We start from the raw sequence: 57,671 nt of genomic DNA on the forward strand, positions 1-57,671 counted from the left end.
CCCGCACCGCCAGAGGGGAAATCAGCGCACAGATTGGCAGCGATGACCGCAAACAAATTGCGGCAGATGTCTCAGGACCGGCAGACAGCGAAGGGAAATGGCTCTACCGCCTGACGGCCTTGCAAAGAGATGCCGAGCTATCCGTCGGGGACGGCCTGCCCAACGACCGTACCTATATTGCCCCTGCACTGACCTGGCGCCCATCCAACGACACACAGCTGACCCTGTTGGCTGAATATCTGGATATGAAGGTTGCCTCGAACTGGAGCAACTTCCCGGTACAGGGCACCTTGCTACCCAACCCAAATGGCGAGATTTCCGCTTCAACGTTCTGGGGTGAGCCCGACTTCAGTCGATACAACCAGGAACAATGGATGGTCGGATACCTGTTTGAGCACCACATCAACGACACGTGGACCGTTCGCCAGAACGCCCGCTACGGTGAATTCGATACCCGATATCGTTCCTTCTACAGCCCGCGATTCGTCACCGTCAACGCGGGCAACCCCAGTGCAGCGGAGAATTTCCGGCTGGTGGCGCGCACCCCCTTCGGCAGCAACGAATCCGCCGAGCAGCTAACGCTGGACAACCAGCTAGAAGCTAACTGGCTTACCGGACGCTGGAAGCATACCTTGCTAGTTGGCCTTGATTATCAGCGTTCCGATTTTGACACCGTCGCGTATTGGGGCGGAACCGTGGCACCGATCGACGTATACGACCCGGTCTATGGGGCCGACGTGACACTGACACCAGCACCTTTCATCGATGCAAACACCGTGCTCAAGCAAACCGGTGTGTATCTGCAAGACCAAATCAAGTTCGATGACCGCTGGGTGATCGCACTGGGCGGGCGGTTCGATCATGCCGTCATTGAGAACGATGACCGACTCGCCAGCGCAAGCGAAAAACAATCAGACGATCATTTCAGTGGACGAGCAGGACTGGTCTACCTGGCAGACAACGGCCTGGCGCCCTACCTCAGTTACTCCGAATCCTTTTCTCCGACCGCCACCCTGGACCCGGCCACCGGCAACCCCTTCGACCCGGAAACAGGGCGACAGTACGAAGTCGGCATGCGCTACCAGCCGCCAGGCACCCGGAACACTTACAGCATCGCGGCTTTCGATCTCGCGCGGCAGAACTATGTGACTTACGACACCAGCTTTGCCCCCCGCAATACCGGCGAGGTCACTGTCCGGGGTATCGAACTGGAAGCCACCCTGGAAATCCTTACCCGAATGGATCTCAAAGCCGCTTACAGCTGGACACCGGAAGCCGATGTCACCGATAGCGCCAACCCGGCAGAGATTGGCAAGCGATCGTTCAACTACGCGGAGCATCAATTTTCACTGTGGACTGACTACACCTTCCGATTTGGCATGAAACTGGGAGCGGGAGCGCGTTATACCGGCTCGACCCTTGGCGCCAATGAAGAATCACCCGCCAAAATACCCGACTACACCTTGTTTGATGCACTGATCGGCTATGAGGTTGGACAGTGGGAATTTGCCGTTAATGCACGCAACCTGACCGACAAGGAATACGTGTCTAACTGCAACGACAGTGAGTGCTATTACGGGGAAACCCGAAGTGTGCTCGGTACCGTCAATTATCGCTGGTAATCCACTGCCGCCTGCCGGGCTCCCTCAGCGAGCCTGGCAGGCAAGCGGCAACACGCCGCTCAAACAGTGCCATCATGGCCTCCCGATTGACCATTGTAATGATACCCATTCCCATTTAGACTGCCCGTTCATTATTTGGTCACAGACTCTGGGGGCGTGATCATGTCCGGGGCGATACAGGACTCCCTGTCCGTAGAAACGTTATACAGCGAATACCACGGCTGGCTGCACCAGGTGTTGCGGCGCCGGCTGGGCAATACCGATGATGCCGCCGACCTCGCGCACGACGCCTTTATTCGTCTACTCACCAAACCCCGGTACCTGAATCAGTACACCGCCCGCGCCTACTTGAGCCGGATGGCACGGGGACTGTGTGTGGACTTGTGGCGACGCCGCGAAATCGAGCAGGCCTGGCTGGATACGCTGGCCAGCCATCCCGAGCAGGAAGCCCCCTCCGCCGAGCAACAGACCGCCGCCATGGAAGCCCTGATCGAAGTGGATGCCATGCTGCGACGCCTGCCCGAGCCCGTGGCCGACGCCTTCCTTCAATCCATGGTGCATGGCCTTACCGGCCGTGAAATCGCCCAACGGCTGAATGTTTCAGAACGCACCGTGCGCAACTATCTTTCCAAAGCCATGCTTGCCTGCCTGCGCCTGCAGGCGCGACTGGAAGGACACATCCTTGGCGACTCTCCCGCAGAAACGATTGGCAATGCTGAGAAACGTATCTCGTGATGACAGACCACGCCCACATTGACCATCAGGTACTCAGCGATGCCGCCGACTGGTTCGCCCTGCTGCGTTCCGGCGATGCCAGCCCCAAGGATAACCAGCGCTGGCTGACCTGGCTGAAACAACACCCGGACCACGTTTTGGGCTGGCAGCTGGTAGAGCGGATCGAACAGCAATTCAGTGCCGCCACCGGCAACCACCCCGATCACACCGAAGCCACCCTGCAACAGGCCAGAACCAACCGGCTGCAACGGCGCACCATGATCAAGGGCATGGGCGCAGCACTCGGCACGCTGGGGCTGGGCTGGTTCGGCTGGCAACAGACATCGCTGCCACAAATCGCCGCAGCCTGGCAGGCGCAGTACCGCACCGGTACGGGCGACATTCAGCAGTGGACGCTGGCTGACGGCACTCAGCTTTGGCTCAACACCGACTCCGCCGTGGACACTTTCATGGAAGGCCCGCTGCGTCAGATCCAGTTGATTCGGGGTGAGATACTGATCCAGACAGGAGCAGACACCCGCCCGCTGGTGGTCTACACCCCGCAGGGGGAACTGCGCCCGCTGGGTACCCGTTTTTCTGTTCGCCGGGGCGACCATGAAACCTTCCTGTCGGTGTACGAAGGCGCCGTGGAAATCACCACCCGGCACCAGCAGCGCACTGTCGTGAAGCGGTTTGAACAGACCCGCTTCCGCCAGGGCCACATCGCCCCACCGGAACCTGCACGCCTGAGCCAGCAAGCCTGGCACAAGAAAAGGATCATCGCCGAAGACATCCGTCTGGCAGACCTGATTGATACATTGGGGCGTTACCAACACGGCCATATCCAGCTGTCACCCCGGGTGGCCGATCTGCGTGTGTTTGGCGGCTTCCCGCTGGACAATCCGGAGCAGGCACTGGGCATGCTGGAGAAGGCACTACCGATCCGCATCGACCAGCCCCTGCCGTGGTGGACCCGCATCGAACCCGCACCCGCAACACCCTAGGGCGGATATGGGCGCGAGCCCACCTCTGCCAGCGTGGTCAGGATGACGGATAGGATCGGCATTCGCCGATTGCCACCCTGCCGCAACCATCGGCCACTCGCTCAACGGCACAAAAAACCTGAAAAAAATTTTCCGCTTTCAGCCGCCTTGTTCGATATGTCAGTTAAACCCCGTCACAAGGATGCGCCGGGGACATCCCATACTGACAAGAGGAGATACCGTGAAACGCTTTCAACATACCCCTGCCGCCATGCGCGCCCTGACATTGAGCCTGGCCATGGGCCTGAGTGTGCCGCTGGCTTTGCCGCTGGCCGCCCATGCCGAAGAATTTGCCGGCGCGCAGCAATACAATATTCCGGCCGGTCCGCTGAACACCGTCCTCACCCAGTTCTCCAGCGCCTCCGGCGTACTGATCGCTGGCGACATGCAACTCGCCGCGGGCAAACAAAGCCCCGGCTTGCAAGGCAGCTATACGCCAGAAGAAGCCCTTACCCGTCTGCTCTCCGGCACCGGTATGACCGCCAGCCGCCAGAGCGATGGTTCCTTTGCCCTGCGTGGTGCAGACGACAACGCCGCCAATGTCCTGGACCCGGTTAATGTGACCGTGACCCAGCAAAGCCCGCAAGACATCGTCGATTACGATTATGCCGACATCACCCGGCTGCAGCCCCAGGACACCAAGGACCTGTTCCGTAACGAAGCGTCTGTATCTGTGGGTGGCTCCATCCCCATTAACGAAAAAGTCTACGTACGTGGCGTGGAAGAAACCGCCCTGCTGGTGACCGTGGATGGCGCACGCCAGAACAACAAAATCTTTCACCACAACGCCACCACCTTGATTGATCCGTCGCTACTGAAATCTGTCAGCGCCTCTGCCGGTGTCGCCGCTGCCGACGATGGTCCCGGCGCACTGGGCGGCGCGCTGAAGTATGAAACCGTCGACGTCGCTGACATGCTTGCTCCCGGCGATAATCTGGGAGGATTTCTGCATGGTCGCTACGCCTCTAACGGCGATGCAGTAACCACTGCCGGCTCCCTGTTCGGCCGCAGCAATGGCTTTGAAGCGCTCGGCTATGTGAAGCAGGTAGAAGGCAACCACTACGAAGATGCCAACGGCGACAACGTCCCCTACACCGAGCCCGGCTTGCTCAGCGGCCTGGCCAAATTGGCCTACGAAAACGAAGACATGGGCCGCATCGAATTGAGCCACGAGCAGGTCAATGACGATTCCGAACGCCCCTATCGCGCCAACTTTTCCGGTCTCACCGCAGGGCGTCCCGTGCCGGATTCGCGCAACTATGACCTGACCCGCCAGAACACCGTGCTGGGATACAGCCGTCTCACCGGCAGTGGTTTATGGAATCCGGAAATCACCGTTGCCAACAATGAAACCGAGCTGAAAACCAGCGAGAACCCATTGGCCGCACCCAGCACCACCGTGGTCTATACCGGCATTACCGAAAGCACCTCGGCTACGGCCAAGAACACCTTCCACACCGGTTTCGTGGATATCACCGCCGGCCTGGATTACTACGATGACAGCGCGGTGTTCCAGTTTGACGGCGCCCCGGATCTGGAAGAAAGCGCTGAAAACACCGGTGCCTTTGTGCAGTTCCGTCAGAACCTGTTCCAGCGCCTGGACCTCTCTTACGGCCTGCGCTATGACCAGCAAGACTTCACCGGCACCGACGACTCCAAACACGACGACGAAGGTACCAGCTCCAATGTGTTCGCCGAATTCCACTTCAACGAGCACTTTGCTATCAATGCTGGCTATGCCGATGTCTGGGGCGGTACCGCTCTTGCCGAAAACTTTATCCTCAACGGCGCCTGGGTTTATGGCGATATGATGCCGGTGAAGGCCCACAACCACACCGTCGGCTTCAAGGCCAACTGGAACGGCTTCTTTGTCTCGGCCAACCAGTTCGAAACCGGCATTCGTGATGCCCGGGTACCCACCTGGGGTGGCGGCCCGGATCTGTACTCCGATTTCGACATCGACGGCTTTGATGCCACTCTCGGCTACAACGCGCCGCGCGGACGCCTGGCAATCACCTATGCCGACATCGATTCGAAAATGGACGATGAGTATGCCACCTCCTATGACGGCAACTACTTCACCGTCCCCTTGGGTGAACAGATTGCCATCAGCGGTGAGCTGAACTGGCCCAACACCCAATGGGCACTGGGACTGACTACAGAAATTGCTCTGGAAAACGACGACCTCGAATCCCGCGGTCTGGGTGAAAAGCAGGATAGCTACACGGTCGTAGATGTGTACGTGAACTACACACCGATTGATGCCCTGTCACTTCGCCTGTCTGTAGACAACCTGAATAACGAGGAATACACCGAACGCGCCAGCTACGGCCAGGAATTCCCTACTGTGGAAACCCTGCTGGAACCTGGTCGCTCTATCAACATGGACGTACGCTACAACTTCTGATGCAAGGTTAATCCGTTGTCGAAACGAAGGCAGCCTCCGGGCTGCCTTCTGCGTTGTGTGCCGCTCACAAAGTCCAGTGTTATGCCGCTTGTACCGGCAACCGCTGGGAAGCACAATCTTGACTACGGCTTGGCGCATTCATGGATGACACCTCCCTTCGCCATCAGCGTTGTCTGGATCTTGACGAAATCGTCACTCCATCGGGCTCACTTCAGGAAATCGCCAATGACACCACGCAGGTTAACCGCAAACCTGCGCCAACACGGTCGTCGCTGTCCAACACATTTGCCGGGCGCAGCCCTAACTGATGCCACCAGAGGAATCGCACCGTATGAGCAAAACTCGTATTGAAAAAGACAGCATGGGAGAACTTCACGTCCCGGCAGACGCGCTGTACGCCGCCCAAACGCAACGAGCCGTGAACAACTTCCCGGTCAGTGGCCAACCTCTGCCCGCGCCTTTCATTCGGGCCCTTCTACTGGCCAAGCGTGCCGCCGCCACTGCCAACGGTGCACTGGAACAAATCCCATCAGACATGGCCGATGCCATCCGCAAAGCAGTAGACGACCTGATAGACAGTGATTTCATGCAACACTTCCCGGTTGACGTGTACCAAACCGGATCAGGCACCAGCTCCAACATGAACGCCAACGAGGTACTCGCCACCCTGGCAACCCGCATTTACGGCAACCATGTAGGCGCCAACGACCACATTAACGCTGGCCAAAGCAGCAACGACATCATCCCCTCGACCATCCATATCAGCGCCGCCATCGAGCTGGAACAGCAGCTACTCCCCGCCCTGACCCACCTGATGGAGACCACCCGCAAGAAAGCAGAGCAGGTGGACCAATATGTGAAAACCGGCCGCACCCATTTGATGGACGCCATGCCCGTACGCATGAGCCAGAGCCTCAATGCCTGGGCTGATCAAATCGAACACAACATCACGCATCTGAAACAACTGCAGCCGAGCATCCAGAGCCTGGCCCTGGGCGGCACTGCCGTAGGCACAGGCATCAATGCCCACCCGGACTTTGCAGCCGTTTTTGCCCAATGCCTCAGCGAACACATCGGGATCACCTTTACCCCCGCCAGGAACTTCTTTACCCACATCGGCTCCCAGGACATCGCCGTGGCCGTATCCGGTCAGCTCAAAACCACCGCCGTCTCCATCATGAAGATCGCCAACGATCTCCGCTGGATGAACTCCGGCCCACTGGCTGGCCTGGGCGAAATTGAACTACAGGCGCTGCAGCCTGGCTCCTCCATCATGCCAGGCAAGGTCAACCCGGTAATTCCAGAAGCCGCTACCATGGTGGCAGCCCAGGTAATCGGCAACGACAGCACCATCACCGTCGCAGGCCAATCCGGCAACTTCGAATTGAATGTCATGCTGCCGCTGGTGGCGAAAAACCTGCTGGAAAGTATCGCGCTGCTGACCAACATCAGCCACCTTCTGGCCGACAAGGCCATCGCCACCTTCACCGTGCGAGAGGACAAGCTCAACGAAGCCCTGTCCCGCAACCCGATTCTGGTCACTGCGCTCAACCCCCTCATTGGCTATTTAAAAGCCGCTGAGATCGCCAAGCAGGCCTACAAGGAAGGACGCCCCATCGTCGAAGTGGCAGCAGAAAACACCGACCTGAGTCATGAGGAACTGGAGCGCCTGCTTGACCCGGCCAAGCTCACCAAAGGCGGCCTGTAAAACAACGGGATGACGTTAAGGAACAGGGTTAGCAGCCCTTCAGCTCCCACGCCAACCCTGCGACATCCTCTGTATAAACGGCCTGTTGATCTGCGAGGGAGCTGACCATTCTCTCCTGCTAGCAGTTTTCGATGGAAGCTTGCACACAGCCAATCCAGCGACAGAGAGCCGCTGGATTCAACATCCATTGTCCACAAAACATGCCATTGCAAACGGCATTGACGGCAACCATCCAAAAACCACAAAAAAAATCAGGATTGTCTTCACCTTTTTCTCTTCTCATTCGTCTATGAGATACGAGGGCAAGAAAAAAACAGCCTCAAACCTGATATGCCCTCGGGCAAGCTCCTTTGACAAGCAACGCCCCGGCCAGCCGGTCGGGGCGGTTTTTTATCAGCAATTCAATAATACGAGGTCATCCCGCGGGGTATGAAAGAAGGTTTCCGACAAAGCATGGCCTGGCTGCACACCTGGACCGGACTGGTGGTGGGCTGGGTGCTGTTTTTCATGTTTGTGACCGGCACCGCCGGGTATTTCCACTACGAAATCACCCGCTGGATGGAACCGGAACGACCGTTGGTAGAGGCCCTGCCAACCAGCGGCCGTGACGCCATGATATCGCTGGCGCTGGACCAGCTGGAACAACGAGCCCCCCACGCCGCGCACTGGCAAATCACCCTGCCACATTACTCTCCGGTCAACCGAGGCTGGCAGAATTTTGAAATTCGCTGGGAAGATCTGCCCGAACCCGGCCATGACCATGGTGCCCGTGGCAACGCCACCCTCAATCCACTCACCGGTGAACATCAGGAAAGCCCCCCGGTACGAGCCACCGGGGGCGGCGAGCTGCTCTATGAAATGCACTATCGCCTGCACTACATGGACTTGCTGCTGGCTTATTATCTGGTGGGCATCTGCACCCTGCTGATGTTCATGGCCATCATCACCGGGGTCATTACCCACAAGAAGATCTTCAAGGATTTCTTCACCTTCCGCCCGGGCAAGGGACAGAGAAGCTGGCTGGATGCCCACAATGTGATCAGCGTAATGGCCCTGCCGTTCTTCATCATGATCACCTACAGCGGCCTGGTGTTCTTCGACACCACCTACATGCCTGCCGGTATGGCCGCCCTGTATGGACCGGACCGCGAAAGCCGCGACCGTTACTTCGACGACCTCTACGCAGAGAACCATGATCACCAGGCTGCCACACGGCCACAGGCTACCCTTGCCCCAATGCTGGCCAAGGCTGATCAAGCCTGGGGAGAACAACAAATCCAGTCCGTCTTTATCCAGCATGATACCGGCGAGAGTCCACGGGTGGAGATCCAGCGCATCCATATTGATCGGCTACGTTGGTACGACGGCGAAAAACTGGCCTTTAACGCCACCACCGGTGAGGCCTTGCCTACGGGCCCCTACGGCACAACCACCTCCCGCACCCGGCAAATCATCACCGCCCTGCACGAAGGCCGCTTTGCTGGCCCATGGCTGCGCTGGCTGTATTTTGCTGCGGGACTGCTGGGCTGTGCCATGATCGCCACCGGTCTGGTGTTATGGACCGTGAAACGTCGACGACACCAGCCCCTTCCAGGGCACGACAGCATCAACATGCAGCTGATAGAAGCCCTCAACGTGGCCACTATCGCCGGCTTGCCACTGGGGGTTGCTGGCTACTTCTGGGCCAACCGCCTGCTGCCGGTGGATCTCGCCGAGCGCGCCAATTGGGAAGCCAATGTGCTGTTTTTATTATGGGGCGAAGCCTTCCTCTACGCCTGCTTCCGGGATATCCGCAAGGCCTGGGTGGAAATTCTCTGGCTGGCCGCAGCCGCCTTTTCGCTGATCCCGCTGCTGAACCTGCTCACCACCGACAAGCACCTGGGCATGACGCTCACCGCCGGCGAGTGGGTACTGGCCGGCTTTGATCTGACCATGCTGGGCCTCGGAGCCGCCTTTGCCTGGATGGCCATCAAGGTGCGACGACGCTGGCTCTCCGACATTAGTCAGGGGACATCAGTATGAGCGCCCTGTGTAACCGTATGTTCAGTGATAGCGCCCGCTACCGATGGGCCGTTTTCTCTCGGGTTGTGGCCGCCTTTGTCGGTGGCTATGTGCTTTCATCGATGGTGCTGTTGTTGCTGTCGCTGATCTTGCCCCTGCCACAGGCCGAAGCCATCGCTACCAGCACCATGCTCGGTTTTATCTTGTATGCGCTAATCATCATCTGGGCCTTCAGCAGCAAACGGCTACGCACCGTGTGGCTGGGCTTATTGATCGGCAGTCTGGCGTGTGCACCGTTGATCCTGTGGCTGATGCCAGAAGGTGGCGCATGACCCTGTTAAATTTGACGCTACTTCTGATCACCTTTGCCGGTTTTACCTGCCTGGCACTGGCCATGCCCCGGCACAGCAAACATCTGTTGCAACGCTCTCTTTCAGCGCAGGCCTCCCGTCTTGCCAAAATAACAGGCTGGGCCTTGCTTGGTACCGCCCTGATCCTTGCCACGGTGCAGTGGCGTTTCAGCATTGGCTCTGTCACCTGGTTCGGCTGGCTGTCCCTGGCCGGTGTCGCTCTGGTCTTTGCCCTGCCCCGCTGGCCCTGGCAACCGGTCAAACCCCAGCGCCCGGCGCGAAAAAACGCCGCAGGTAAAACGCGCATTCCCGTGGCCCCCGACCCGGTCCCGGCCGGCCCGGCAAAAATCGCCGTGGCCCTGACCGTCATTGCCCTGCCGCTCACCGTATTCGCCTGGCAACTGGCCGGCTCCGGCCAGAAGCCGCTGCTGCGAGACGATGCCTTAAGCGGCGAGATCGGCCCCTGGACCTTCGTGATCGCAGAAAAAGAGCAGGCAGCACCGGACATTCTTGCCCTGGACGTGCCCCTGAAACAGTTCGTGATCCGCTTCTGCGAGCGCTGCGAAGGCGAGATTCGCCAGGCCTTTCTCAAGGTACGCGAGCCACGCAGCACTACCGCCGCTGGCAATGCCTTCTTTGGTCGCGGCGAAGAAAAGACCGTACAGATCCCCATCCCTGTGGCTGCCACCCTGGCCGATGACCTGTGGCTAACGGTGGAAGGCAACGACGGCACTTTTCACCATCAGCCACTCGCCATCGAACGTCTGTCGCCGAGCCTGGCCACCTTTATCAAGGAGCGACCATGAAATTCGTCCCGCGGTTTTCCGCCCTGATTGTCACCTTGCTGCTGTGCGGTCCGGCGATCGCCCACACCCCGGTATGCCGCTGTGAACTCACCGGCACAGACATTACCTGCACCGGCCAATTCCATGACGGCAGCGCCGCCAATGGCATCGCCATGACAGTGCTGGACTACGACAACACCATCCTGGTGAACGACAAACTGGACAAGCAATCGCGCCTGCAATTCCCCCTGCCGAAGCAGCCCTTCTACATCATCATGGATGCCGGCCCGGGTGAAATGTTCGAAGTGGACTGGAAAGACGTCAAAGGCCTGGCGCCTTCGACCTATCCGTAACCCATAGTTTCAGAACACGCCTAAGCCGGGGTCCAGCACAGAGCGAAAATTTTCCTTGAAACCGTTATCGGGTTGCGCGACCATCAATCGACAATGATTATCAACAATAACAACATCTCCGGTTATTGCCGGTGTCGACCCTCAGGAGAGCCACATGGAAAAGTGGAAGTTTGATACCCAGGCAGGCAACGCGGCCTTTGGCCAGGGCCACTACGACACCGCAGAGCGCCATTACCTGAGCGCCTGCGAACGGGCCAACACCCTGCTCCAGCACTGGCTGGACCCGGAAGAAATCGTTGCCGCCCTGGTTGTCGGCTACCAGAACCTGGCAGATCTGTACCGCCTGCAAGGCCATCACCATGGCGCCCTGGCCGCGCTACAAAAAGCTCACTCCAGCCTCACCCATGCCTTGGCGCAACCCAATCTAAGCCAGGAACGGCAGCAGGCCCTGACGCGGGGCAAAGGCCAGACCCGGCTGGAAATCATGCATACGCTGCACCGGTTAGGCCTGAGCACCCGGCATGTCAGCCAGGCACTCACGAACCAGCAAGAGCATTCCCCAACGCTGCAATAGCAGGCCGGACTGGCAATCGTTGCCATTCACGGCATAGCAATGCCCCTTGGCCAATGCCTGCTATTGCTGGAGGTACTGCTGACAATCATCACACCGCTATCGCACACGCCAAGGCTCGAGGTTGCTGCCGTATTTTCGTTTCAAAGAAAAGCCTGACATCAGGCCTGACCATGGCCAACGCGCGGTTCGCTGGCAGCACCACGCTTGGTATGATCGTGTGCTCAGACTGTAGTGGGCACCGGGCAGCCAAGGCGTATTTACAACGCAAACAGTGATTGGCTCACAGCGAGCTGCCTGCCCGAATCTACCCTCAATGCCGTACCAACCACTGGCCACATAAAACGATAAGCCCACCGTTTTCCCGGAAGCACGGAAAGATTCGCGAGCGTGTTTGGTGCTATTCTGGCGCTCCACAAGAACGAGAAATGATTGAGTGAGCATGCAACTACTCACTGGCTTCAGTCTGGGCTGCCTTGCGGTTGTGTTTCTGGTAGTCCTGCGCGACTTCAGACACCTGCTGGTCGGCAAGGTCTTTCTTTGGGTGCTGATCGCCGCCGCCGCCTTCCTGCTGAGCCGTGTTGCAGAACCCGAATTCCAGTGGCTGCTGGGCGACGTGATGACAACCTTGCCTGCCGCATTCTGGTTGTTGTGCTTGCTTGCCTTTTCCCCCAAGCCTGAAGCAAAAGCGCACCGGGCCTGGGTAGCCCTGGCCCTGTACAGTTTTATTCCTCCAGCCTTGAGTCGGCCCTTCGGTGCGGCGGATCCTGACGCGGCCTGGTGGCTACACGGGCTGGGTTTCAAGATTCCCCAATTCGCCGAGTACCTTCTGATTCTCTGCGGCTTGTGGATTACCGCTGCGCACTGGCGCAACGATCTGGTCGAGGGCAGACGAAAACTGCGCATCGCCCTGCTGGTGTCCGTCGGCGCAACCCTGCTGTGCGTAACCGTCTCACTGAATCACGGGCTGGATACCGGTCAACTGGTGGCCGGAACGGTAGGCGTTGCGACCCTGCTGGTGGGCTTCCTTTTACTCAAAGGACAGGAAGGCGTGTTGCTCGATCTGCAGCGCTCCCCTGCCAGCCCGGACGATACCAAAGCTGAACCGCTCCCTGTTGTTGTCGAAACAGCGCCCGAGCCCAAAGAAGAGCAGCCCCTGGCGATGGCAGCTCAGCTCAAGCAAATCATGGAAGAGGAACACTTCTACCGGACCGAGAAATTGACCCTGAAAATGCTGGCGAACCGAATGTCCCTGCCGGAATACCGGGTCCGGGCGATCATCAATGTGACGTTCAACTATCGCAACTTCAACGACTACGTGAATCAGATGCGAATCGAAGAAGCCTGTGAGCGGCTTGTCACCGAACCCGAAACCCCCATTCAAAACATCGCGCTGGATATCGGCTACCGAACCCTGAGCTCATTCAACCGGGCCTTCAAAGATATCAAACAGCAAACCCCAACAGAATATCGCCAGAGCCAGCAACCCAAATAGCCTTGCAGCCTGACGGCCGCCCTCCCCAACCGCCGTTTTCACGCCGAACACCTGATTCTGATCACTCTCAGAGCCCATCTGAAAACCTTTTTAAATACAGTCAGTTGAAGAATTTGATCAGCCCAATTTCAACTTTTGCATAACCCTTGTCAGGTATTGCACAGCACTTTTCAGGTTTGCACAGCAGTTGTCTTTGGGTCGCTCTCCCAGACGCGGGTAGGTTGTTTTTCTTAGCACCAACGCCTTAGGGCTTCCGGGCGTTATAACGATAAATCGGGAGAAACGATCATGATGAAGAACCGCACCGGCCGAAAAACAATCCCGGCCATTGCCGCTGGATTGTTATCCAGCTCACTGTTGCTGTCTGGCTGTATTGAAGTGAACGATGGGGACGAAATCACCCAGACAAAAGGCTCTGGGGACAGCGGCAATTCCGGCACAGTCGACACCTGTGAGGCTGGGGGAAGCACCTCGGGCTTTACCTTCCCCTGTGACGCAATCTTTGTCGCCCCGGACGCCCAGCAAGGCGATGATATTACCGAAGCGCTATTAGTTGCACTGTTTGAAATACCGCAAAATGCCGTCGTAGTACTGCCCAAAGGCGAATTTACGGTCTCGGAAACCATCACGATCAACAGCGCTAGCGGCGTCGTCTTGACCGGTCACGGAATCGAAGCGACCAAGCTGGATTTCAGCAATTCCACCGGTGATGACTCCATCCGCTTTGAAGGCGGCACCAACCTGACCATCCGTGACTTTGGCGTGTATGAATCCAACAAGAACGCCATCAAGGTGACCAACGCCAGCGGCGTGCATTTCGCTTACACCGCCACCGTCTGGGAAGGACCGCTGGAATCGGATAATGGCGCCTATGGCCTGTATCCGCTGCAATCCCAGAATGTCCTGCTGGAAAACAACTATGCTGCGGGCTCTGCAGATGCAGGTATTTATGTCGGCCAGTCCAGGGATGTGGTCATTCGTGACAATGTTGCCGTGCGAAACGTCGCCGGGATCGAAGTCGAAAACACCATCAATGCCGATGTGTATAACAACATGGCTACCGGGAATACCGCGGGGATCCTGGTATTTGACCTGCCAGGCCTGACCAATGCCTATGGTGGCAATGTCCGTGTCTTCAATAACACCGCCTATGCCAACAATGCTCCCAATGTCGGAGCCGGTGCGGTAGGCATTGCACCTCCGGGTACTGGCATCCTGGTGTTCGCCACCAGCGATGTGGAAATTTATAACAACGACATCACCGATAACGAAACCACCGCCATCGCCATTGCCAGCTATCTTCTCGCTGACGATGACCTGGCCAATTACCCCAGCAAGTATGGGCAGGCCATGACCAATGGCTGGACCCCGCTGGTCCGCAACGTTTATGCGCACAATAATTTTATCGCGCGCAACGGCACCAACCCCCAGGGCTCCCTGCTGGTCGACATTATCAACGGTTATACCTCACCGTATAACGCTAGCGGCATGGCCCAGGTATTCCCCGCCATTCTTTATGATGGTGTGGGCGAACTGCTCGCCAATGCGGGGCAACTGGTAGCGTTTCAGGACTTCATTCCCGCTGGCTCTCAAGCTGAGGCAGACGGTGTGAGCTATCAGCCCTACGGCCAGGAAGACCAGATCTGTGCCAACGATAATGTCAACGGCAACCCGGCCACGAGCTACGACGACGTTAACACCGGCCAGGTTTTCGGCACCGACCCATTAGACCCCAACAACTGGAATGCAGGTTTCACTGCCCCCGTTCCCAGCTTGCTGATCGAGCCCATGATCGGCTCCTCACTCCTGAACTGCGCGCACAATCGCCTGCCGCCCTCCACCGCCAGCATCAACGGTGTGGTCTATGGCTGCACTGGCGATGACCTTTCTGAAGCGGCATGCGCACTTTAATCCCGCTGGCATGTGCAGGAGGCGAACCAACGTTCGCCTCTAATCAGCCACACCATGCGCAACGAGAATTGATTGAGTGAGTGGTTACCATGAGCAACTCAAAATTTAGCAACCCAGCACGCAAGGCCCTGGTCTTTGCAATAGCGGTGTCTGCTCTCGCAGCCTGTGATGTCGACATCGGTAAAGACGGGCTCACCATCAACAAGGATGATGACGTCAACTATGTTCCCGGCACTCCCGATGAGCCATCAGAAACCGCTGAATGCGGTGGCACCCGATCAGGCGTGAACTGGGGCGCTCTGCTGAGCGAGAACTGCCCCAAACTGTCGGACTACAACTTGTTCGCGGAAAGTAGCGACCCGACCCGGAACCCGAACACCGGCGGCATTCCCTATGACCTGTCCACCCCGCTATTCACGGACTACGCGAGCAAATACCGGTTTGTGTTCATTCCTGAAGGAGAAAAAGCCACCTACAGTGAACACGAAGCCTTCGATTTCCCCGTGGGCACCGTGCTGGTGAAAACTTTTGCCATGCCGGCGGACACTGCCAACCGTGGCGAGAACGAAACCATCATCGAAACTCGCCTGCTGATTCACCGTGACAACGGCTGGGTCGCACGCCCTTATTACTGGGACTCGGAAGCAGATGCGTCTTTGGCCATCGCTGGCAAAAGCGTCGAGAACATGACCACGCAGCATAACGGTCAGACACTGACCTTCACCTATGCGGTGCCCAAGGCCTCCTCCTGTACCTCCTGTCACTCGGTGGTACCGCTGCTGCAAGGCTCGGAGGATCAGCGTCAACCGATCTTCAAACCCATCGGTCCAAAGGCCCGGTACCTGAACAAAGACTTCGACTATGAAGGCTACAACAGGAACCAGCTGGCTTACTGGGAAGAACAGGGTGTGTTGGAGGGTTTGCCTGAATCCATGAGCGAGGTGTCACAAGCACCGCTCTTCAGCAACGCCCAGGACCCCGCACTGCTGGCGCCGGAAGCCCTGCATGATGCCGCCAAGGCCTATCTGGACATCAACTGTGCCCACTGTCACCGCTCCGAACTGACCCTGCCTGAGCCCCTGTACGCAGGCCCGGCCGGCAGCAGTGGTTTGCAGATGGAATACAACCGCGAATACGCAGATGACCCGACCCGATTCGGCGCCTGCAAGATTCCGGTTGCCGGTGGCAGCCCGGATTACCCCCTGGGCGATGTCGTCCCCGGCGCAGCGGAGGAGTCCTACCTGTTGTTCCGCATGAACACCACCGACCCACGACACAAGATGCCGGAATTGGGCCGCAGTGTGATCCATCAAGAAGGCGTTGCCCTGATCCGTGAGTGGATCAATCAACTGCCGGATGCGGCTTGTTCACCCTGATTAACAAGGATGAGGACGCGCGCTGCGCGTCCTTTTGATTTTCAGTCACTGAGTGAGCATGAGAGCGGACCTGAGCCAGCATACGCTAATGGTGCATGGGTGTGTTTAGGTTGATTCTAGTTGCTTGAGGAAAGACCTTGATAGTTTGCTATGCCAAACCTTACACCTGCGGCCTGAATTGTGGCGGATACGGATGGATCGGTATAGACAACCAAGAGAACTGCCGAACACAGCGGCAGACGCAGTGGTAGTAAGACGTAAAATCCAAGGGTAATTGGGTATAGCGGGCGCGAGTTATGGGTGGCCTTCCTTCTTTCCCATACCTTAAAGGTACCGGGCATAAGAATAGTCTTATACAGCTAAGAAACTACAAAGCATCTAAGCCATCCCCAATTCACAGGCAACCCCAATTAATTTCGGCAGGAGATCACCCAATTGGCAGGCTCCCTAATTACCGGCAGGAGTAGACCCCGAAAGACCTAACGAATTAATCGCCGAAGCCAAGTTCAACGAGAAAGAATATGATCAACACCAGAAAAACCAAAGCATCCCAGAATTTCATCTATTTCATCAAAACCAACCTTTCTCTCTTCTTCCATATATCTCAAAACCCCATATTTAGCATGCTCAGCATTCCGAGAAGAAATAAAGTCATACAAATGCATAGACCCTGTTGGACTATAATCCTGCATGCCCATCATTTCATCAAAAACTGTATCCAAAAAAACTTTTCCTTTTTTTGACTCCAGCATATAAGGATTAACTACATAAGAAGAAATTTCACTCGCCACTTTTTTATCTCTATCCATCAAAGACAAAAAACTCTCACCATATAAATCGTCTATGCCTGCATCATTTAAAAGCTGATCAAGTGATTCAGCATCAGATTCTGCGAATATTTTCCCTGCGTATTTTCTTTCAAAATCAAGACATGTTTGATCCGCGCTGGATACACTGTAAAGCGAAAAAAATAATATCCCAACGGAAAGCAACCTCATCATCAATCCTTAATACCTGAATATAAATGAACGCTACAGCTTGAATTTCGAACATTTAGTCATTTAGGGGACAGGCGCGCCTTTAGGGCGCGCCTTTAGGGGACACGCATAAATTCAATCACCCAACAATACATTACCATCCTCCAAGACTCTGCCCCCAAACCCATTTTCGCCCCGTCGTTTCCGCGAACGCTTTCAGTTTATCAAGCGCCCCAACAGCAACAGGCTGGTGTCGCTTTCTTGGCCGCATATGGGACAGCCATGCAACCTCATCAATACCCAGCCGATCCAACACTCCCGCTGCCTGGTGGGATATCGCTCCTCGCTTGTCACCCCGTACCGCCCTACCCGTGCTATCCACTAATTCCAGATAATCCATCAATCTGAATCGGCATACAGTTTCTTCTTCATCTGCTTCAATCGTGTGGGCATCAACCAGAGTCATAAGAGAGGGTTTCTTTCTCGCCCCAGCTGCGTGATGGAGCGCCTGCGAGCGCTGCTGGATGGAGGTGTAGTCCGACTCTTCCGGGTTGGCCGCCATCTCTGCCCGGACGGGATTTAAGTCCACATAGGCCATGCACTGAAGCACCGCTTTTTCATCCAGCAGGGCCTGACACTTGTAACGGCTTTCCCAAAATCGGCCTTTGCAACAATCTTCTTCATTGGCGCGGCGGGCAAGGTATTCATTCACGCACTTCATGAACCAGCCAAGGTCATAGAGGCGCGCTCGCCATTGAGCAACAATTTCACGCGCTTTCAGCGATTCGGCTTCATCCAGCTTCCCTGCCAACCACCGTTTCACGATCAGCGGTCCGCTGAACAGCTGCATCCAGCGCGCTGCCACCTCTTCCTCTGTCCACGACAGCGCCTTCTTTTGGTTGATGTGAAGCACAAGGTGGTAGTGATTCGACATCACCGCATAAGCACACAGATCAATGGCAAAGACCTTTGCCAATACGGCAAGCCGATCCACCACCCACTGACGACGGTGTTCATAATCCTGCCCAGAGTAGTGGTCCTTGCCACACAGAAAGGCGCGTCGTACACAGCGGCAGATGCAGTGATAGTACGAAGTAGAACCCAAGGATACCTGGGTATAGCGTGCTCGGGTCATGGGTTGCCTCCTTGCGTTACCATGACCACAGGATACTGATCATATGAACAGCCAAGTATCAGAGACTAGCCGCAAAGAGTGTGGGATATTCGCCAATTTATGGGTGTCCCTGATTAGAAGAGCTCTCCCTGACCTTGGAACAAGGACGCGCATTGCGCGTCCTTTTGATTTTTACCGCTAAAGCCCCCCTAACTCCATCGTCATTTAACCGCGATCATTTCCCTTCATGAATTCCGATCCGGTATTGCCATTCGGATCACCCTGTGTCACCCGATGATTCCTTCCCCCATTCCCTATATCATCCCCCTTTGATTTTCTGTCACTGAGATCCCCGGAGGAAGCGTGAGCGCGGACCTGAGCCAACATACGCCAATGATGCAGCAATACCTGGCGATCAAGGCCGAGCACCCGGACCAGCTGGTGTTCTACCGCATGGGGGATTTTTACGAACTGTTCTTTGGCGATGCCCAGAAGGCCTCCCGGCTGCTGGACATTACCCTCACCCAACGCGGCCAGAGTGCGGGCAAGCCGATTCCCATGGCGGGCATCCCCTACCATGCCGCCGAAGGCTACCTGGCACGGCTGGTGAAGCTGGGTGAATCCGTGGCCATTGCCGAGCAGATTGGCGACCCGGCGCTGGCGAAGGGACCGGTGGAGCGCAAGGTGGTGCGCATCGTGACCCCGGGCACCGTGAGTGACGAGGCGCTGCTGGAAGAGCGACGCGACAACCTGCTCTGTGCCGTCTATGAAGCCAAGGGCCAGCATGGCTGCGCCAGCCTGGATGTGGCCGCCGGGCGCTTTGTGGTCACGCAGGTGGAAGGCAGCGAACAATTGCAGGCATTGCTGGAGCGTTGGTCTCCCGCGGAGCTGCTCTACAGCGAAGACAAATCCCTGCCCGGCCGCTGGGGCGACAAAGCCGGCAGCCGCAAGCGTCCGGACTGGGAATTTGATGAAGAATCCGCCCGTCGCCAGTTGTGCCAGCAGTTTCAGGTACAGGATCTGGCCGGCTTTGGTGAACCCACTCCAGTGGCCGTAGCCGCCGCCGGCGCCCTGCTCGGCTATGCCAGAGAAACCCAGCGCGGCGAGCTGCCCCATGTCACCGGCCTGACGGTAGAGAGCTTCGACGACACCGTGGCCATGGATGCGGCCACTCGTCGCAACCTGGAACTGACCGAAACCCTGGATGGCCAGGAGCAGCATACCCTCGCCTGGGTGCTGGACAGCACCAAGACCGCCATGGGCGCCCGTCAGCTGAAGCGCTGGGTACACCAACCCATGCGCAACCGCACCACCCTCAAGCAGCGCCAGGATCAGATTGAAGCCCTGCGCCAGGGCTGGTGTTTCGAGTCGACCCGCGATGTGCTGAATGACATCGGCGACATGGAGCGGATTCTCGGCCGGGTGGCGCTGCGCTCCGCCCGCCCGCGGGATCTGACGCGTCTGCATGCCAGCCTCAAGTCCCTGCCGGCCCTGATTGGCACCTTGCCTGCCAGCGATGCCTTTTATGAGCTGATCGAACGCATTGGCCAGTTCCCGGAGCAAGTGGAACTGCTCGGCAACGCGGTGATCGAGAACCCGCCCATGCTGATTCGCGATGGCGGCGTGATCGCCCCCGGCTACAGCCCGGAGTTGGATGAGCTACGCTCCATCAGCGAGAACGCCGGCCAGGTGCTGGTGGATATCGAGACCCGCGAGCGCGAACGCACCGGCTTCTCTACCCTGCGGGTGAAGTACAACAAGGTCCACGGCTATTACATCGAACTGTCGCGTCGGGAAGCGGACGATGCCCCGGTAGATTACCAGCGTCGCCAGACCCTCAAGAATGCCGAACGGTTCATCACCCCCGAGCTGAAGGAGTTCGAGGACAAGGCGCTGTCCGCCTCCAGCAAGGCGCTGACCCTAGAGAAGCGTCTATACGAAGCGCTACTGGAAAAAGTGGCCGCCGACCTGCACCCGCTGCAACGCTGTGCCGCGGCGGTGGCCGAGCTGGATGTCTTGGCCGCACTGGCCGAGCGTGCCGAGGCGCTGAACTGGGTGCGCCCGCAGCTGGTGGATGAAGAGGCGATCATCGAGATCGTGGATGGCCGTCACCCGGTCGTCGAACAGGTGCTGGACGACGCCTTTGTGCCCAACAGCCTGCACCTGGATGATGCCCGCCGCATGGTGATCATCACCGGCCCGAACATGGGCGGTAAATCGACCTACATGCGTCAAACCGCGCTGATTGCCCTGCTGGCTCATCTGGGCAGCTGCGTGCCTGCGGCCAGCGCCCGCATCGGCAATCTGGACCGGATCTTTACCCGTATCGGCTCCTCGGATGACTTGGCTGGTGGCCGCTCTACGTTCATGGTGGAAATGTCAGAAACCGCCAACATCCTCAACAATGCCACCGCCAAGAGCCTGGTGCTGATGGACGAGATTGGCCGCGGCACCAGCACCTTCGATGGCCTGAGCCTGGCCTGGGCCGCCGCCGAACATCTGGCCCGCAATCTCAAGGCCTTCACCCTGTTCGCCACCCATTATTTCGAGCTGACCCAGCTACCGGAGCAACTGCCCGGCATCTACAACGCCCACCTTACCGCCAGCGAACACGACAACCGTATCGTGTTCCTGCACCGGGTACAGGAAGGCCCGGCGAGCCGCAGTTACGGCCTGCAGGTGGCTCAACTGGCGGGGGTGCCCGCCGGCGTCATTCAGCAAGCCGGCGAGAAACTGCGAGAGCTGGAAGCCGGGCAAACCCTGACGGTGAACGATGCCCCCCCCACGGTGATTGCCTCCGCCAGCACCCCGAGCACCGCACCGGCCCAGGCCAGTCTTTTTGCCGAGCCCAGCGCCGCTGAGCAGGCCCTGTCAGAACTGGACCCGGATGAGCTGACGCCCAAGCAGGCGCTGGAAGCCCTGTATAAGCTGAGAGGACTCCTTTAAGGGTTGCAGGAGCGCCGCATGAGGCGCGCCTGCGGAGTCAAGCCGCCGCGGACTGTCTTCTCCGGCCATCGCAGGGTATTACCTTATATCAAGTCTTCGTTTGCCTGCCTCAGGCCATGCCGCTAGACTACCGCCACCCCAAGCGAGACCGCGTGTAATCCTGCTATAATCGGAGGGTTGACGCTGTATGAAGATCACGACACCTGGCGAGGACAGGCTATGACGTTCGTAGTAGGTGAAAACTGCATTAACTGCAAACACACCGATTGTGTGGAAGTGTGCCCGGTAGACTGTTTCTACGAAGGCCCTAACTTCCTGGTAATCCACCCGGACGAGTGCATCGACTGTGCACTGTGTGAGCCGGAGTGCCCGGTGAATGCCATTTTCTCCGAAGATGAGCTGCCGGATGATCAGCAGGACTTCCTGGAGATCAATGCGGATCTGGCCGAGAAATGGCCGAACATTACCGAAATGAAAGACGCGCCGGACGACGCTGAAGAGTGGGATGGCGTTGAAGGCAAACGCGACAAGCTGGTTCGCGAATGGCAAGGCTAAGGCCTTCCCGCTGCTCCTGAAGCCTAAACGGTTTTCAGCAGACAAAATAAAAGGGCGGCATCCTGCCGCCCTTTTTGCGTCGAGTCGTCCTGACCCTTTTTTGCGCTCACCGTGACTTCCGTGTCTTGCGATCCTTGCTTGTCCCTGTGCTCATATCCCTGAACACGAGTCCACTATAACAACGGAAATTTCGGGTTTGGGTAAAAAAAATATTAAAAGTCAGTGCAAAAAACGCGCACCACAATAAACACTATGTTTTTCATTGGGTTAGCGAAAAAACCCGTATTTTTTACGCCAATATTTGGCGAAAAAGACCAATATTTCCTACATCCTTGTAAGAGATCTCTTACAAGGATGTCCACACCAACCGGATTCCATCCTTCCAAAAATACACTGGCGCCATAAAAGCCGGCCAAGTTTTTACATTTTCTCACCGGTTTTTACAGCACCCGATGGCACTTATGGTTAGCATGATTTTCATGAGGTCAGGGTAACCCCGAGCTTCAACCAGTATCCCCCCAAGGCGCTAGAAATAGCGCTCACAACCCCCCTCTTCCACCCCATTTTGGAAGAGGGTTTTTTTTGCCCGTCATTACGGGCTTGCCGGGTGGATTACAGGGCATTCAGTGCTTCGCAGGCCTGTCTGAATGTACTGTTAAGACGCGTGAGTACCGTTTCTGCACGCTCAAGATTCCCCTCGCCTGCCAACGCTTCCAGCTCCATACACAGAGTACACACCTGAATAGCCCCAAGATTGCCGCTGCTGCCTTTGAAGGAGTGGGCTTCACGGCGCACGCTATCGGTGTCACCAACCGCCAGCGCAGCCGTAAGCGCGGCCAGACGTTGCTGGCCATCGCGCTCGAAGGATTCCAGCAACACTGAAAAGTCACTGCCCATTACATCCTGTAATTCGGCGACCACGTCCGAATCAATCATTACTGAATCTTGCATGCTGGCTCCGTCATCCATTACGGGGAAAATCATACCGCCTACGAAATATAGCGTATGTGTACCAGATCCGGAATTCAGCTCGTCGGCTACACGCGGGCCGGCGGAACAGGTAAAAACTCCGTCGGCAGCAGTCCAAGGCCACAGGCCCGACAAACATCCTCAGGCAGATCCACATCCCAAAGGGCAGGCAGAACATGCTGGGCTGCGTCCATCAAGGCCTGCTGACTCTGTTGCAGTGCGGCAGCCGAGCCCCAGTGGACACCGGCAAAAGGGTTGCACTGCCACAACGCGGCAGAGGATGAGCCAAGCAGTACATACCCGCCGTCTTCACTCGCGCCAAATACGACGTTATTAGTATCGAGTGCCGCCAATGCCTGTACAAAATAGTCGCTATCCAGAAGCGGGCAATCACTGCCGATCAACAGTACCTTTTGCGACGCCCGCAATGACTGGAAGAGCGCATGGGACATTCTCTCTCCAAGGTCTTCACCGCACTGAACCGACATTCCCCACCCTCTGGATGCCGCAAGCCTGGCAAGCGCCGGGTCATGCCGGTCAGCCCAAAGGGTAACCCGCCCCGGGAAGGTGGCGGCCGCGTCACAGGTACGCCGCAAAAGATGGCGGTAGATGGCCAGAGCGCCTTCCGCTCCATAGGCAGGAATCAGGCGAGTCTTAACCTGCCCTGCCTGCAACCCACGGGCAAAAATCAACAATTCATCGGTGCTGGCCATCAGATCTCCGGGGACCGCCTGCAGGGCTAGATACGCCTCCCGACAACGGCTTATTCTGTCCATAGTAGGCCCGGTGAAGAGAGGCCGGGTCGTCACCTCGCCAATAACGGTATCGCAGACGCCACATCAAGCCGATGGTTCGCCACACGCCATGGCTCTGCCACCGGCGGGCACTGGTACGCATCGCTGGATGCAAACACACGGGGCGGGAATACCGGCGAAGCAAAGCCGATAGCGCTACATCTTCCATTAATGGTTGCCCCGGGAAGCCGCCGACAGCGTCAAACAGGGAACGGCGAACAAAAATCCCCTGATCGCCAGTAGCAATCCCCGTTAACCGGGAGCGAAGCGAAATCAGTCCGCCAATGCAGCCAAACAACCAGCCTGGCGCATCCAGGTACACATCAAAGCGCCCCCAATCAGCAGCGGAGGGAAGATCTGCCAACGCCTGGCGATGCCCGGGCAGTACCTGATTATCCGCATGAATGAACCATAGCCATTCCCCCCGGGCATGGGTCGCCCCGGCGTTCATCTGCCCGGCACGCTGCGCCGGGCTTGTCAGCAGCTGGTCGCACAGTGGCGCCGCCAACTCCGCGCTGGAATCCGAACTTCCACCATCAACGACAATCAGTTCGTCGCCTTCCCCCAATGCGGCCCGAATGCCCGTTAGCGTCGCCTGAATACGCTCGGCTTCATTTAGCAGCGGCACGATCACACTGACAGAGGTCACTCCAACGCGCCCCCGCAGCTGCTACCCGCGCCCGCAGTGCAACCAAAGCAATGGTCTGCCACATAAATTGCCTCACCCTCCACATCCTCCTCCAACAGTGATGAGAGATGACGATGTGAGGGCAGATGCCCCATGGGCATGTGCAGCATCTGATTAAAATCGCAGTCGTATAGATAGCCCTGGTAATCCACGCTGACGGTGTTGCGACACATCACTGCCGAGAGGGTATCCCGATTGAAGCTGTCACGGAGCAATTGCATGTAGTCGTTGAACTGCTCATGGGCAAGTAACACCGCGCCGAAGCGGCTGATCGGCATATTGGTAATGGTCAGCAGACTGTTGAAACGTAGCCCGAAACGGGCCGCTAACTCGCGTTTGTAGTCCGCCTCCAGTATTGCCTGGGGAGGCGGCAAGCTGGGACCCGTTGGGTTATATACCAGATCCAGAAGCAAGGACTCGCCATAGCCAACCGCATTGAGCCGCCGAATCGCTTCCATGCTGCCCTGATATACCCCCTTTCCACGCTGTTTGTTGACATTGTCTTCGAGGTAACAGGGCAGCGATGCCACAACATGAACCTGCTGCTCCGCCAGAAACTCAGGAAGATCCTGATAGCCGTCCTCGAGCAGGATAGTGAGATTACAACGGTCGATGACCTCGACCCCCATGGCCCGGGCTTCACGCACCAGATAACGAAAATGCGGGTTCATTTCCGGTGCCCCACCTGTCAGGTCCAGCACCTGGATACCCCTTTGACGAATCACCTCCAATACCGTCTCGATGGTTGCAAGATCCATGAGTTCAGTACGGCTGGGGCCGGCATTCACATGACAGTGCACACAACTGAGGTTACACAGGTAACCAAGGTTGACCTGCAAGATGCGAGTTGTCTCGCGTCGCAGGGCGGGAAAATCGGTGGTGCTGCGCACCAGTAAATCGTGGGTATCCTGCATAAGACTTCACGGCTGAATGGGTTCGGGTTGTGATGCATTGGTAGCCATCAGGTTACCAATTGGATGCCGCCGTGTCGCAAAGGTTACGTGAAGGAAGAAAACCCATTGCCAGCACCCGTCATCCGGGGCTAACCGGTATCGCCAATCTCGAACGAACCATCTCTCCAGGACGAACAATGAGGGAGCGAGCGGGAAAGACTGAAAAGCAGGGTTATTTGGGGTATCGCGGCTTTCCGGGAATAGGCTGAGCGCACGCCTGTGCGCAGGAGCGTCGGTTATTCGCTCCTACGGCCAGCAGGGAGCAGTCAATCGGGCTTTTCCACAACTGCTCGATGAGCCTATTTTTTCAGGCTCTGGCCAAAATCCAGCATTCGGTTCAGCGGCACCATGGCTTTTTCGGCCAGCACCGGGTCCACAAAGATCTCCTGGCCCATACCATTATCGTCTTCCAGCACCGCTACCATGTTTTGCAAGCCATTCATGGCCATCCATGGGCAGTGGGCACAGCTTCGGCAGGTGGCACCGGAACCCGCGGTAGGAGCTTCCAGGAAGGTTTTCTCGGGGGCCAGCTGCTGCATCTTGTAGAAGATGCCTTTGTCGGTGGCCACGATGAAGGCATCGTTATCCATCTCGCAGGCCGCCTTGATCAGCTGCGAAGTGGAACCTACCACATCGGCAATCTCTACCACCGACGCCGGTGATTCGGGATGCACCAGCACCGCCGCATCCGGGTAGGCTTTTTTCAGGTCCAGAACGCCCTGGGCCTTGAACTCTTCATGGACGATGCAGGCTCCGTCCCAGCACAACACGTCAGCACCCGCCTTGTCGCGCACATAGCTGCCCAGATGCTTGTCTGGCGCCCACAGGATTTTCTCGCCGTTACGGTCCAGATGCTCGATCAGCTCGACGGCGATAGAAGACGTTACCACCCAGTCTGCCCGGGCTTTCACCGCCGCAGAAGTGTTGGCATACACCACCACGGTACGATCCGGGTGCTGGTCGCAAAAGTCAGAGAATTCCTGTTCCGGACAGCCGATATCCAGCGAGCAGGTGGCTTCCAGGGTCGGCATGAAGACGCGTTTTTCGGGGCTGAGGATCTTGGCGGTTTCGCCCATGAACTTCACGCCGGCCACAATCAACGTGGACGCCGGATGATCCTTGCCGAAGCGGGCCATTTCCAGGGAATCGGAGACACAACCACCGGTTTCTTCTGCCAGCGACTGGATTTCCGGGTCGGTGTAATAGTGCGCCACCAGCACAGCATCGCGCTCACGCAACAATGTCTTGATACGTTCACGATACGCCAAACGCTGCTCTTCACTGAGCGTGTCGTCCTGCACCACCTTTGCCAGGTGGGCTTGTACCAGTGCCTGTGCCTCTGCAGTCATCGGCCTCACCGCCCGGGGTTTTCCCCTGATATCAATAACTTAGCGAAAATGACCCAAATTTGAGGCGGGAATCATACCACATTGTGGCCGCAACGGTGCTGACGGAAAGATGCGCCCGTTAGCGAATGCCCCTTATATTCATAAAAATGCGCTCGAAGAGAGCGCATTTCAATGGTTAACCACGATACAGGAACACTCAGCGGCCTCGCCATTGCGGCCCCACTGCCACAAGGTGGACGGTACTGATGGCTCGCTCCAGAAATGCACCTTCGCAATAACAGAAATAGTACTCCCACATGCGAATAAAGCGTTCATCGAATCCCAGCGCCCGAATGTCCGGCAAAGCCGCAAGGAAGCGTTCCCGCCAATGATGCAGAGTGCGGGCATAATCCATACCTATATCCGCCAGTTCCGTTGTCACCAGGGACGTTTGCCGGGTGAGGTGATGCTGCATCACTGACACGCTGGGAAGAAATCCTCCGGGGAAAATATACCGCTTGATGAAATCTACCTGGCGCCTGGCATGATCAAAACGCTGATCAGGGACGGTGATGGCTTGCAGCAGCATTTTGCCATCCGGCTTGAGGCGTTCGCCCAGCATCCGGAAATAGCCCGGCAGGTACTCAGCGCCCACCGCTTCAATCATTTCCACCGAGACCACACGATCGTATTGCCCCTCCAGCTCGCGATAATCCTGCTCCAACACAGTAATACGATCTGCAAGCCCCGCGCTGGCCACCTGTTCACGGGCATAACGAGCCTGCTCACGGGAAATGGTAGTGGTCGTTACCTGGACACCATGGTGACGGGCCGCGTGTATCGCCAGCCCTCCCCAGCCTGTACCGACTTCCAGTACTTCCATGCCCGGCTGTAGTTCAAGCCGCTGACAGATCCGTTCCATTTTGTACTCCGAAGCATCCTCAAGGGGAGTCTCCGGGGAGGGGAATATGGCGCTGGAGTACATCATGGTACGGTCGAGAAACAGCGCAAAAAAATCGTTACCCAAATCATAATGAGCAGCAATATTCCGACGCGAACCCTGCAGCGAATTGCGGTTGTGGCGATGCAACAAGGCCAAAGCGGGTTTCGATAACCTTGCAAGGCCTCCTTCAAATGATTGCATGGCGTCGATGTTAGCAGCGAAATAGCGAACGACTCTCACCAGGTCAGGGCTATCCCAGCACTTTTCCATAAAGGCCTCTGCGGCCCCCAGAGCTCCTCCGCTCATCATCATGGAATAAGTACGCCAATCGTTGAGCACAATCACCCCCCCATCGGGTCCGGTGCCGCGCTGCCCAACATGAACGGTGTTGCCATCCGGCTCCTCGATGCGAAGCCAACCAAAGGGGAGACTGTTTAGCCGTTGCAACACCAGCCTGCGAGCAACACCAGACAACCCTGACACGCCCTGCCGTGATGATGTGAGAGGATGATTTACCTTTTCACTGGTCTGCATTTTTTCTCCTTTTCCTTTGTTCCCTTTGCACCTGTCAACCCTGCAATCCTGGAAAGACATTCAACTTTCAGTATCAGTTTTTGTCAGGGTGAGAATAAAACACAGCCCCTTTGCGCCAAAGACGCAAGGCCTGCCAGTAGATGCCCCGCACGGTTGCGATCCCACGAGGTCCAAAGCGCCAGATAACACGGTTCATTTCACCGGGCGCGGCATTGGCCAGCGCCAGGTCGAGACCGGCAGTAAAGACTGTCTGACCAGCATCTTTATCCTCCAAGATTATTCTCAGTGAAGGTAAGGTCACGTGAAGACGCCAGTGATACTGAAGCTCCATGGGTAAAAAAGGTGACACATGAAAATCTTTTGAGTGATCGGCCTGAAGGCTACCGTCCTCGCAATGCTTTAACCTTGCCGCATAGAAATGCCGTTCATTCCACGGGGTGTTCTGGACCTCGGCCAGGAGACTATCTGGTTGCTCTTCCCCCTCGGCGAAATGCAGATACAGGACAAGAGGGTTGAACAGGGAACCAAAGGTTCGCCACTGCCCAAGCATAATGATCCGCCCGCTACCCCAATCGAGCCCCTGTTCCTTAACTTTTTCTTTTACCTTGTCCGCAAGAGGGCGATCACTGGGATCCACAAAATCTGAGTCCCGATAAACGACAGGGCGCCAGCGCCGTCCCCATAGCCAATGACGCGAAAGTAGCGAAGGAATGTCCGCAATATCACACCACACCAACCACATCGGATACGCGAACGCGTGAACAAACGGCTGGTGACGGCGATGCCAGACCTTACCACTGGCAATGGCATGGCGAATCACAGTGGACCACCACTGCCTGTTATACCCTTCACTACATTGAGAGCCGATACCACACCGTCCTCATGAAAACCGTTTCTGCACCAGGCTCCCGCATACCAGGTGCGGTTATGGCCATTGGCTTTCAGAAGAACATCTCTGGCTTTTTCAGTATCTGGCGTGAATAGAGGATGGGCAAAATGCCGGGTTGCCAGTATCCGGCCAGGGTCAATGCGGTCAGTGGCATTCAGGGTGACACAGAAGGTTTCCGGCGCATCGATTCCCTGGAGAATGTTCATGTTGTAGGTGACCTGGACCCGCTGCTGTGGGGTATCATCAAGCAAGGCATTCCAGCTCGACCAGACTCGCTGACGTTTGGGCAGCAACCGGATATCGGTGTGCAGGACCACTTCATTACCCTGATACTCCAGCACCGGCAGAGCGGCTTGCTCACGGTCATCAGGATCAGCCAGGAGCGGTAAAATCTGATCACTGTGACAAGCAAAAACAATCTGGTCGAATACTTTGATCTCGCCGCCCGTATGTACCCTCACCTCCTGATCGTTACGCTCTACGCGAGTCACCGGGCTCGAGACATGAAGGCGTGCCTGGATGTTTTTCGCCAGGCGAGCTACGTACTCGCTTGAACCACCTGGCACTACATACCATTGCGGTCGATCCTTCAGTGCCAACAACCCATGATGATCAAAAAAACGAATAAAGAAGCGAGCAGGAAACGCTTCCATCTGCGATAACGAGCAGGACCAGATAGCCCCGCCCATGGCCAATACATAATCTCGCCGGAAACGTTCACTATAGCCGTGACGGTCAAGATATTCTCCCAGGGGCATATCAGCCCCAGGATCATTTAACAAGCTAGGAGCTTCCCGGTTGAAACGCAGGATCTCGGCGACAAAACGCCAGTGGGCGGGACTCAGCCAATTTCGTTTACGGGCAAACACTCCTCCCAGCCCATCCCCGCAGTACTCCAGTCCATTGTGCTGATCGCTGACAGCAAAGCCCATCGAGGTGGGTTGACCTTGTAGTGCCAGCGCCTGCAACAGTCTTTCAAAATTCGGGTAGGTGCGGTCGTTGAAAACGATGAACCCCATATCAATGGAATACTGCCCATGAGGCCTTGAGACCGGGACAGTACAGGTATGACCACCCAATTCCTCTCCTGCCTCGAACAATTCCACGTCATGGTTCTTCGACAGATACCAGGCAGCAGTAAGTCCGCTGATCCCCCCTCCGACAACTGCAATGCGTTGCTTCACTGTTGCGCACTCCCTTGCTCGTCATACATTTTTTTTGCGTTCTTGAACGCCTCGGTAACCGCTTCACGGACGCCCTGATGGGGCACAATGGGCGCAGGGTACTCCCCTGCCAGAAGAGGTTGTTTCCAGGGTTCGTGGATAGTCTTGTTGTCGAGATGCTTCAGCTCAGGCACCCAACGGGCGATAAATTCCCCTTGCGGGTCAAACCGCTGACTCTGCCGGATAGGGTTGAACACACGAAAGTACGGCACGGCATCGGTGCCTGAGGAAGCACTCCACTGCCAACCGCCGTTGTTGGCCGCAATATCCCCATCGATCAGATGTGTCATAAAAAATGCTTCCCCACGACGCCAGTCAAGCCACAGATGTTTGCTCAAAAACATGGCCGTCACCATACGCAAACGGTTATGCATCCATCCCGTCGCCACCAATTGACGCATGGCGGCATCAACCAGGGGATAACCGGTTCTGCCTTCACACCAGGCGTCAAAAAGATCATCGTCATCACGCCATTGCAGCCATTCGGTTTCGCGTCGGAACGCGCCGCCATAACTAAGCCTGGGAAACTGGGCAATGATCTGGCGATAGAAGTCTCGCCAGGCCAGTTCACCTATCCAGCATGCTGCACCTTCACGCGCACCGGCATCTGCCATCGCTTCACGAGCAGCCTGATAACAACTCGCCACGGACAAGGTGCCGGCGGAAAGCGCTGCCGATAACCCGCTTGTTGCCGACAACGCGGGAAAGTCACGCTGTTTTTGGTAGCGGGCCAGTTGGTGGGAGACGAAACGATCAAGCTGTTCACGGGCTGACTGCTCACCGGGCCGCCATTGTTCTGTGAGCGATGGTGACACCTGCAGTCTACCAAGGGCGCGCTCTACCGCCGCCCGCCCGGGGAAATCCGTTGGGTGACTGACGCCTTCTACGTCCACCAATGCAGGCGCCTCGAAATGGGTATCCAGCCATGCATCCCAGCGGCGTTTGTAGGCGCCAAAAACCGTATAGGGCGTACCCTTTCCCGTCCTCAGAGCTCTTGGCGGGACCAGCACACCATCATCGACTCCACTGATGGTCACTCCCAACTCAGCCATGGCACTGGCAACAGCTTCGTCACGGCGTCGTTCATTCAGAGGATATTCGCGGCTACAAAAGATCTGCCGCACCTCCTTGTCACGTACTTGCCGGGTCAATAGCGAAGGAACAGCCTCAAATGTAGCTGCATCAACCACGTCCAGCGGGACACCCAACGCTGCCAGTTGTTCGCCAAGTTCAAGAAGACTATGCAGGACATACCAGCGACGTAGCGGCGCCACCTGATGACTTTCCCATTGTTTTTCGCAGAGAAAATAAACTGCGCTGACTGGCCCATCGGCGCACAGCGCCTGCTGTAAGGGGCGGTGCGCGTGAACGCGAAGATCGTTACGAAACCAGACAAGATTCATGCAAAACGCTCCGTCTGGCGATGATTCATCCCGTCGCCCAACGTCGGCAACTGGCTTGCAAGCTGGCCACGTAAACCGTTCAAGATCATCGTCTCTGGCATCAACCTGCTAGCGAGCGGGCCCCAGGCGGCAGCGGGAAAAGGGAGCGGTTCCGATGGTAACCATTTATCGCGTTGTGCCGCGGTAGGCATGGCATCCACGACCCACAACACCCCACAACCCTCTCGGGCCATAACTTGTTGAGTCAATGCCTCCACTGCAACCGGTTGAGACAGACACCACAGGGGTGACGACATCACCATAGCCAACTCCAGTGCGTCGAGGGGATTCCCCAAGGGCACCACCATCCAGCCCGGCTCACGCCTACCCGGCATCAGCGACAAGGCGCGTGCGGACCACTTCTGTGTCAGCACACTATCAAACAAAGCCCGTTGAACCGCCATAGGTGCCGATGCAGCCAGCTGTTGCCGCACAGGGTCTGTCAGATGTGAGATAACCGCATCGTGTCCATAATCACGAAGCAAGCGGTTCAGGCATTGTTCAACACGGCGCCCATTCAAGCCCTGCAGGGCTGCGAGCACCTCACGGTGAGCGGCTTGCCAGACATTGCTTCTGCTGCCGTCAACCTTGCCGGCTGGAATGACCTCAGACCAAAAAGCATGATCCTGACTGTCGATGAGATCCCTGACCTGACGTATCGGCACGCCCTTGTTTAGCCACTGCACAATGGTCTGGATCTTCTCCACCTGAGCCGCGTTGTAACGGCGATGTCCTTTTGCGGTGCGTTCGGGCTCTATCAGCCCATATCGACGCTCCCAGGCTCGCAAGGTGACCGCATTGACACCACATAGCTCACTGACTCCCTGAATGGTCAGGGGCGGCTTGGGCATGGACTCAGCTGCAGTCATACCCGATTCCTCAATCCCAGCGCATCCGGGTAAGGGGTCAGATATCGCTGGGCATTAACGTAGGGGAGGTGCACTTTACGCAACGCACCACGCAATAGCGTCATAGGCACCACCAGAGGCACCTCTTCACGCAAATAGGCCTGAATCTGATCGTTGATATGGGTGCGATCTTCCTGGCTTAGATCCTCGCGCAGAAAACCGGTCAGGTGCTGAAGTGTGTTGACATGAGCACCACGGGAAACCTGTTTTTTCATCGCCAGCATCACCCCATCGATATACTCCTCGGCAATGGCCTCCAGAGATCCACTTTTCAGATCTGCCAGCAAAGGGCCGAGGCGGCGGTAAGTTTTCTGACAATGTGCAAGTAACTGGAATTTGTGGCGGCTGTGAAACTCGATCAGTCCCTTGGGAGTAAGGCCGGCTTCCACCATCTGACACCAGTCATCATAGAGAAAAACCCGCTCGATAAAGTTCTCACGCAAGGCATCATCATTCAAACGTCCCGCTTCTTCCAGCGGCATCAGGGGGTATTCCCGCTTCAGCGCAGCAGCAAACAACCCCTCACCGTCGCGATGCAAGACATTACCCTCAGGTGTGTAGTGCCGAATCCGTTCCATTCCGCAACTGGGCGACTTGGCCGTGAGAATAAACCCTCTCAGTGATGACAGTTCGGGCACCGAACGTTGAATGAAGTCGTTCATTAACGGCGTTACGTCACGCTTGCCGTCGGTGGTTTCCATGCGTACCACACCGCCCTCTTCGGTCAAATGCATGGCTTTACGCGGAGCGCTCATGCCCGCCCCCATCTCTGGACAGAGCGAGCGGAAAGTAAAATAGCGGGAAAGCACATCAGTGCAGTACCGCGAGCGTTTGTGCCCCTTGTCATGGCGGACTTCCATGCCCAGTAGGCAAGCGCTGATACCCACGGGAATCTTGGCATTGTGTGTCATAGCTAAACCTGTACATTTGGCCTATTTTGTACAAGTTTAGCCCGGACCCCAGTCAAGGGTTCGTGAAGAAACGTCATCACCCGGCCAAAGAGCGGTAACACGGGTGCAATCACTGCCATGCAGGCTTATACTTTATTCATTACTGACCATATGGACAGCATTATGCGTATTCTGGTTTGTGGTGGACGGGATTTTCGTGACGCTGCCTTGGTGCAACGCAGCCTGCAGCGACTGCAGCGCCACAATCTTCTCAGCCTGCTGATTCACGGTGACGCCAGCGGCGCGGACCAACTCGCCAGCCAATGGGCTTACCAAGTGGGCATTGACCAGGTGAGCTATCCGGCAAACTGGACCGCTCATGGCCGCGCTGCCGGCCCCATGCGGAACCGCCGCATGCTGCAACATGGACGCCCCCAGGCCATTCTGGCCTTTGCTGGGGGCCGAGGCACTTCCGATATGATCCGTATTGCTGAGCAGGCGGCGTTGCCGGTGTGGCAGCCCTGCGAGGAAGAGGACATTCCCTGGCTGGAGCCAAATGCGATGATGGCACGCTGACAGGCACGGGGAACGAGCGACGGGCATGCGGGCTTAGGCGCAGCGGGCACTAACCCGGAACAAAAAAAGGCTGCCTGAAAGGCAGCCTTTTTGAAGATGGTGGGTCGTGCTGGATTCGAACCAGCGACCAATTGGTTAAAAGCCAACTGCTCTACCAACTGAGCTAACGACCCGCTCCCGAAGGAGGCGCAAATAATACGGATTTATTTCTGGCTGACAAGGGGGTAAGCGAATTTTTTTCCGCTTTACTGATAGTTTGTTGGATCTTTAACCAGTGCCTCGTCGAAACCCTGCTTGCGCAAGCGGCAGCTGTCGCATTTGCCACAGGCATTGCCGTTTTCGTCAGCCTGGTAACAGGATACCGTGAGCCCGTAATCCAGCCCCAAGGCCGTGCCCGCCTGAATGATTTGCGCCTTGCTCAAGTGCATCAGCGGCGTTTCGATAGTCACCGGGCGCCCCTCTACTCCCGCCTTGGTCGCCAGACCCGCCATAGCCTGAAAAGCCTCGATAAAAGCTGGCCGACAATCCGGGTAGCCGGAGTAATCGACGGCATTCACGCCGATATAAATGGCCTCGGCATCCACCACCTCCGCCAACCCCAGCGCCAGTGACAGGAATACCGTATTGCGGGCCGGCACATAGGTGACGGGAATGCCGTCCCCCCCCTCTTCAGGCACCTCAATGGAGTGGTCAGTCAACGCAGAACCACCGATATTGCCCATCCCCAGCTCAATGACCCGGTGACTGACAGCCCCGAGGGCCGCCGAGACACGTTTAGCGGCATCCAGCTCGGAGCGGGTCCGCTGACCGTAATCAAAGGCAATGGTATAGCACTGGTAGCCCCGATCCCTCGCCATGGCCAGGCAAGTGGCAGAATCCAGACCGCCGGATAACAACACCACGGCTTTTTTCATTACGGTCTCCTCATCCCGGGCTCAACGGCCGCGGGCGTCATTCCAAAGCAATTTATGAAGCTGTAGCTGAAAGCGTACCGGCAACCGGTCGGCAACGATCCAGTCAGCCAGCTCTCCCGGGGCCAGGGTGCCCTGGACGGGAGAAAACAATACGTCGCTGACGCGCTTGTGCAACTGATGCTGGTCCAGCATAAACCTTGCCCAGTCGTAGTCCCGGCGGTCAGCGAGTACAAACTTCACCTGATGATTGGGGCGCAAATGGGGAATATTCTCCAGGCGGTTATTATGCTGCTCGCCCGACCCTGGCGCCTTGAGATCCATGACCACGGACACCCTCTCATCCACCCCGGCAATATCCATGGCGCCACCGGTCTCCAGGCTCACTTCATAACCCTGATCGCACAGGGCGGTGAGCAAAGGCAGACAGTTGGGCTGCGCCAACGGTTCCCCGCCAGTCACCGTGACACAGCCAGCGCCGTGGCGGGCAACCTCTGCAAGGATCGCTTCCAGCGTCCATTTCTCACCGCCGGAGAACGCATATTCGGTATCACACCAGACACAGCGCTGCGGGCAGCCGGTCAGGCGCACGAATACCGTTGGCCGACCGACGGTACGGGCCTCGCCCTGAAGGGAATGAAAGATTTCGGTAAGACGGAGCTCCACAGCCTCTCCTGACCAACGCGACCCGCCACGGGAATGTGGCGGGGCCTGAGCGGAAATGCCGCGGATTCTATCACCTTTACCGGGGAATGTGCCCGGCTAGCGCTTGATCAGCTGCCTAACTGGTCCAACAAGGACTTGGCCTTGCCAGCTTCAGAGGCATCCGGGTACTGCTTGATCAGCTTGTGCAGGTTGATCTTGGCTTCAGACACCTTGCCATCACGGGCCTGCATGGTGGCCAATGCATAAAGACTGGTGGGCGCCTTGCTGTGATCCGGGTAATCGTCGACGACGGCCTGGAACTGTGCCATGGCCTTGTCGTTCTGGGGGGGGTTCTGATTGCTGTAAACCTGCCCTAACCAGAAATGGGCATGAGCACGAAACTGACCATTGGGAAAGTCGTTCAGGTAGCCTTCGAAGGCCTTGGCTGCAGCATCAAAATCGCGGCGCACCAGGTTGTCCTTGGCAGCCTTGTAGGCCGCACGGTCCGCTTCAGGGTCGACATTGCCCTCGGCCTGCTCATCCGGCTGTTCGGTCTTACCCTGCTCAGCCAGTGTGTTGATTCGGGTATCCAGATCCAGATAACGCTCACGTTCAGCGTCTTTCATGATTTGCAGCTCATGGCGCAACTCTTCAATCTGGCCATTCAGCTGCTGCATCTGTTCTTCAAACTGCTGCTGTTGCTGCATCAACACCATCAAACCGTCTTGGCTTATCGTGGTGGATGCACCTGCCGTAGAGGAAGGGGAAGCAGCAGGCGTCTGCTGTCTGGGCAGACTTCGATCTTCTACCGCCAGCGGCCCGGTACCCTGTGCATGCGCACAGAGTACCAGGGAGCTGAACAAGGCGCCTGCGAACAGGCGCTTTGAGTTCACTACCTTCATCGCTTACGGAGTACCGGCGGTGTAGTTGATTTCTACGCGACGGTTCTTCGCCCAATCCATTTCGGAGTGGCCAGAAGCAGCCGGCTTCTCTTCACCGTAGGACACGACGTCGATCTGGGAAGAAGAAACACCTTGAACGCGCAGGAACTTCTCTACCGCCTGGGAACGACGCTCGGACAGAGCAACGTTGTACTCACGGGTACCGCGCTCGTCAGCGTGACCTTCCAGACGCACTTTGGCGTTGGAATTGTTCTTCAGGTAGGTAGCGTGAGCACGCAGGGTTTCGAAAGCCGCAGCCGGAACGGTGTTGCTGTCGAACGCGAAGTAGATCACGCGGGTATCCGTGGTGCCATCGTAGTTGGACGGATGGTTGTAGAAGTTGTCAGCGGTCAGCGGAATGCTGCTGGTATCCGGTTTGACAGGCGTGGCCGGCTCTACCGGGGTTACCGGAGAGGTGTCGGTCGGCTCAGGTGCAGTAGTAGCGGAAGAATCATCTTCTGCCGGGGTGCTGGAACACGCTGCCAGAACAGCTGCCAACATCAGGGCAAACAGCGGATTGAGAAATGAACGCATGCGAAAAGCTCCTATTAATTTCCTAGTTTGGACTCCGAGAACAAGAAGAACACCAGATGACTCCTTGAACATCTGGCGAGCTTCTATCAGAGGAACGGCGACCATGCCGGCTCTCTGACTTCCCCTTCCTTCGAGGGCAGCTCAACTTTTACCCTGCCATCGATGGATACGGCTTGCAGAACCCCGGTTCCCCCATCTTGCGTCCCGTAAATTACCATACTTCCATTGGGTGCAACACTGGGAGACTCATCCATGTCTGTGCGGGTAACGATGTTGAACGTTCCCCGCTGGAGGTCCTGCACACCGACATTGAAACTTCCATTTCGTCGGTGCACATAAACAAGATAACGCCCATCCGGGGTCACGTCAGAGCGCGCATTATAGGCACCCTGGAACGAAACACGCCGGACCGACTTATCATTTATGTTCAGTTTGTAGATCTGCGGGCCCCCCGAACGGCTGGAGGTAAAGACCAGACTCTTGCCGTCAGGCAGCCAACGCGGCTCTGTATCAATGCCGTAATGCTGGGTCAGACGTGTCAGCGCCTTGGTATTGAGATCGAGCATGTAAATTTCCGGGTTTCCGTCACGGGACAGGGTCAACGCGAGCTTCTGGCCATCCGGTGACCAGTCAGGCGCACCATTAATGCCCTTGAAGCTGGACACCTTTTCACGCTGCGTGGTGGCAAGCTCGTGAACGTAAATTGAGGGCAACCCCTGATTTTCAAAGGACACGTAGGCCACCTTTCGACCGTCCGGCGACCAGGTAGGACTCATGATCGGCTCCTTGCTGCGCAGAATCGTGGTGACACGATGTCCGTCAGCATCTGCATACTGGAGCTGATAGGGGTTCTTGCCGTCATTCCGGTTATAGGTGACGTAAAGAATCTTGGTTGAGAACGCCCCGGGAATACCTGTTAGCTGTTCATAGATACGATCACTGATGGCATGGGCAACATCACGAAGCTGTGAGGCAGGAGGACGATACGACTCTTCCAGCAGTTTTACCTGGCGGGACACATCAAACAGGGCATATTTGACTTCGTAGCCGCCACTTTCCAGCGCCTTCATGCTACCAGCAACGACGTACTCCATACCCAACACGCGAAAATCCCGATAGATCATCTCGCTCTCATTGCTGGGCCGGCTGAGCATGTCTTCCGCGGGCAGCGGCTTGAACTGACCACTGCGGTGCAGGTCTGCCTGGACAATCTGCGACACATCTTCTGGCGCGCCCTGCGCACCGGCAAAGGGCACCACCGCAATCGGTACGGCATCCACCCGGCCCTCGGTCACACGAATCAACAGCTCAGCAGAGGCCGCACTTGCCCACAGCATAACCAGTATGACCATAAAAGCCTGAGTACTGCGATGCTTCATCAACTTCATTGCGCCACCTTCGGATCAAATTCCATTACCAGCGATCGAAACTGCTTGTTGAACATGGGCCCATCCGGGACCGGCAAGGGGCTGGACAGCTTCACTGCGTTCATCACCGACTCGTCAAAGTCCGGGTAACCGCTGCTCTCCACCACAGACACGTTAATCACCTCACCACCGGGGATCATTTGTATACGCACCCGTGTGGTAATGTCATCACGGTTACGGTAGTTGCCCGGTATTCGCCACCGCTGCCCGACATGGGCAGAGATCGCATCCGTGTAGCTGGCCACCTCAACATCCGACTGATCGGCATTGCTGGCCTGCTCCTTGTTCTCATCAGCGCCGGCTTCGACCTCTTTTTCCATCGCAAGTTCTTCGTCCGCCAACATTTCTTCAATGCTGGGTTCATCTATTTTCGGCGCCTCCGGTTTAGGCGCCGGTTTTTTCTCCGGCACCTTATCCTGTTTCGGGGCTGGCGCCGGTTTTGGAGCCGGTTTTGGAGCCGGTTTGGGTTTCGGCTTGGGCTCAGGCTTGGGCTTGGGCTCCGCTTTGGGTTTCGGCTCTGGCTTGGGGGCCGGTTTTTTTTCCGGCGTAGGCTTCGCCACTGGAGGCGTCTTCTGCTTCGACGTCTCCACCATGGTCGCTTTCACATGGGGGGGGACCACCGGCGCCTTGTGCAGAGTCGGATCCGTGCTCCAGCTAAACACCAGCAGCCCAAACACCACAAGGTGAATGAACAGGGTAAAGGCAAGCGCAACCTTACGATCACTCATTGCGCCCCTGCGGCTCTGTGACCAGGCCAAGCTGTGTGATCCCCGCCTCCTGCAGGGCGCCCATCAACGACACCACCCGGGCATAGGGCACATTGCTGTCACCTTCCACCAGAAACAGCGTAGAGGGCTTGTGCTTGTGAATCCGCAGCACATGGCCCTTTACCGTTTCCAGAGTAGCGGATTTCTGGCTTTCGCCATCGCTCCCCACATCAATGTAGTAGCTGCCGTCTGCAGTGACCGAAATAATCACAGGCTCATTCTTGGTGGTATCCAGCGGCTCACTGTTGCTGTCTGGCAGGTCAACGTTGATGCCCTGGGTCATCATTGGCGCCGTCGCCATGAAAATCACCAGCAACACCAACATAACATCGATGTAGGGCACCACATTCATTTCGGCCACCAACTTGCGCGGCACCCGAACCTTTACGCCACTCATGGCTTAGGCCTCGCGTCCGTGAGCCTGGCGGTGCAGTACCGAGGAGAACTCTTCCGCAAACATCTCGTTCTCGGTAAGCAAGGCATCGCTCTGGGCGGAAAAGCGGTTATAGGCCATGACAGCAGGAATCGCGGCAAACAGACCAATGGCGGTCGCAATCAAGGCTTCCGCAATGCCCGGCGCCACCACACTCAGCGTCGCCTGTTTCACATTGGCCAGGGCCATAAAGGAATTCATGATGCCCCACACGGTCCCGAACAGACCGACATAGGGGCTGGTTGACCCCACTGTCGCGAGGAAGGGCAAATGCTTGGTAAGACGGGTATGCTCGCGCTGCAAGGCCACCCGCATGGCGCGCTGGCTGCCATCCATGACCGCACCCGCCCCTTTGGTGGATTTGGACAGACGCACAAACTCCTGGAACCCGGCGCGGAAAATGGCCTCGGTACCGGAGTCAGGATTGGGATCTTTGCGGCTCTGGGTATACAGGGATGCGAGATCGTCACTGGACCAGAACTTTTCTTCAAACGCACGGCCCGCCTTATGAGCACGCCCCAGCACCCGGTACCGTCCGACAATCATGTACCAGGAAGTCAGCGACGCCAGAATCAGGAGCGCCATCACCAGCTGCACCACGATCGTGGCGTTACTGATCAGACTGACCACGGACATACTGGATGCCTCAACCATTGATCCCTTCTCCTTCGTTGGCCGCGTTGAACTTGTTATACAGCGCCGCCGGAATACCGGTCGGCTTCATTGAATCCGCCGCCACACAGGCCACCTTGATATCGGCCTGGCAGAGCAATTCGTTATTCCGGCTCACCTGCTGTTCAAACAACAGGGTCGCCTTGCCCAGCTTTTTCAGTCGGGCGCTGACCTCCAGGGCATCGTCGATTCGAGCCGGCTTGCGGTACTGCACGTTGGCCGAATGCACCACAAACTGGAAATTCTCGTCGGCGAGGGCATAGTGTTGATAGCCCAGCGTGCGCAAATATTCCGTCCGCGCCCGCTCCATGAACTTCAGATAATTCACGTAATAGACGATACCGCCGGCGTCAGTGTCCTCGATGTAGACGCGCACCGGCAGGGTAAATTCCCCGTTTTCCTGTATTTTTTCAATCATTAAACAAATCCCCGTCGCGACGGGGGGCCGCCAGGCCGAAATGCCGCCAGGCATGACTGGTAACAGCGCGGCCCCGGGAGGTTCGCTGGATAAAACCCTGCTGAATCAGATAGGGCTCCACCACTTCTTCCAGGGTTCCGGCATCCTCATTCAGGGCGGCAGCCAGTGATTCCAGGCCGACCGGGCCGCCATCAAATTTGTGCATGATCATGTCGAGCAGGCGACGATCGGTACCATCAAGCCCGCAGCTGTCGACTTCCAGCATATCCAGCGCCCGCTGGGCCATCACCTCGGTAATGCAGCCATCACCTTTCACCTGGGCATAGTCTCGCACCCGGCGCAGCAGACGGTTGGCAATCCGCGGCGTGCCACGGGAACGCCGTGCCACTTCCAGTGCCCCCGCCGCATCAATAGGAATCGCCAGAATCTCGCAGGCTCTTTGCACAATCCCTGCCAGATCCTCCACACCATAGAATTCCAGTCGCTGAACAATCCCGAAGCGATCGCGGAGCGGCGCCGTCAGCAACCCGGCACGGGTGGTCGCCCCAACCAGGGTAAAAGGAGGCAAATCCAGCTTGATGGAGCGGGCAGCCGGGCCTTCACCAATCATGATATCCAGCTGGTAGTCTTCCATCGCCGGATAGAGGATCTCTTCGACGACCGGGGAAAGGCGATGAATTTCGTCGACGAACAGGACGTCGCCTTCCTCCAGATTGGTCAGAATGGCCGCCAGATCACCGGCTTTCTCAAGCACCGGACCGGAGGTGGATTTGAGCTCGCAGCCCATTTCCCGGGCAATAATATGGGCAAGAGTGGTCTTGCCCAGACCGGGCGGACCGAAGATAAGGGTGTGATCCAGCGCTTCCTGGCGGCCGCGAGCCGCATCGATGAAGATTTCCATCCGCTCACGAACCTTGGCCTGGCCATGGTAGTCCGCAAGGCTGGCCGGGCGAATCGCCCGATCCTGCTGGTCTTCCTGACTGCCGACACTGCCGGCAGTAATCAGTCGTTCGTTATCCATGCTCGCGGTGGATCCGCCTCAACCAGATGAGTTGTGTGGGCAAGGCCCTTAAACAGCTAGCGTAACGCAGCAGGCCACCCGGCGGCTATTGGTATCATCACAATTGTGCAAGGAGGGATTGCCGGTCGTTTGGTAAAAAGGAACCTCAACGCGCCAGGCTTTTCAGCGCAAGGCGAATCAGTTGTTCGCTGCTGGCGCCCTCTTCTGCCACCTTGCCCACCGCCGCCGCGGCATCCTTGTTGCGATAGCCCAAGGCTTCCAGCGCAGCAACGGCATCACTGCGGGCATCATCCGGGGCGTTAATGGCGACTCTGCCGGGCAGATTGGCCGGCGCACCGTCAATCTTGTCCAGCCGGTCGCTCATTTCGATGACCAGCCGCTCCGCGGTTTTCTTGCCGATACCGGGCACCTTCACCAACGTGGTGCTGTCCTGATCATGAATACACTGAGCCAACCGGTCCGCTTCGATACCGGAGAGGATCGCCAGCCCCATTTTCGGCCCCACCCCGTTCACCTTGATCAATGCCCGGAACAGCTCCCGTTCATAACGGCTGGAAAAGCCATACAGCAACTGGGCATCTTCCCGCACCACGAAGTGGGTATGCAGCGTCAGCGGTTGCCCCACCTCTGGCAGGTCATAAAACACGGTCATGGGGGCTTCGATTTCATAACCGACCCCGTTCACGTCCAGCAGCAGCTGCGGAGGGCGCTTTTCCAGCAGGGTGCCACGCAATTGTCCAATCATGCTGAATCCTTAATGACCGTGTTGTTGATGTTGGTGCAGTGAATTACCGGATACGGCGGTTGCGCACCGCCGTGGCGCCCGCCATTCTCGCCAGCGAGACACGCATGTGGGCATGACACAGTGCAATCGCCAATGCATCGGCGGCATCTTCCTGGGGGCGTTTATCCAACCCCAGCAAATGACGCACCATCTCCCCGACCTGAATCTTTTCCGCACTCCCTTTGCCCACCACTGCCTGCTTGACCTGGCGGGCCGAATATTCAAATACCGGAATTGACGCCTGCATCACTGCCGCAATGGCCGCACCCCGCGCCTGGCCCAGCTTGAGCGCCGAATCCGCATTGCGGGCCATGAAGACCTTCTCGATACTCACTTCCGCAGGGCCATATTCTTTTACCACCTGGTCAATGCCGGCAAAGATTTCTCCCAGCCTGGGAGGCATTTCCTTATGGGAAGTCGAGATAGTGCCAAACGCCACCGCCCGGGACCGATTACCCACATGCTCCACCAGCCCATAGCCGGTGTGGCGCGAACCGGGGTCGATACCGAGAATCAATGCCATAACTGTCTGACCACAAATAGAAAATCTGCGTCAGTTGTACCGAAAGACTGTCCAAATGTCCAGTTAGCCAGAGAGGCGCTTCACGCAGCACGCCAGCCCACGTCGCTTCCAGGCAAGCTTCTACAACAAAGCCATAGGGAGCCCACCCTACTCCCCCCAAAAAACAAAACCCCGGATAAATCCGGGGTTTTGCTTTTCCTGGAAGCTCATCGCTCGCAGCTATTCTTCTTGTGCCGGCCAACTGGCGTTGGTGTAGACGTTCTGGACATCGTCCAGGTCTTCCAGCATGTCGATCATCTTCTGGACCGTTTCCGCGGTGTCCGTATCCATTTCGGTTTCGGTGGACGCATGCATGGTCACTTCAGCGTCGGCAAACTCCAGCTCTGCCGCACGCAAGGCATCCACCACTTCACCGAACTGTTTGTCCGGCGAGGTAATGACCAGGAAACCGCCGCCGTCGATCTCTTCCACGTCCTCGGCTCCGGCTTCGAGCGCCACCTCCATGAGTCTTTCTTCGTCGACACTGTCCGGCTCGAAGTAGATCTCACCGCGCTTGGTGAACAGGAAAGCCACAGAACCACTGGTGCCCAGATTGCCGGCGAACTTGGTGAAGGCATGACGGACTTCCGCCACGGTGCGGTTCACGTTATCGGTCATGGTTTCTACCAACACCGCAACACCACCCTTGCCGTAGCCTTCATAGGTGATTTCGTCCATGTTGCCGCCGTCGTCACCACCGGCGCCACGCTTGATGGCACGGTCGATGGTGTCACGGGTCATGTTGGCACCCAGCGCCTTGTCCATGGCGGCCCGCAGCCGCGGGTTGTCCGCCGGCTCACCGCCACCCATCTTGGCGGCGACGGTCAGCTCACGAATCAGCTTGGTAAAAATCTTGCCGCGCTTGGCGTCCTGAGCCGCTTTGCGGTGTTTGATATTGGCCCATTTACTGTGTCCTGCCATATTTCCTCCGCTTGCGCGCCGTCACCCAACACGCAGCACGGGCGTGTCAGCGTGCCGCGTAGAACGTGTCAGCGTAACTTCAGTCTTCTTCTTTACGTACCTGTACGCCCACTTCCCGCAGTTGCTTGTTGTCCACCGGGGACGGGGCATTGGTCATCATGCAGGCTGCGGTCTGGGTTTTCGGGAAAGCAATAACATCACGGATGGAATCGCAACCGGTCATCAACATGACCATGCGATCCAGACCGAACGCCAGACCGCCATGGGGCGGCGCACCATACTTCAGGCCATCCAGCAGGAAGCCGAATTTTTCATCCGCTTCTTCATCAGAGATGCCCAATGCTTCAAACACCGCACGCTGCATGGCCGGGTTGTGGATACGGATGGACCCCCCCCCCAGCTCGGTGCCGTTGAGGACCATGTCGTAGGCACGGGACAAGGCGCCTTCCGGATTGCTCTTCAGCTCTTCCGGGCTGCAGCTGGGCATGGTGAACGGATGATGCAGGGCATGGAACTGGCCGTCTTCCTCTTCAAACATGGGGAAGTCCACCACCCACAGCGGGGCCCACTCGCCTTCCACCAGATTCAGGTCGTGACCTACCTTGACCCGCAGGGCGCCCAGCGCCTCATTCACGATCTTCGCCTTGTCTGCCCCGAAGAAGATCAGGTCGCCCGTCTCGGCGCCGGTGCGCTCGAGAATGCCCTGAATGGCCTCATCGGTGAGGAACTTGAGGATCGGGGACTGCAGGCCTTCCGCGCCAGCGGCAAGATCATTGACCTTGATGTAGGCGAGCCCCTTGGCGCCGTAGATGCTGACGTACTTGGTGTAGCCGTCGATATCCTTGCGGGACAGGCTGCAACCGCCCGGGACTTTCATGGCTGCCACACGCCCTTTGGGGTCGTTGGCCGGACCGGAGAACACTTTGAAATCCACACCGGCCAGCAAATCGGCAATGTCGATCAGCTCCAGCGGAATACGCAGGTCTGGCTTGTCGGAGCCAAAGCGGCGCATCGCTTCAGAGAACGGCATGCGCGGGAAGTCCGGCAGCTCGACCTGCAGCAACTCCTTGAACAGGCTGCGCACCATGGTTTCGGTGATCCCCATGATGTCCTCTTCTTCAACAAAAGAGGCTTCCAGGTCGATCTGGGTGAATTCCGGCTGACGGTCAGCACGCAGGTCTTCATCCCGGAAACACTTGGCAATCTGGTAGTAACGATCGAAACCGGCCACCATCAGCAACTGCTTGAACAGCTGGGGCGATTGCGGCAGCGCAAAGAAGCTGCCGGCATGGGTCCGGCTGGGCACCAGATAATCACGGGCCCCTTCCGGGGTCGCACGGGTCAGGATCGGGGTTTCCACATCCATGAAGCCCTGGCCTTCCAGGAAAGCGCGGACCGCGTGAGTCAGGCGCGAGCGGAACTGGAAGTTACGCAGCTGCTCGGGGCGACGCAGGTCCATGTAGCGATACTTGAGCCGCACTTCCTCACCGGCACCACCGTGCTCATCCAGCTCGAACGGCGGGGTGGCCGCTTCGTTAAGGATCGTCAGGGCCTTGCCCAGCACCTCGATATCCCCGGTGGCCATCTTGCTGTTACGCACGGCTTCATCACGCATACGCACCCGGCCAGTCACTTTCACCACGTATTCGCTGCGTACCTTGTCGGCCAGTGCGAAGGCGTCCACGGTGTCCGGGTCGAACACCACCTGCACCAGGCCATCACGGTCACGCAGGTCGAGGAAGATCACCCCGCCATGGTCACGACGGCGGTGTACCCAACCGCACAGCTCAACAGTTTCTCCGTCGTGGGACGCTCTTAAATCACCGCAATAATGGCTACGCATGCTCTCTGTCCGTTCGTATTTCTGAGTGTACGACCCGCAGCCAGACAACCTGTCTGCAGCCCCGGCACCGGGTCATAGAAAAAAGGCGCCACAGTATAGCGATTCCACCCGCTGCGAGCCATGCCGCCGGCGCAATGCACACCAAACCGCCTCTCAAGCCGTAAAATTTTGCTGAAACCCGCGAAAAATAGTGGTTTCAGCGCTTGTGAACTGGATTTTCCTGACTTATAAAAGATGCGAACCACATCAGTGACCCTCTGAGTTGGCAAAGTCGTGTGCTGCTCACCGCACCGCTTCCAGCACGCAGTCCAGGGGCGAACCTGATCAGGGAAGCATCACCGGTGCCCAACCAGAAGGCATCATCACAACTCAGGAAGACACCAAAAAGGGGTAAGCTATCCATGGCTGCAAAGAAGAAAACCGCTGCCAAAGCCGCCAGCACCACTGCTGCGCGCAAAGTAAAGACTGTCACCGAACCGATGAACAAAACCCAGATCGTTAACCAGATCGCCGACACCACCGGCCTGACCAAGAAAGACGTCAATGCCGTGTTTGATGAGCTGGGCGTGATCATCGAAGGACACATCAAAAAGCGTGGCGCCGGCCAGTTCACCCTGCCGGGCCTGATGAAAATCGTGACCCAGAAGAAGCCCGCTACCAAGGCTCGCAAGGGCATCAACCCCTTCACTGGCGAAGAGACCACCTTCGCGGCCAAGCCGGCCCGTACCATGGTCAAGATCCGTCCGCTGAAGAAACTGAAAGACATGGCCTCCTGATGGCCCGCCGCCGGGCTCTGCCCGGCGGCATCTTCCCTTCGCTCCCCTCGCTCTGCGGCTGCACTGGCCCAAGGCAATCTCCACCCTCTATAATGCGCCCCCAACCGGACAGGGTGCCGACGTTGCGCTCATGCGCCTCCGCCCTTCATCAGCCTTTCCCGTGAGCGGATTCCAAGGAGCCTGCAATGGCAGAACGTAAAGACAAGAAGAAGATCATCGGCGAGCCGATGACCGATGAACAGATCAAGGTATTTCTCGATTTTCCTGCTGAAGAGGGGGTAAACCCTGATTTTCACGTACTGGAAAAGGCCTACCGGGCCCTGCGGGTTGAAGATTTCGAGCGTTTCATTGCTTTCTTCCAGGCACAAGGCCGTGATATCAACAGCCGGGATCCGGAAAACCGCACCCTCTTGACTGTCATTTCCCAACACCCCCGCTGTGAAGACTATGCCGACGTTCTCCGCAAGGCGGGCGGCACAGCCTGATTTAGCATCCGCCACCCGGCCCCCCGGGTGGCCCCCCCCCAGATACAAAACCCAACTGGAATACATACCGGGTAGAACTTGTTCACCGCCCCGCCCCATGGCATTGTTAGGTAATAGGGGCCCAGCGATATACCTTTCGCCCAATAAACAACAACAACAAGAGCCGTACTACTCATGGCAGCTACTTCCCAACCCTTCTGGCGCAGCCTGTGCCTGATTGTGCTTTGTGCTATCAGTCTGCAAGCCCATGCCGCCCGTGACGACGATTCCGACGATGAAATGGATGAAGTGACACCGGAAGAACTGCAAATGCAGGAAATCCCGGTGGACGAACGCATCTTTCTCGAAAAATGGAACGAAGTCCCCTACAAAAAGAGCTTCTTTACCTACACAGACGAGCAGATTCGCGAGAAGTGGACGCACCTGATGCGGGGCCTGAAAGTGCCCTATCCGTCTGCCGCCTACATGAAGAAGAACTTCGAGAAATACCCCTTCATGAAAGATGGGATTGTAGACTGGAACGGGGACTACCAGGTTCTGGAAACCCGCAGTCTGCAAGTATGGCGTCTGTTCTTTGCCGGTGATTTTCAGAAGGCCCGGGAAGAAGGGCTGAAACTCGGCCCGATGGGCGAAATCCCAGCGCTGTTCTCACAGCTCATGTACGCCATCTATCTGACCGACCGGCAAAGCATCAAGTATATGATGCTGCAAGACGTCGCTAACCGAGCGGAAATCTATTTTGACGTGATGGCCGAAGCAGAAAATGACCCTGAGGTCGCTCCCATTGTTGCCTCGGTCAAGCTGGGTTACGCCTATGCCATTGCACGGATCGCCGAAGAGTCCCCGGTTCCGATCGTGGTGGCCCGCCGCTACATTGGCAAAATCAAGAATAGCGCTGAAGAAATTGTCGAGATCATGCCTGAACAGCCTCTGGCTCATGCATTCCGGGCCGGGGTGGATGCTGGCATCATGCGCAGGGTAGGCAAGTTCACCGGTCGCATGACCTATGGCGCCCGAACCACCACCGTTGAAGAGTCTTTTTCCGACGCCCTTCGACTGGCTCCGGATATCCCGATCGTCAATTATGAGTACGCCAACGCGCTGATCTACATGAACCGCAAACGTGACCTTAATGAAGCGATCAGCTATCTCGAAAAAGCCATGAAAATCCGCCCTGAGTTCTCCATGGATGCTCTGGATGTGATGTACTCTTACAAGCGTTTGCAGGAAGTTCGCCTGTATGCGCTGAACTTCCGCAGCTTCCGCAAGTTCGAAAAACTGCGCCGCAAGTTCAGCAAGAAAACGGACCGAAACCTGACCAGCGTACTCAGTGAACCGCTGACAATGGATATGCTCAATAACCCGGAAAACTATGTGCTTCCGGAACGTAATTAATGTCCGTTTATGAAGACAAGGTCTTCCCGGTACTGCTGGACTGGGCCACCCGTCCACTGTACCGGAACCGCCAGCACCTGATTCGCCAGGCCCGTGGCAAGGTGCTGGAACTGGGCGTCGGCACCGGCGCCAATTTCCCGCTCTACTCCGATCTCGCAAGCGAAATACACGGCATTGAACCCGCCGAGGCCCTGCTGGAACTGGCGGCTGATACCGCGCGCCAGTGCAATCAACCTGAACGCTTTCACCTTCGGGTCGCTGGCGCAGAGCAACTGCCCTACGACGACAACAGCTTTGACAGCGTCATCGCCTGCCTGGTGTTCTGCACAATACCGGACCCGGATACTGCCGCCCGCGAAGCCTTCCGGGTACTCAAACCGGGCGGCACCCTGCTGACTCTGGAACACGTCCGCAACGAAAAGCGCTGGGTCCAACGCCTGCAAGGGGCCATGAACCCCGCGTGGAAGCATCTTGCCTGTGGCTGCCAGCTTACCCGGGATACCTCGGCAACGCTGCGACAAGCCGGCTTTCGGTTGCATCAGGCAACGCATCATCAGCACCCTAAACTGCCGCCCTTTGCCGCCCAGTTGCTGGAAGGCGCAATGCTCAAGCCCTGAGGCCCCTACCTGCCAGTGAAAGCAGTACAGCCTGGTTGAATATCTTCCTTTTACCAGCAGAAGGTCCTCGTCCCCCTTGACGCAGGCACCCATCCAGCGAGGCAAACTGCCACATCCCTTTGCGGGTATTTACCTCTACAATAGCGCCATGACAAACCGTCCCCCATTGCTGAACTGGCGACTGCGCCTGATCTGGCTGCGCAGCCTGCTGGTGCTGGCCATTACCCTTGCCCTGATTTTGCTACAAAGTCTGGGGCATAGTGGCTATCACATTCCCGAATTGGGTTGGTTGGCCGCCTTGCTGCTGCCGAGTCTGGTAACCCTTTGCACCTGGCGGCTGCTGCCCCGCCATCATGGCGCTCTTCTTACCCTGGAACTGGCCCTGGACACCCTGTTATTCGCCGGGCTAATACAGAATTTCGGCGGGGCAGGTAACCCTCTCGCGTTTTACCTGCTGGTCCCTGCACTGCTCGCGTCCCTGACTTTACCTCTTCGCGGAGCCCTGACCGTGGCATCACTGGCTCTGGCTGGCTATCTGGTCACCATGAACTGGTATCACATGCCCGCCAGCGATACCCCATTGCATGCCTTGAGCCATCAACTCAGCGGGCTTCATGGTGTCGGCATGGCAGCTATTTTTATTGCCATGCTGGTGATGCTGACCCTGCTGGGACAAGTGATTCAACGGTTGATGCAGGACCAACAGCGTCAACAGGAACAAGCGCTCGATCTGGCAGGCCGACGGGAACACATGTACCAGATTGCCGCAACACTGGCAGATCAAGCCCATGAACTGAACACACCGCTTGGAACCCTGGTCATGCTGGCCGACAACCTGCGTCATTCCCCGGCACTTCCAGACAGTCTCCACCAGGAGGTTCAGCAAATGGAGCAACTGGCCCGCCAAGTGGCCAGCAGACTCAAGCGCGGCAGTGGCGAACACACCCTTGCCAACCAGCCATTGAGTGCTCTGCTGGAACACCTGCGACAGCATCTACGCCATCTTGCCCCCACCCTGACACTGGAAATGGATCTGCAGGAAGATCCGCTTCTGGCAAACGCCGAGGGCTGGTTTCGGGTGCTCAGCAATCTGGGCTATAACGCCATGGATGCCGGCGCCAGCCGCTGGATTATCAGCAGCTTTGGCGACGAGCAGTCTCACGGTCTACAGATCAGCGATGATGGCCCAGCCCATCAGGACTCGGAACGCGAAGGGCTGGGCATGGGAATGATCCTGGTGACTACCACACTGGAGCAGATGGGGGCCAGCCTGGACCTGGAGTTTGGCGCACAATGGACACAGGCGCGCATTCGTTGGCCCCGCGCCCGCCAGGAGAACAGAGAATGACTCACTTGCTGCTGGTAGAAGATGACGAGTTGCTCGCCGAACAGACCCGCCAGGCACTCAGTCGACACGGCGTGCATGTCACCGTCACCCATGACGCAGGCACCACACTCGTGCAGCTTCAACAGCTGGCCCGGCTTGATGCCGCTGTCCTGGATCAGAATCTGGGTCCAGACAATGGCCTGGATCTGATCTCCCCAATCCTCGAACGTTTCCCACAATGCCGCGTCTTGTTACTCACCGGCTATGGCAGCATCGCCGCCGCTGTGGCAGCCACCCATCGAGGCGCACACAATTACCTGACCAAACCGGCAACCCCCGCGGATATCCTCGACGCCCTCGCCGCCGACCCTGCCAGCCTGTCACCCGCACTGCCGCAAACGCCCCCGTCACTGCAGCGCCTCGAGTGGGAGCATATTCAGCGTACCCTGGAGGCCCACGACGGCAATATTTCCCGTGCCGCCGACGCACTGGGTATTCATCGCCGCACCCTCCAGCGACGCCTTAAAAAACGCCCCAGCGCCAGCGAATACCAACGGGAGAAAGGTCAGCAGAGAGACGCCGAACCAGAAGAGTAAGGCGCGCTAGACCGCAAACAGATCGCAGACAAACCGTTCTCGTCCCAGCCCGCTTCGCTTACACTGTCTGCCAATGACTGACAGGGATATTCGATTGAAGCGTGCGCTGGTGCCAGGCTGGACAGCCATGGTGTTGCTATGCCTCCCGCTGGCCGTATTGGCAGCCCGGGGAGAGCCGGTTTTGCATATTACCGGCAATGCCGACAAGCCCGTGATCGATAACATTCGCGCCCTGATCGACCTGTCCCGCTATCCCTGCCAGCCTCCTCCCGCCCAGTACGGATTGATTCGCCGTCAGGTCCTTGGCAACGCCACCGAAGCGCTACAAGCCATGGGTTACTACGATAGCACCCTTGCCTTGAGCGCCGATGTGCAGAGTGACAGCTGCACACACGCCACCCTTGATGTTCAGACAGGTCCGCCTGTCATTCTCAAGCGGGCAGACATTCGCATCAGTGGAGAAGCTGCTGCAGACCCCGCCTTCCAGCAACTGATCGAACAGAGCCGGTTACGCTTGGATGAACGACTTGAACATGAGCAGTACACCAGGCTAAAAAAAGCGTTGCAGCAGAACCTCATCAACCGTGGCTATCTGGAAGGACGCCTCACCCGAAACATCTTGAAGGTCGACACCCAATCGCGCCATGCCTACATTGAACTTGAGGTGCACAGTGGCCCCCGCTATCGCTTTGGTGAAGTGACCTTGACCGGCAGTAGCCTGAACGACGACCTGGTCCGTGCCTATGTGCGTTTCCAGGAAGGCAGCCCGTACGATAGCAAACAAGTCCTGCAAACCCAGCAAGGCTTACTGGGTGCCGGATACTTCAGTGCTGCACGGATCGAGAAAGGCCAACCCGACCAGGAAACGCATCGTATCCCAATCAGCATCAATGTCACCGACAATAACCGCTGGTCATTGCTGACCGGCCTGGGATTCAGCACCGACACGGGACCAAGAGTCCGGCTTGGGATAGAAAACCGTCGAGTGAACCGGTTCGGCCACCGTTTCCGTGCTGAAACTGAACTTTCAGAAGTCCAGCAGGGGGCCGGGGCCAGCTATCAGATCCCACTCAGCGACCCTCTGCGTGAGCGCCTTGATCTACATACCAGTTATGTCAACGAAGATACCGACAGCAACGCCAACGAACGCTGGAGCACGGGCGCAGACTATATCCGCGAACTGGACAACAAGTGGGTCAGCACAGTCTCTCTGGAGTACCTGCGCGAAACCTGGCAAGTCGCGGATGAAGTGGACCAGGCCGAACTGCTGATTCCGGGCTACCAGCTTAGCCGGATTAAAGCCAATGACCCGATCTATCCCACCTTTGGCTGGCGCCTCAATGGCAAAATCCGCTTTGCCCACGAGGGGCTGTCCTCCACGGCATCCTTCATGCAATTCGCGCCCAGCGGAAAACTGCTATTCCCCTTTGCCGGAGGCAGAGTACTGATCCGCGGTGAGCTGGGGTACACCGAAGTTACCGACGTCACCGAGTTGCCCGCCTCCATCCGTTTCTTTGCCGGTGGCGATTCCAGCGTGCGAGGCTTCGCTTACGAATCGCTGGGGCCCGAGGACGAAAGTGGCGACGTGATTGGTGGTCGCCATCTCGCCACAGGTTCACTGGAAGTAGATCACCCCATTACCGAACGCTGGCATCTTGCCGCCTTTACCGATGCCGGCAACGCCTTTAATACGATCAATGAGTTCGAACCCCGCCACAGTGCCGGCCTGGGGGTTCGCTGGCGCTCTCCGCTTGGCCCCATCCGGCTGGATATTGCCCGAGCCATTGATGAACACCGTGATTGGCGGATACATCTGAGCATGGGGCCTGACTTGTGATAGCACGAAGCCTGCAGTTCCTGCTCCGGTCACTGCTGTTATTGCTATTGGTGCTGGCCACAATACTCTGGCTGTTGCTGGGCACCAGTACAGGAAACCAATGGCTGTTTGAGCAAGCCAGGCAGTGGATTCCAGGCGAACTCACCCTGGAGCACTGGGAAGGAAATCTGCTCGACTCGGTAGCTCTAGAAGGGCTTCATTACCGCAACGGCACGCTGAATATTCAGCTGGACCAGGGGCGTGTGGCCCTGATTCCACGCAGTCTCACACAGGGCTGGCTGGATCTGGAGTATCTGAGACTTGGGTCGTTACTGATCAGCACAGAGGCGAGCGAACCTTCTGATACAGCCCCGTCAATAACGTTGCCAGACAGCCTATCCCTGCCGTTTGGTGTGCGTATTGAAACCCTGGATGCCAAGGAAATACGGCTCAACAACACCCGAATTGTTGGCGATGTACATGGCCGTCGACTGGTAGCCTGGCGGCGGTTTCAGATCGCACACCTGAACACCACCACCGTCGCCGATACCCGTCTCACTGTGTCTGGCCAGGGTTCCTTGACCGGCCCAATCACTGTTGACGCCAACGTCGACTGGACACTGCCACTCCCGCCTTCTGAGACCCTGACAGCCCAGCAGGCCAGCGGCCAACTGCAAGTAAAAGGTCCTATCGACACACTGCAGATCAACCATCAATTGCAACATCCCGTCACCGTGAAAAGTGAAGGCACCATCGAATGGCAGCAAGACCAACCACGGCTGGCACTATTGCACCAATGGCCGGCCCAACCGCTGCCGCTGAACCAAACACCTGTACTAACACTCTCCGAGGGAACCCTCTACACCCGAGGTCTTCTCGACACCCTGCAGCTCGACGCAAAAACCGGGCTAATCCGGGACAAGCTGGCCGTGGCCATCAACATGACCGGCTCACGGATTGATGACGGTCTGTCACTGGAAAACCTGACCCTCACGCAAGGCAAGCAGACTCTTCAGGCCAATGGTCAACTGCTTTATGGCCCCCTGCGCTGGGACGTGAACCTACAGGGCAACCTGAATCCGGAAATTCTGTCCCCCGAGCTACCCGGACAACTTACTATTAATGGCAACAGCAAGGGCCGTTACGACAACAATGAGTGGGTGCTGTCCCCCAGCCATCTCAAGGTCAACGGGCAACTGCGACGGCAACCGCTCTCTGTGCAGGCGGAACTCTACAGCCAACGACAACGGCTGGCCCTGACGGCCGCAGCCCGCTTTGGCGATAACCAAGCCCACCTTAAAGGCAACCTTCTGCCAGATTGGCAGATCGACAGCACACTGAAGCTGCAGCGCCTCAACCAGATACACCCGGACCTGGACGGTGACCTGTCTGGGCAGATCGCCCTGCGCGGTGAACTGAACAGCCCACGAGCCAGTGGACAGCTAAATGGCCAACAAACCGGCTGGCAACAATGGTCCCTGGGCACCCTCACCGCCCGCTTTCAGGATCTGGGACTCGGCTCACAACCCCAGCAGCTGACCCTCAATGCCAATCAGATCCAGCAAGATCACCAACAGCGACTGGAAACGCTAGACCTGACCCTGGCCGGCACTCGGCAACAGCACCAACTGACCGTCAGCGCCACGCAACAGAGCCTTACCCTTGAAACCCATCTCAACGGTGCACTGGACACCACCCTGCGCTGGCAAGGTGACGTCACACAAAGCCGGATCGTCCACGAAGCACTGGGCCAATGGCAGCAACAGCAGACCAGCGCCCTGACCCTGTCAGCCGAGAACCAGTCACTGGCGCCGTTCTGCCTTCGCCAGGACGACAGCGCCCTGTGTGTGCAAGGTACCTATCAGGCGGATAACCACATACAGGTACAAGGCTCTGTCCAATCGCTCCCCCTGTCCCTGCTGTCCCCCCTGACCGGTCCGGACTTCACTTTGGAAGGCCGTCTCGAGGCAACGGTCGCCATCGAGGGCAGCATCGATAACCCCCAAGGTGAGCTGCACGCGCAAACACAGGGGGCAAGCATCAGTGTGAATGCGCAGGATGCGCCTCCTCCCCTGGACATCCATACCCTGTCAGTACACAGCCAGCTAAAAAACCGGCAACTCGACAGTCAACTGCAACTGGCATCGAGCCTGGGCGAGGCCAGAGCGACCTTGCGCCACGGCCTGCAAGCTGACTCCCCTGTGCAAGGCAACGTAAATCTGATGCTCCACTCGCTGGGCATTATCGAATTGTTCACCGCCGACCTGCGCGATATCGAAGGCACTCTGCGGGCCGATGTTGAGCTCGCCGGGAGCCTGCGCGCCCCGCACATAGATGGCCAGATACAACTCCTGAACGGTCAGGCGCTGGTGCCTGCGCTGGGCACCGCCATCAGTGATGTCACACTAGTGCTATCGGGCTCCCCTGACGGAGACATCGCTGTCAATGGTCAGGCCATCATGGGCGACGGCAAGGCCACCTTGTCTGGCAGTATCCAACCGCACCCCTGGCCCCTGTCGCTGTCCCTCACGGTTAGCGGCCAGAACCTGCTGGTGGCCAACCGACCCGATGCCCGCGTTCTTCTCAGTCCCGATCTACAGTTACAGGGCAACCTTGAAGCACTGGCACTGACCGGCAGCCTGATCATCCCGGAGGCGGACATCCGCCCGGTGGAACTGCCAGAGAATGCCATCACCGTGAGCCGTGACCAGGTGCTGGTACATCAGCAAGGCGAAGACAACGGCAGCCTGCCCCTCTCTCTGAATGTCACCGTGACATTGGGCGACCAGGTGTACTTCAAGGGATTCGGTCTGGATGCCACCCTGGGAGGCACGCTGGCGATTGAGCAGAAACCTCAACGCCCTCCTCAGCTGAACGGAGAGCTTGTCGTTCGTGAAGGCCGCTACCGGGCCTACGGCCAGAATCTGGCGATCAGTGATGGCCGGCTGATTTTCCAGGGTGCACCGGATAACCCCGGGCTGGATATCCGCGCAATCCGCAAGGTACCGAGCGAGGCGATCACCGTCGGGGTGCAATTGGGCGGCACCTTGCAAGAACCAGAAGCCAGCCTGTTCTCCGACCCCGGCATGGAACAAAGCCAGGTAATGTCCTACCTGCTCACCGGCCGGCCACTGGAAAGTGGCTCCAACAGCGACGCCAACCGCATCGCTCAAGCCCTTGCGCTTTACGGACTGGAAAAAGGCAGCGGCGTCACAGAAAAGATTGGCGACAAGATCGGCGTGGATGACATCAGTGTTGGCAGCGACTGGGAAACCGACGATGCCTCCCTGATGCTGGGAAAACAGCTCTCAGACCGGCTCTATCTGACCTATGCCATAGGCCTCTTTGATGCAGTGTCCACGGTCATGCTGCGCTATACCCTGACCCGTAGCCTGCACCTGGAAGCCCGTTCCAGTACGGAGGCAAACAGCCTGGATATTATTTGGGAGAAGGAACTGCGCTAGGCAGCCTACCCGCTTGCCCCTGATTTCCCCAGACTGAGGCACGATCGCTTGTCACTCACTGTGGCAGCGCGTAGGTCCCGGTAACGTGAGCCACCATATCATCGCCACCTTCGCTGAACAGCTGCACTTCCAGCACCGCCGAACGGCGCCCCAATCGCAGGATCACTGCCTCCGCTATCAGGTCTTTCTGGGCCGGGCGAGACAGGAAATTGATATTGAGATTCTGGGTCACCGCCATCTCCACCCGTCCCAACGCACCGAGCACCGCAGCATACATGGCCGCATCCGCCAGCCCCATCATGGTAGGACCGGAAAGCGTGCCACCGGGGCGCAGGGCAGAAGGTCGAAACGGGCTGCGCACCCGCGCCCGCCGATCACCAATGGACTCCACCACCAGCCCTTCTTCCGAGGCCGCAGGCAACCCTTCGTAAATCACCGCCTGCACCTGTTCCGCATTCAACATTCGAACTCTCCCATTGAGCAAAACCCCAAGCGTAGTCAAACCCGTCCGGCAAACCCAGCTCCGATTGCGACACACATCTGGTGACGGCAGCCCTTCTTTCATAGAATGGTGCCCTCTTGAAACCACAGAACAAAGACATCCTATGCGCACCTCCCAATACCTGCTCGCCACCGTCAAGGAAACTCCCTCTGATGCCGTCGTCATCAGCCATCAGCTGATGCTGCGTGCCGGTCTGGTGCGCAAGCTGGCCTCAGGCCTTTACACCTGGCTGCCCAGCGGGCTGCGGGTACTGCGCAAGGTGGAACAGATCGTCCGCGAGGAAATGGACAAGGCGGGTGCCCAGGAAGTGTTGATGCCCGTGGTGCAGCCCATGGACCTGTGGGAAGAGTCCGGGCGGGCGCCGGCCTATGGCCCCGAGCTGCTGCGCATCACCGACCGGCACGACAATCCTTTCTGCCTGGGCCCCACCCATGAGGAAGTGATTACCGACATGGTCCGCAACGAGATTCACAGCTACAAGCAGTTGCCGGCCAACTTCTATCAGATCCAGACCAAGTTCCGCGATGAGATTCGTCCCCGCTTCGGCATCATGCGCTCGCGGGAATTCATCATGAAAGACGCCTACTCCTTCCACACCGATATGGATTCCCTGGCTGAGACCTACCAGACCATGCACCGGGCCTACTGCGCCATTTTTGACCGTCTGGGTCTGGATTACCGTCCTGTAGAAGCCGACACCGGCGCCATCGGGGGCGCCGCCAGCCATGAATTCCATGTGTTGGCAGAGT

General features: G+C 57.5%; 54 protein-coding genes and 1 tRNA gene (2 of these 55 cut by a window edge). 26 read left to right on the forward strand and 29 right to left on the reverse strand.

The window, feature by feature from the left end:
- The 14 genes from Q672_RS18560 to Q672_RS18615 form a co-directional block, all read left to right on the forward strand.
- A protein-coding gene (locus tag Q672_RS18560) for a TonB-dependent siderophore receptor (protein WP_022983896.1) crosses the window boundary here: on the forward strand, window positions 1–1,622 show its 3' portion. It extends 856 nt beyond the left edge of the window; the window shows 1,622 of its 2,478 coding nt (coding positions 857–2,478); the start codon falls outside the window, past its left edge; the stop codon is at window positions 1,620–1,622.
- Between the two features lie 162 nt (window positions 1,623–1,784).
- Window positions 1,785–2,357 (forward strand): sigma-70 family RNA polymerase sigma factor, encoded by a 573-nt coding sequence (locus Q672_RS18565; protein WP_022983897.1) that lies wholly within the window; start codon window positions 1,785–1,787, stop codon window positions 2,355–2,357.
- Window positions 2,357–3,340, forward strand: a complete 984-nt coding sequence (locus Q672_RS18570) for a FecR domain-containing protein (RefSeq protein ID WP_022983898.1) — start codon at window positions 2,357–2,359, stop codon at window positions 3,338–3,340. Before Q672_RS18565 ends, Q672_RS18570 begins: the two co-directional genes overlap by 1 nt.
- A 220-nt stretch (window positions 3,341–3,560) precedes the next feature.
- A complete protein-coding gene (locus tag Q672_RS18575; RefSeq protein WP_022983899.1) occupies window positions 3,561–5,786 on the forward strand; it encodes a TonB-dependent receptor in 2,226 nt (741 codons plus the stop codon).
- A gap of 140 nt (window positions 5,787–5,926) precedes the next feature.
- Window positions 5,927–6,094: a hypothetical protein gene (locus Q672_RS34195; RefSeq protein WP_158586905.1), complete on the forward strand. Its 168-nt coding sequence runs from the start codon at window positions 5,927–5,929 to the stop codon at window positions 6,092–6,094.
- Between the two features lie 23 nt (window positions 6,095–6,117).
- Entirely contained in the window at window positions 6,118–7,494 is a 1,377-nt protein-coding gene (locus Q672_RS18580; protein ID WP_022983900.1) for a class II fumarate hydratase, read from the forward strand.
- A 453-nt stretch (window positions 7,495–7,947) separates the two neighbouring features.
- Complete coding sequence (locus Q672_RS18585) at window positions 7,948–9,516, forward strand: PepSY-associated TM helix domain-containing protein (protein ID WP_200866006.1); 1,569 nt, start codon at window positions 7,948–7,950, stop codon at window positions 9,514–9,516.
- The gene (locus Q672_RS34090) at window positions 9,513–9,827 is read left to right on the forward strand and encodes a hypothetical protein (RefSeq protein ID WP_022983902.1); all 315 of its coding nucleotides are present in this window, start codon (window positions 9,513–9,515) and stop codon (window positions 9,825–9,827) included. The genes Q672_RS18585 and Q672_RS34090 overlap by 4 nt, the downstream gene beginning before the upstream one ends.
- Entirely contained in the window at window positions 9,824–10,651 is an 828-nt protein-coding gene (locus tag Q672_RS18595; RefSeq protein WP_022983903.1) for a DUF3325 domain-containing protein, read from the forward strand. Before Q672_RS34090 ends, Q672_RS18595 begins: the two co-directional genes overlap by 4 nt.
- Window positions 10,648–10,983 (forward strand): hypothetical protein, encoded by a 336-nt coding sequence (locus Q672_RS18600; protein WP_022983904.1) that lies wholly within the window; start codon window positions 10,648–10,650, stop codon window positions 10,981–10,983. The genes Q672_RS18595 and Q672_RS18600 overlap by 4 nt, the downstream gene beginning before the upstream one ends.
- 154 nt (window positions 10,984–11,137) lie before the next feature.
- Window positions 11,138–11,557, forward strand: coding sequence for a hypothetical protein (locus Q672_RS33760; RefSeq protein ID WP_022983905.1), 420 nt, complete (start codon window positions 11,138–11,140; stop codon window positions 11,555–11,557).
- A 439-nt stretch (window positions 11,558–11,996) separates the two neighbouring features.
- Window positions 11,997–13,049 (forward strand): helix-turn-helix domain-containing protein, encoded by a 1,053-nt coding sequence (locus Q672_RS18605; RefSeq protein WP_022983906.1) that lies wholly within the window; start codon window positions 11,997–11,999, stop codon window positions 13,047–13,049.
- Window positions 13,050–13,337: 288 nt separating this feature from the next.
- Window positions 13,338–14,960 carry a parallel beta-helix domain-containing protein gene (locus Q672_RS18610; protein WP_022983907.1) on the forward strand — a complete coding sequence of 541 codons (1,623 nt, stop codon included), beginning with the start codon at window positions 13,338–13,340 and terminating at the stop codon, window positions 14,958–14,960.
- Window positions 14,961–15,049: 89 nt separating this feature from the next.
- On the forward strand, window positions 15,050–16,336 hold the full coding sequence (locus tag Q672_RS18615; RefSeq protein WP_022983908.1) for an SO2930 family diheme c-type cytochrome: 1,287 nt from the start codon (window positions 15,050–15,052) through the stop codon (window positions 16,334–16,336).
- A gap of 506 nt (window positions 16,337–16,842) precedes the next feature.
- On the opposite strand, the gene Q672_RS18620 is transcribed toward Q672_RS18615, so the two are convergent.
- Both Q672_RS18620 and Q672_RS18625 read right to left on the reverse strand, forming a co-directional pair.
- Window positions 16,843–17,334, reverse strand: a complete 492-nt coding sequence (locus Q672_RS18620; RefSeq protein ID WP_022983909.1) for a hypothetical protein — start codon at window positions 17,332–17,334, stop codon at window positions 16,843–16,845.
- Window positions 17,335–17,467: 133 nt separating this feature from the next.
- The gene (locus Q672_RS18625; protein WP_235047175.1) at window positions 17,468–18,307 is read right to left on the reverse strand and encodes a transposase; all 840 of its coding nucleotides are present in this window, start codon (window positions 18,305–18,307) and stop codon (window positions 17,468–17,470) included.
- 513 nt (window positions 18,308–18,820) lie between these two features.
- On the opposite strand from Q672_RS18625, the gene mutS reads away from it, so the two are divergent.
- The gene (gene mutS / locus Q672_RS18630; RefSeq protein ID WP_022983911.1) at window positions 18,821–21,373 is read left to right on the forward strand and encodes a DNA mismatch repair protein MutS; all 2,553 of its coding nucleotides are present in this window, start codon (window positions 18,821–18,823) and stop codon (window positions 21,371–21,373) included.
- Between the two features lie 219 nt (window positions 21,374–21,592).
- The gene (gene fdxA / locus Q672_RS18635) at window positions 21,593–21,928 is read left to right on the forward strand and encodes a ferredoxin FdxA (protein ID WP_022983912.1); all 336 of its coding nucleotides are present in this window, start codon (window positions 21,593–21,595) and stop codon (window positions 21,926–21,928) included.
- Window positions 21,929–22,540: 612 nt separating this feature from the next.
- On the opposite strand, the gene Q672_RS18640 is transcribed toward fdxA, so the two are convergent.
- The 11 genes from Q672_RS18640 to Q672_RS18685 all read right to left on the reverse strand — a co-directional run bounded on the left by Q672_RS18640 (window position 22,541) and on the right by Q672_RS18685 (window position 33,510).
- Entirely contained in the window at window positions 22,541–22,879 is a 339-nt protein-coding gene (locus tag Q672_RS18640; protein WP_022983913.1) for an Hpt domain-containing protein, read from the reverse strand.
- Between the two features lie 86 nt (window positions 22,880–22,965).
- Window positions 22,966–23,610: a TIGR04282 family arsenosugar biosynthesis glycosyltransferase gene (locus Q672_RS18645; RefSeq protein WP_022983914.1), complete on the reverse strand. Its 645-nt coding sequence runs from the start codon at window positions 23,608–23,610 to the stop codon at window positions 22,966–22,968.
- Window positions 23,594–24,340, reverse strand: a complete 747-nt coding sequence (locus Q672_RS18650) for a TIGR04283 family arsenosugar biosynthesis glycosyltransferase (protein WP_022983915.1) — start codon at window positions 24,338–24,340, stop codon at window positions 23,594–23,596. The genes Q672_RS18645 and Q672_RS18650 overlap by 17 nt, the downstream gene beginning before the upstream one ends.
- The gene (gene arsS / locus Q672_RS18655; protein ID WP_022983916.1) at window positions 24,337–25,293 is read right to left on the reverse strand and encodes an arsenosugar biosynthesis radical SAM (seleno)protein ArsS; all 957 of its coding nucleotides are present in this window, start codon (window positions 25,291–25,293) and stop codon (window positions 24,337–24,339) included. The genes Q672_RS18650 and arsS overlap by 4 nt, the downstream gene beginning before the upstream one ends.
- Window positions 25,294–25,631: 338 nt before the next feature.
- On the reverse strand, window positions 25,632–26,681 hold the full coding sequence (nadA, locus tag Q672_RS18660) for a quinolinate synthase NadA (RefSeq protein ID WP_022983917.1): 1,050 nt from the start codon (window positions 26,679–26,681) through the stop codon (window positions 25,632–25,634).
- Window positions 26,682–26,877: 196 nt separating this feature from the next.
- Complete coding sequence (locus Q672_RS18665) at window positions 26,878–28,137, reverse strand: SAM-dependent methyltransferase (protein WP_022983918.1); 1,260 nt, start codon at window positions 28,135–28,137, stop codon at window positions 26,878–26,880.
- A gap of 73 nt (window positions 28,138–28,210) precedes the next feature.
- Window positions 28,211–28,957 carry a DUF1365 domain-containing protein gene (locus Q672_RS0116985; RefSeq protein ID WP_031225814.1) on the reverse strand — a complete coding sequence of 249 codons (747 nt, stop codon included), beginning with the start codon at window positions 28,955–28,957 and terminating at the stop codon, window positions 28,211–28,213.
- Window positions 28,954–30,210 carry an NAD(P)/FAD-dependent oxidoreductase gene (locus Q672_RS18670; RefSeq protein ID WP_022983921.1) on the reverse strand — a complete coding sequence of 419 codons (1,257 nt, stop codon included), beginning with the start codon at window positions 30,208–30,210 and terminating at the stop codon, window positions 28,954–28,956. Before Q672_RS18670 ends, Q672_RS0116985 begins: the two co-directional genes overlap by 4 nt.
- Window positions 30,207–31,652: a cryptochrome/photolyase family protein gene (locus tag Q672_RS18675; RefSeq protein ID WP_022983922.1), complete on the reverse strand. Its 1,446-nt coding sequence runs from the start codon at window positions 31,650–31,652 to the stop codon at window positions 30,207–30,209. Before Q672_RS18675 ends, Q672_RS18670 begins: the two co-directional genes overlap by 4 nt.
- Entirely contained in the window at window positions 31,649–32,560 is a 912-nt protein-coding gene (locus tag Q672_RS33765; RefSeq protein WP_022983923.1) for a MerR family transcriptional regulator, read from the reverse strand. The genes Q672_RS18675 and Q672_RS33765 overlap by 4 nt, the downstream gene beginning before the upstream one ends.
- Window positions 32,557–33,510, reverse strand: a complete 954-nt coding sequence (locus Q672_RS18685; protein ID WP_022983924.1) for a YbgA family protein — start codon at window positions 33,508–33,510, stop codon at window positions 32,557–32,559. The genes Q672_RS33765 and Q672_RS18685 overlap by 4 nt, the downstream gene beginning before the upstream one ends.
- 162 nt (window positions 33,511–33,672) lie before the next feature.
- On the opposite strand from Q672_RS18685, the gene Q672_RS0116990 reads away from it, so the two are divergent.
- Window positions 33,673–34,065 carry a DUF2493 domain-containing protein gene (locus Q672_RS0116990; RefSeq protein ID WP_052017457.1) on the forward strand — a complete coding sequence of 131 codons (393 nt, stop codon included), beginning with the start codon at window positions 33,673–33,675 and terminating at the stop codon, window positions 34,063–34,065.
- A gap of 97 nt (window positions 34,066–34,162) precedes the next feature.
- Here the strand turns inward: Q672_RS0116990 and Q672_RS18690 are convergent.
- From Q672_RS18690 to aspS, 15 genes are all read right to left on the reverse strand, one after another.
- A tRNA-Lys gene (locus Q672_RS18690) sits at window positions 34,163–34,238 on the reverse strand.
- Window positions 34,239–34,310: 72 nt separating this feature from the next.
- Entirely contained in the window at window positions 34,311–34,979 is a 669-nt protein-coding gene (gene queC / locus Q672_RS18695; protein WP_022983926.1) for a 7-cyano-7-deazaguanine synthase QueC, read from the reverse strand.
- 21 nt (window positions 34,980–35,000) lie between these two features.
- Window positions 35,001–35,642 (reverse strand): 7-carboxy-7-deazaguanine synthase QueE, encoded by a 642-nt coding sequence (gene queE / locus Q672_RS18700; protein ID WP_022983927.1) that lies wholly within the window; start codon window positions 35,640–35,642, stop codon window positions 35,001–35,003.
- Window positions 35,643–35,749: 107 nt separating this feature from the next.
- Window positions 35,750–36,523, reverse strand: coding sequence for a tol-pal system protein YbgF (ybgF, locus tag Q672_RS18705; RefSeq protein ID WP_022983928.1), 774 nt, complete (start codon window positions 36,521–36,523; stop codon window positions 35,750–35,752).
- A 3-nt stretch (window positions 36,524–36,526) separates the two neighbouring features.
- Window positions 36,527–37,096: a peptidoglycan-associated lipoprotein Pal gene (pal, locus tag Q672_RS18710; protein ID WP_022983929.1), complete on the reverse strand. Its 570-nt coding sequence runs from the start codon at window positions 37,094–37,096 to the stop codon at window positions 36,527–36,529.
- An 86-nt stretch (window positions 37,097–37,182) separates the two neighbouring features.
- A complete protein-coding gene (gene tolB, locus Q672_RS18715) occupies window positions 37,183–38,475 on the reverse strand; it encodes a Tol-Pal system beta propeller repeat protein TolB (protein ID WP_031225820.1) in 1,293 nt (430 codons plus the stop codon).
- Between the two features lie 5 nt (window positions 38,476–38,480).
- Window positions 38,481–39,251 carry a cell envelope integrity protein TolA gene (gene tolA / locus Q672_RS18720; RefSeq protein WP_022983931.1) on the reverse strand — a complete coding sequence of 257 codons (771 nt, stop codon included), beginning with the start codon at window positions 39,249–39,251 and terminating at the stop codon, window positions 38,481–38,483.
- Window positions 39,244–39,687, reverse strand: a complete 444-nt coding sequence (gene tolR, locus Q672_RS18725; protein ID WP_022983932.1) for a protein TolR — start codon at window positions 39,685–39,687, stop codon at window positions 39,244–39,246. Before tolR ends, tolA begins: the two co-directional genes overlap by 8 nt.
- Before the next feature lie 3 nt (window positions 39,688–39,690).
- Window positions 39,691–40,377, reverse strand: coding sequence for a protein TolQ (gene tolQ, locus Q672_RS18730; RefSeq protein ID WP_022983933.1), 687 nt, complete (start codon window positions 40,375–40,377; stop codon window positions 39,691–39,693).
- Window positions 40,370–40,813 carry a tol-pal system-associated acyl-CoA thioesterase gene (gene ybgC, locus Q672_RS18735; RefSeq protein ID WP_022983934.1) on the reverse strand — a complete coding sequence of 148 codons (444 nt, stop codon included), beginning with the start codon at window positions 40,811–40,813 and terminating at the stop codon, window positions 40,370–40,372. The genes tolQ and ybgC overlap by 8 nt, the downstream gene beginning before the upstream one ends.
- On the reverse strand, window positions 40,806–41,834 hold the full coding sequence (gene ruvB / locus Q672_RS18740; protein WP_022983935.1) for a Holliday junction branch migration DNA helicase RuvB: 1,029 nt from the start codon (window positions 41,832–41,834) through the stop codon (window positions 40,806–40,808). The genes ybgC and ruvB overlap by 8 nt, the downstream gene beginning before the upstream one ends.
- Before the next feature lie 145 nt (window positions 41,835–41,979).
- Entirely contained in the window at window positions 41,980–42,579 is a 600-nt protein-coding gene (gene ruvA / locus Q672_RS18745; RefSeq protein ID WP_022983936.1) for a Holliday junction branch migration protein RuvA, read from the reverse strand.
- A 43-nt stretch (window positions 42,580–42,622) separates the two neighbouring features.
- Window positions 42,623–43,141 (reverse strand): crossover junction endodeoxyribonuclease RuvC, encoded by a 519-nt coding sequence (gene ruvC / locus Q672_RS18750; protein ID WP_022983937.1) that lies wholly within the window; start codon window positions 43,139–43,141, stop codon window positions 42,623–42,625.
- Between the two features lie 219 nt (window positions 43,142–43,360).
- Window positions 43,361–44,101 (reverse strand): YebC/PmpR family DNA-binding transcriptional regulator, encoded by a 741-nt coding sequence (locus Q672_RS18755; RefSeq protein WP_022983938.1) that lies wholly within the window; start codon window positions 44,099–44,101, stop codon window positions 43,361–43,363.
- A 79-nt stretch (window positions 44,102–44,180) separates the two neighbouring features.
- Window positions 44,181–45,944, reverse strand: coding sequence for an aspartate--tRNA ligase (aspS, locus tag Q672_RS18760; protein WP_022983939.1), 1,764 nt, complete (start codon window positions 45,942–45,944; stop codon window positions 44,181–44,183).
- 401 nt (window positions 45,945–46,345) lie between these two features.
- On the opposite strand from aspS, the gene Q672_RS18765 reads away from it, so the two are divergent.
- The 8 genes from Q672_RS18765 to Q672_RS18800 all read left to right on the forward strand — a co-directional run bounded on the left by Q672_RS18765 (window position 46,346) and on the right by Q672_RS18800 (window position 56,420).
- Complete coding sequence (locus Q672_RS18765) at window positions 46,346–46,720, forward strand: HU family DNA-binding protein (protein WP_022983940.1); 375 nt, start codon at window positions 46,346–46,348, stop codon at window positions 46,718–46,720.
- Between the two features lie 185 nt (window positions 46,721–46,905).
- A complete protein-coding gene (locus Q672_RS18770; protein WP_022983941.1) occupies window positions 46,906–47,205 on the forward strand; it encodes a PA4642 family protein in 300 nt (99 codons plus the stop codon).
- 174 nt (window positions 47,206–47,379) lie between these two features.
- Window positions 47,380–48,600, forward strand: coding sequence for a hypothetical protein (locus tag Q672_RS18775; protein ID WP_022983942.1), 1,221 nt, complete (start codon window positions 47,380–47,382; stop codon window positions 48,598–48,600).
- The gene (locus Q672_RS18780) at window positions 48,600–49,217 is read left to right on the forward strand and encodes a class I SAM-dependent methyltransferase (protein WP_022983943.1); all 618 of its coding nucleotides are present in this window, start codon (window positions 48,600–48,602) and stop codon (window positions 49,215–49,217) included. Before Q672_RS18775 ends, Q672_RS18780 begins: the two co-directional genes overlap by 1 nt.
- A 148-nt stretch (window positions 49,218–49,365) precedes the next feature.
- Window positions 49,366–50,565 (forward strand): HAMP domain-containing histidine kinase, encoded by a 1,200-nt coding sequence (locus Q672_RS18785; RefSeq protein ID WP_031225821.1) that lies wholly within the window; start codon window positions 49,366–49,368, stop codon window positions 50,563–50,565.
- Window positions 50,562–51,140: a response regulator transcription factor gene (locus tag Q672_RS18790; protein WP_022983945.1), complete on the forward strand. Its 579-nt coding sequence runs from the start codon at window positions 50,562–50,564 to the stop codon at window positions 51,138–51,140. The genes Q672_RS18785 and Q672_RS18790 overlap by 4 nt, the downstream gene beginning before the upstream one ends.
- 94 nt (window positions 51,141–51,234) lie before the next feature.
- Window positions 51,235–52,977, forward strand: coding sequence for an autotransporter assembly complex protein TamA (locus Q672_RS18795; protein WP_022983946.1), 1,743 nt, complete (start codon window positions 51,235–51,237; stop codon window positions 52,975–52,977).
- Window positions 52,974–56,420, forward strand: coding sequence for a translocation/assembly module TamB domain-containing protein (locus Q672_RS18800; protein WP_022983947.1), 3,447 nt, complete (start codon window positions 52,974–52,976; stop codon window positions 56,418–56,420). Before Q672_RS18795 ends, Q672_RS18800 begins: the two co-directional genes overlap by 4 nt.
- A gap of 55 nt (window positions 56,421–56,475) precedes the next feature.
- Here the strand turns inward: Q672_RS18800 and Q672_RS18805 are convergent, their stop codons facing one another.
- Window positions 56,476–56,883: a PaaI family thioesterase gene (locus Q672_RS18805; protein ID WP_022983948.1), complete on the reverse strand. Its 408-nt coding sequence runs from the start codon at window positions 56,881–56,883 to the stop codon at window positions 56,476–56,478.
- 142 nt (window positions 56,884–57,025) lie between these two features.
- Here Q672_RS18805 and Q672_RS18810 point away from each other — a divergent pair, with 142 nt between their 5' ends.
- Window positions 57,026–57,671 carry the beginning of a proline--tRNA ligase gene (locus Q672_RS18810; RefSeq protein ID WP_022983949.1) on the forward strand. It continues 1,070 nt past the right edge of the window, so 646 of the gene's 1,716 nt are visible here — the first part of the coding sequence; its start codon is at window positions 57,026–57,028; its stop codon lies off the right edge, out of view.

The sequence above is a fragment of the Alcanivorax sp. P2S70 genome, from assembly GCF_000475295.1.
GTDB classification, from domain to species: Bacteria; Pseudomonadota; Gammaproteobacteria; order Pseudomonadales; family Alcanivoracaceae; genus Alcanivorax; species Alcanivorax profundi.

Excerpts from the sequence above, each read along its gene's own strand:
- Q672_RS18615 (WP_022983908.1), top strand. The coding sequence starts at position 15,050 with ATGAGCAACTCAAAATTTAGCAACCCAGCACGCAAGGCCCTGGTCTTT.
- ruvB (WP_022983935.1), bottom strand. The coding sequence starts at position 41,834 with ATGGATAACGAACGACTGATTACTGCCGGCAGTGTCGGCAGTCAGGAA.
- Q672_RS33760 (WP_022983905.1), top strand. The coding sequence starts at position 11,138 with ATGGAAAAGTGGAAGTTTGATACCCAGGCAGGCAACGCGGCCTTTGGC.
- Q672_RS18755 (WP_022983938.1), bottom strand. The coding sequence starts at position 44,101 with ATGGCAGGACACAGTAAATGGGCCAATATCAAACACCGCAAAGCGGCT.
- Q672_RS18780 (WP_022983943.1), top strand. The coding sequence starts at position 48,600 with ATGTCCGTTTATGAAGACAAGGTCTTCCCGGTACTGCTGGACTGGGCC.
- Q672_RS18685 (WP_022983924.1), bottom strand. The coding sequence starts at position 33,510 with ATGACACACAATGCCAAGATTCCCGTGGGTATCAGCGCTTGCCTACTG.
- Q672_RS18805 (WP_022983948.1), bottom strand. The coding sequence starts at position 56,883 with ATGTTGAATGCGGAACAGGTGCAGGCGGTGATTTACGAAGGGTTGCCT.
- ruvC (WP_022983937.1), bottom strand. The coding sequence starts at position 43,141 with ATGGCATTGATTCTCGGTATCGACCCCGGTTCGCGCCACACCGGCTAT.
- ybgC (WP_022983934.1), bottom strand. The coding sequence starts at position 40,813 with ATGATTGAAAAAATACAGGAAAACGGGGAATTTACCCTGCCGGTGCGC.
- Q672_RS18580 (WP_022983900.1), top strand. The coding sequence starts at position 6,118 with ATGAGCAAAACTCGTATTGAAAAAGACAGCATGGGAGAACTTCACGTC.
- Q672_RS18620 (WP_022983909.1), bottom strand. The coding sequence starts at position 17,334 with ATGAGGTTGCTTTCCGTTGGGATATTATTTTTTTCGCTTTACAGTGTA.
- queC (WP_022983926.1), bottom strand. The coding sequence starts at position 34,979 with ATGAAAAAAGCCGTGGTGTTGTTATCCGGCGGTCTGGATTCTGCCACT.
- Q672_RS34090 (WP_022983902.1), top strand. The coding sequence starts at position 9,513 with ATGAGCGCCCTGTGTAACCGTATGTTCAGTGATAGCGCCCGCTACCGA.
- Q672_RS18765 (WP_022983940.1), top strand. The coding sequence starts at position 46,346 with ATGGCTGCAAAGAAGAAAACCGCTGCCAAAGCCGCCAGCACCACTGCT.
- ruvA (WP_022983936.1), bottom strand. The coding sequence starts at position 42,579 with ATGATTGGACAATTGCGTGGCACCCTGCTGGAAAAGCGCCCTCCGCAG.
- aspS (WP_022983939.1), bottom strand. The coding sequence starts at position 45,944 with ATGCGTAGCCATTATTGCGGTGATTTAAGAGCGTCCCACGACGGAGAA.
- tolR (WP_022983932.1), bottom strand. The coding sequence starts at position 39,687 with ATGAGTGGCGTAAAGGTTCGGGTGCCGCGCAAGTTGGTGGCCGAAATG.
- fdxA (WP_022983912.1), top strand. The coding sequence starts at position 21,593 with ATGACGTTCGTAGTAGGTGAAAACTGCATTAACTGCAAACACACCGAT.
- Q672_RS18585 (WP_200866006.1), top strand. The coding sequence starts at position 7,948 with ATGGCCTGGCTGCACACCTGGACCGGACTGGTGGTGGGCTGGGTGCTG.
- arsS (WP_022983916.1), bottom strand. The coding sequence starts at position 25,293 with ATGCAGGATACCCACGATTTACTGGTGCGCAGCACCACCGATTTTCCC.
- Q672_RS0116990 (WP_052017457.1), top strand. The coding sequence starts at position 33,673 with ATGCGTATTCTGGTTTGTGGTGGACGGGATTTTCGTGACGCTGCCTTG.
- Q672_RS18790 (WP_022983945.1), top strand. The coding sequence starts at position 50,562 with ATGACTCACTTGCTGCTGGTAGAAGATGACGAGTTGCTCGCCGAACAG.
- Q672_RS18565 (WP_022983897.1), top strand. The coding sequence starts at position 1,785 with ATGTCCGGGGCGATACAGGACTCCCTGTCCGTAGAAACGTTATACAGC.
- Q672_RS18665 (WP_022983918.1), bottom strand. The coding sequence starts at position 28,137 with ATGCAGACCAGTGAAAAGGTAAATCATCCTCTCACATCATCACGGCAG.
- ybgF (WP_022983928.1), bottom strand. The coding sequence starts at position 36,523 with ATGAAGGTAGTGAACTCAAAGCGCCTGTTCGCAGGCGCCTTGTTCAGC.
- Q672_RS18610 (WP_022983907.1), top strand. The coding sequence starts at position 13,338 with ATGATGAAGAACCGCACCGGCCGAAAAACAATCCCGGCCATTGCCGCT.
- Q672_RS18675 (WP_022983922.1), bottom strand. The coding sequence starts at position 31,652 with ATGAATCTTGTCTGGTTTCGTAACGATCTTCGCGTTCACGCGCACCGC.
- Q672_RS18770 (WP_022983941.1), top strand. The coding sequence starts at position 46,906 with ATGGCAGAACGTAAAGACAAGAAGAAGATCATCGGCGAGCCGATGACC.
- mutS (WP_022983911.1), top strand. The coding sequence starts at position 18,821 with ATGATGCAGCAATACCTGGCGATCAAGGCCGAGCACCCGGACCAGCTG.
- tolA (WP_022983931.1), bottom strand. The coding sequence starts at position 39,251 with ATGAGTGATCGTAAGGTTGCGCTTGCCTTTACCCTGTTCATTCACCTT.
- Q672_RS18785 (WP_031225821.1), top strand. The coding sequence starts at position 49,366 with ATGACAAACCGTCCCCCATTGCTGAACTGGCGACTGCGCCTGATCTGG.
- Q672_RS18640 (WP_022983913.1), bottom strand. The coding sequence starts at position 22,879 with ATGCAAGATTCAGTAATGATTGATTCGGACGTGGTCGCCGAATTACAG.
- Q672_RS18595 (WP_022983903.1), top strand. The coding sequence starts at position 9,824 with ATGACCCTGTTAAATTTGACGCTACTTCTGATCACCTTTGCCGGTTTT.
- Q672_RS18570 (WP_022983898.1), top strand. The coding sequence starts at position 2,357 with ATGACAGACCACGCCCACATTGACCATCAGGTACTCAGCGATGCCGCC.
- Q672_RS18600 (WP_022983904.1), top strand. The coding sequence starts at position 10,648 with ATGAAATTCGTCCCGCGGTTTTCCGCCCTGATTGTCACCTTGCTGCTG.
- Q672_RS33765 (WP_022983923.1), bottom strand. The coding sequence starts at position 32,560 with ATGACTGCAGCTGAGTCCATGCCCAAGCCGCCCCTGACCATTCAGGGA.
- Q672_RS34195 (WP_158586905.1), top strand. The coding sequence starts at position 5,927 with ATGGATGACACCTCCCTTCGCCATCAGCGTTGTCTGGATCTTGACGAA.
- nadA (WP_022983917.1), bottom strand. The coding sequence starts at position 26,681 with ATGACTGCAGAGGCACAGGCACTGGTACAAGCCCACCTGGCAAAGGTG.
- tolQ (WP_022983933.1), bottom strand. The coding sequence starts at position 40,377 with ATGGTTGAGGCATCCAGTATGTCCGTGGTCAGTCTGATCAGTAACGCC.
- Q672_RS18605 (WP_022983906.1), top strand. The coding sequence starts at position 11,997 with ATGCAACTACTCACTGGCTTCAGTCTGGGCTGCCTTGCGGTTGTGTTT.
- Q672_RS18775 (WP_022983942.1), top strand. The coding sequence starts at position 47,380 with ATGGCAGCTACTTCCCAACCCTTCTGGCGCAGCCTGTGCCTGATTGTG.
- Q672_RS18645 (WP_022983914.1), bottom strand. The coding sequence starts at position 23,610 with ATGGCCAGCACCGATGAATTGTTGATTTTTGCCCGTGGGTTGCAGGCA.
- pal (WP_022983929.1), bottom strand. The coding sequence starts at position 37,096 with ATGCGTTCATTTCTCAATCCGCTGTTTGCCCTGATGTTGGCAGCTGTT.
- tolB (WP_031225820.1), bottom strand. The coding sequence starts at position 38,475 with ATGAAGCATCGCAGTACTCAGGCTTTTATGGTCATACTGGTTATGCTG.